We start from the raw sequence: 51,779 nt of genomic DNA on the forward strand, positions 1-51,779 counted from the left end.
GATCGCGCATCGGAACGCGGGCGCAGCGAAGGGCCCTCGCCATCGACTTGGCTGCCTGCCATGCCGACGTGCTGTGAGCGGTATACCACAGAGGTATGAATATGACTCTCTGGTATACCGCTCACTACCGCATCCGCCACGACGGAGGTAACCGACAGTCACCGCTGGCCGCCGGCTGCGCCCAGCGTGCGGGACCGGTCAGGCCAGCGGCAGGTAGACCTTTCCACCGCCGGAGACGAACTCCTCCGACTTGTCCTTCATGCCGCGGGCGGCGTACTCCTTGAGCTCCTGGGTGATCTTCATGGAGCAGAACTTCGGGCCACACATCGAGCAGAAGTGGGCCGTCTTCGCCGGCTCGGCCGGCAGCGTCGCGTCGTGGTACGACCGCGCCGTCTCCGGGTCCAACGAAAGGTTGAACTGGTCCTCCCAGCGGAACTCGAACCGCGCCTTCGACAGCGCGTCGTCCCACTCCTGCGCGCCGGGGTGCCCCTTGGCCAGGTCCGCCGCGTGTGCCGCGATCTTGTACGCGATCACGCCCGCCTTGACATCGTCACGGTCCGGCAGTCCAAGGTGCTCCTTCGGGGTGACGTAGCAGAGCATCGCGGTGCCGAACATTCCGATCATCGCGGCGCCGATCGCCGAGGTGATGTGGTCGTACGCCGGAGCGATGTCGGTGGTCAACGGGCCGAGCGTGTAGAAGGGCGCCTCGTGGCACCACTCCTGCTGCAGGTCCACGTTCTCCTTGATCTTGTGCATGGGCACGTGGCCGGGGCCCTCGATCATCACCTGGACGTCGTACGCCCAGGCGACCTTCGTCAGCTCGCCGAGGGTGCGCAGCTCGGCGAACTGCGCCTCGTCGTTGGCGTCGGCGATCGAGCCGGGCCGCAGCCCGTCGCCGAGGGAGAACGTCACGTCGTACTTCGCGAGCAGCGAACACAGCTCCTCGAAGTTCGTGTAGAGGAAGTTCTCCTCGTGGTGCGCCAGGCACCACGCCGCCATGATCGAGCCGCCTCGGGACACGATCCCGGTCACCCGGTCCACGGCCAGCGGCACGTACGGCAGGAGCACACCGGCGTGCACCGTCATGTAGTCCACGCCCTGCTCGGCCTGCTCGATCACGGTCTCCCGGAACACCTCCCAGCTCAACTTCACCGGGTCGCCGCCGACCTTCTCCAACGCCTGGTAGATCGGCACCGTCCCGATCGGCACCGGCGAGTTGCGCACGATCGCCTCGCGGGTCTCGTGGATCCGCTTGCCGGTGGACAGGTCCATCACGGTGTCCGCACCCCACCGGGTGGCCCAGGTCAGCTTCTCCACCTCCTCGGCGACCGACGAACTGACCGCCGAGGTGCCGATGTTGGCGTTCACCTTGACCAGGAACGCCTTACCGATGATCGCCGGCTCGCACTCCGGGTGGTTCACGTTGAGCGGCAGCACCGCCCGGCCGGCGGCGATCTCGGCCCGTACCAACTCCGGGTCGCAGTTCTCCCGGATCGCCACGAACTCCATCTCCGGCGTCACCACGCCGGCCCGCGCGTACGCCAACTGCGTGGGCCGGCGACCGTCCACCCCAGCTAGCGGCGTGCCCGCACCCCGCACCGGCGCCACATCACCCCGCTCGGCGATCCACGGTCCGCGCAGCGGCGGCAACCCCACCTCAGGGTCGGATCCGGGACCCGACGTGTCGTAGAGCCGCACCGGCGGATGGTCGCCGGTCAGCTCCACCTCCGCGAACGGCACCCGGACGTCCGGCCGTGAACCCTCGACGTACACCTTGCCTCGTGCCTGCATGACAGCCTCCCTGATGATCAAGCGGACCAGCCGAAGTGATCCAGCGGCCCACGTCCCGCGCCCAGCTCCCAACTCCGCGCGCCGGTCAGCGCGCGGAGCACGTACTCCTTGGCGGCTCCCACCGCCGCCGGCACCGGATCGCCCAACGCGAGCCGCACGGCGATCGCCGCCGAGAACGAACAACCGGTGCCGTGGGTGTGCCGGGTGGTCACCCGGGGCGCGCGCAGCAGGGTGGTGACGCCGCCGCCGTGCAGCACGTCGACCGCCTCGCCCCCGTCCAGGTCACCGCCCGTGACCACCACGTATTCCGGGCCGCCGGCCACGAGGGCCTCGGCGGCCGCGACCATCCCGGCCACGTCGTCCACCGGGCGCCCGGTGATGGCCGCGGCCTCCGCACAGTTCGGTGTCGCCACCCTGGCGTACGGCAGCAGCCTCTCCACCGCGCCGACCACGCCGAGCCGGTGGCCACTGGTGGCGACCAGCACCGGGTCGACGACGAGTTGGGGCAGCCGACCGTCCCTCGCGGCCTCGGCCACCACGTCGGCGACCGCCGGGGTGCCGAGCATCCCCGTCTTGACCGCGCCGATGGTGAAGTCGCCGAGGACGCTCTCCAGTTGCTCGGTGACGGTGCGCGGCGGCAACGGCAGCACGGCGTCGACACCCTGGGTGTTCTGCGCGGTGACCGCCGTGAGGACGCTGGTGCCGTACGCGCCCAGCGCGGCGAAGACCTTGAGGTCGGCCTGGATGCCGGCACCGCCGCCGGAGTCTGAGCCGGCGATTGTCAGCACTGTGGTCGGGGTCATGTCCCCTCCTGGGTTGGGGGCTGCGGCCGATCCTTGGTTGCAGTTGGGGGCTGCGGCCGACCGTGCCCACTCCGGGCGGTCAGGCTTGATCCCTGCGTGGGCACGGTCGGCCGCAGCCCCACTCGTGGAGATCTGGTGACTCCGTGCCGGGTTTGGGTCAGCACCGGTGTGACCGCCTCGACATAAGCGCTGGTCAGGGTGGCTGCTGTCTCGGTGGGGTCTTGGGCTCGCATCAGTGCGCCCAGTACGGCAACTCCTACGGCTCCGGCTTGGACGCAGGCGGTTACCTGTTCCGGTGTCTCGACTCCGCCCAGGGCGAGGGTGGGCACGCGGCTGACCTCGGTCAACCTGCGCAGCCCTTCCGTGCCGAGGGGTGGGCCGTAACCCGGCTTCGTCCTGGTCAGATGGACCGGGGAGACGGTGGCGTAGTGCTCGGTGGTCAGCCGGTTCAGCTCGGTTTGGTCGTGGCACGAACGGCCGACCAGCGGCAGGCGCGGCGGCGGGTACGGGCCGGCGGCGGGCAGGTGAACGGCGTCGCCGCCGAGCGGGTCGGGACCGGCCACGATGAGGGTCCCGCCGACGTCGGCGAGGATCGCGCGCAGACCGGCGGCGAGGGCGGCGCGCTCGGCGCGGGGCAGGTCCTTCTCCCGCAGCACCACCCAACGCACTCCCCCAGCCACAGCACCCGCGACAACCCGCTCAAGCCCGTCCGCGCCAACCAGCCGACGATCGGTAAGAACGACAACCCCCGACGGCACGGCTCCCCACGAGATCTTGGAAGGAATGGGCCCCTCCAGGGGCAGTTTGCTTCCAAGATCTCCCGACGGCAGCGCCGGCAGCGCCGGCAGCGAGCCGGTCACAGGTCGGGTCTTCCCTCGTCGGAGGTGGACGGGAGGGCGTGGAAACGGCGGGTGATCCGGCCGGCGCTGGCCGCCAGGCGGCCGGCCTCCACCGCGTACCGCATCGCGGTGGCCATCGCCACCGGGTCGGCGGCCCGGGTGACCGCGCTGGCCAACAGCACCGCGTCGCAGCCCAACTCCATGGCCAGGGCCGCGTCGGAGGCGGTGCCGATGCCGGCGTCGAGGATCACCGGGACGTCGACACCCTGACGGATGAGCCGGATGTGGTGCGGGTTGCCGATGCCGAGCCCCGAACCGATCGGCGAGCCGGCCGGCATCACCGCGGCGCAGCCCACGTCGGCGAGCCGACGGGCGAGCACCGGGTCGTCACTGGTGTACGGCAGGACGGTGAAACCATCGGCGACCAACTCCTCGGCGGCGCGGAGCAACTCCACCCCGTCGGGCAGCAGCGTCCGCTCGTCGCCGATCACCTCCAGCTTGATCCAATCGGTGTCGAACGCGTCCCGGGCCAGTCGGGCCACCTTCACCGCCTCGGTCGCGGTGTGGCAGCCGGCCGTGTTCGGCAGCAGCCGTACCCCGCACCGGTCCAGCAGCTCCAGCAGCCCGCCGGAGGAGCCCGGCGCGGTGCCCACCCGGCGCAGCGCCAGGGTGACCAGCTCGGTGCCGGAGGCCCGGATAGCCTGCTCCAGCACGTGCAGGTTCGCGGCGCCGCCGGTGCCGAGGATCAACCGCGAGGTGAACGTCTCCCCACCCAGCTCGAATGGCACGCCGCTCACCCGCCCTGCGCCGCGGTGAGCACCTCGACCCGGTCACCGTCGCGCAGCGCCGTGGTCGCCCAGCCGGCCCGGGGCACCACCTCGCCGTTGACCGCGACCGCCACCCCACGCTGCTGGGGCACGACGTCGCGGACCAGGTCCGCCACCGACGCGCCGCCGGGGACGCTGCGCCCGGCCCCGTTCACCGTCAACTCCACCGGTCCCCCTCCATCGTCGTTTCAGGTCCGCCGCTGTCCGCCGCGACGACGAACCGGTCCGGCAGGAAGGGCGCGAGCAGCGGGTCGGGTACGCCGGTGAGCACCAGGTCGGTGATCAGGTCGGCGGTGATCGGGGTGAGCACGATGCCGTGTCGGTGGTGCCCGGTGGCGGCCAGGACGTCCGGCCGGCCGGGCAGCGGCCCGAGGATCGGTGCGTTGTCCGGGGTGCCCGGGCGCAGCCCGGCGACCGCCTCGACCAGGTCGTACTCGGCCAGCTCGGGCAGCAGGTCGACGCCGGCGCGGAGCAGGCGTTGCACCGCTCCGGCGGTGACCGTGGTGTCCGACCGTTCCTCGACCGTCGCGCCGAGCACGACCTCGCCGTCGGCTCGGGGCACCAGGTAGACGGGTTCGCCGTCGGCGTACCCCCGGATCACGTGCCGGAAGCCCGGCGCGACGCCATCGGGCGCGCGGAGCCGGAGGATCTGGCCCTTCACCGGCCGCACGGGCAGGCCGGTGAGTGCGGCGGCCCCGCAGCCGGCGGCGACCACGGTGACCCGTGCGTCCACGTCGGACAGCAACCGAACGGCTTGCGGCACGAGCACCGCGCCGGCCCGCTGCGCGGCCGTGCGCAATGCCGGCAGCAGCAACCGGGGGTCGACCTGGTGGTCGGTGGGCGCGAGCGCGCCGCCGCGCACCCGCGGGGCGAGCGCCGGCTCGCGGTCGCGCAGCTCGGTGGGGCGCAGCAGGGTCACGGGCAGGCCCAACCCCTGCTGGTACGCCCAGAGTCGACCCGCCTCAGCCAGGTCGTCGCCGGTCAGCCCGACCAGCAGGGTGCCCTCGGTCCGGTAGCCGATGTCGGCGCCGGTCGCCTCGGTCAGCTCGGCGGCGAACGTCGGCCAGCGGGCGGCGGACGCCAGCAGCAGTTCGGTCAACTGCCGCTCACCGAAGTACGCCTCGGCGACCGGGGCGAGCATGCCGGCGGCCACCGCCGAGGCCCCCGAGCCGGGTGCCGGATCGTGCACCACCACGCGCAGCCCTCGGGCGGCGCAGCGCCAGGCGATCGCGAGCCCGATCGGCCCCGCCCCCACCACTGCCACGTCCGGCCGGACCCGGTCGCTCGACGGCGCTGACTCCGACCGGCCGGTCAGCACGTCAACGCCTCCATCAGCGCGGCGGTCGCCCGTGCCGGGTCGGCGGCACCGGACACCGCACCGACCACCGCCACCCCGTACGCCCCGGCGGCCCGCAGCACCGGCACCCGGGCGGCGGTCACTCCCCCGATCGCGATGACCGGCACGTCGACGGCGTCGACGACAGCGCGTACCCCGGCGGGCCCGATGGGGTCCGGCAGGCCGGACTTCGTGCTGGTGGGGTGGCACGGTCCGACGCCCAGGTAGCTGGCTCCCGCCGTGACGGCCTCGGTCGCTGTCCCCGGCGCGCGGGCGGTGGCTCCGAGCACCCCGGTCGGGCCGAGCACCCGGCGGGCGGCGGCGACCGGCAGGTCGTCCGCGCCGACGTGCCCGCCGTCGGCACCCACCGCGAGCGCCACGTGCAACCTGTCGTTGACCAGGCAGGTCGCCTGGTACGGCGCGCAGAGCGCCAGCACCCTTCGGGCCAGGTCGTACGCCTCGCGGTCGGTGGCGGAATCCTCGACCCGGACCTGCACCACCAGGTCGGCGCGGGCAGCCGTGAGGGCGGCCCGGACCACGGTGAGTGGGTCCCGCCCGGGTCGGGTGTCGGTGATCAGATGCAGTCGTCCTAGGGACGGCACGGCAACGCTCCTCCCTGCGCCGGCATTACCCGGATCAGGTTCAACGGTCGGGGGCTGTCAGCCCCCCTCTCAGCCCGGTACACCGGGCTCCCGTGGGTTACTTGCGTGTCACCGTACGACAGATCCGCCGGTCTGCCAAGGCGAGGTCCCGGCGGCTACCGGTCCCCCGGACCGGCCGGCAGCGAGCGAAATCAATGGGCTGATTCATGCGGTCCTGTTCGGAATGTCGCCCGCCGTTACAGAACCGTTACCCGCCGGCATCTTGCCGGACATCGAGGCAGCCGAATTAATTTGTTCAGCGATTCGACAAAATGTCGGCGGGGGCACCCTGGCACGGTGTAACCGCCGGCTCCATCAGGGAGTGCCTTCGGCGAGCCGACTCCCGCGAGCTCTGTCACTACGACACAGGAGGCGGCGTGTCCCGTTCTCGTCGTGCCCGCGTACCCATCACCGCGACCTTGATCTCCCTAGCTCTCGCCTCGACGACGCTGTTCGGTATGCCCGCGCAGGCGGCGCCGACGGCCACGCAGGTCCCCCCGCGAGAGGCACCAGCCGGCTCCCCGGTCACCCAGGTGGCGCCGAAGGTAGCGAAGGCAGCCGCCGATCCCTACTCCGTCCTGGTCTTCTCCAAGACCGCCGGCTTCCGGCACGACTCCATCCCCACCGGCATCGCCGCCATCCAACAACTCGGTGCCGCCAACGGATTCACCGTGGACAGTTCCGAGGACGGCGCCGCATTCAGCGACGCCAACCTTGCGAAGTACAAGGCGGTGATCTGGCTTTCCACCACCGGTGACGTGCTCAACGCCGACCAACAGGCGGCATTCGAGCGTTACGTGAAGGCCGGCGGCGGCTACGTCGGCATCCACGCCGCGTCGGACACCGAGTACAGCTGGGCCTGGTACGGCGACCTGGTCGGCGCGTACTTCGCCAACCACCCGGCCAACCAGCAGGCCACGGTCAAGGTGGAGGACCACGCCCACCCGTCCACCGCCACGCTGCCGGACCGCTGGTCCCGGTTCGACGAGTGGTACAACTTCCAGACCAATCCGCGGCCCGACGTGCACGTGTTGGCCAGCCTGGACGAGAAGAGCTACACCCCGGGCGCCGGCGCGATGGGTGCCGACCACCCGACCGCCTGGTGCCAGGACTTCGACGGTGGTCGGTCCTGGTACACCGGCGGTGGACACACCCGGGAGTCGTACGCCGACCCCGCGTTCCTCTCCCACCTGCTCGGCGGCATCCAGACCGCCGCCGGCGTGGTGGACGCGGACTGCGGCGCCTCGAAGACCTCGAACTTCGAGAAGGTCACGCTGGACAGCAACACCAGCAACCCGATGGAGTTGGACATCGCTCCCGACGGCCGGGTCTTCTACATCGAGCGCGACGGTCGCGTGCAGATCGTGAAGCCGGACACCGGCAGCACCGTCACCGCCGTCGACCTGGACGTCTTCACCGGCAACGAGGACGGTCTGATCGGCATCCGGCTCGACCCGGACTTCGCCACCAACAAGTGGGTGTACCTGTACTACGCGCCGAACGACGGCGTCACCCGCAACCTGCTGTCCCGGTTCACGGTGACCGGCGACACCATCGACCCGGCCAGCGAGAAGCAGGTGCTGCGGGTCGACACCCAGCGCAACACCTGCTGCCACGCCGGTGGCAGCATGACCTTCGACAGCGCCGGCAACCTGTACCTGGCCACCGGTGACAACACCAACCCGTTCGAGTCGAACTCGTACTCGCCGCTCGACGAGCGGCCGGGTCGCCAGGACTTCGACTCGCAGCGCACCTCGGCCAACACCAACGACCTGCGCGGCAAGGTGATCCGGATCCACCCGGAGGACGACGGGACGTACACCGTCCCGACGGGCAACCTCTTCGCGCCGGGCACCGAGAAGACCCGTCCCGAGATCTACGCGATGGGCTTCCGCAACCCGTTCCGGATCGGCACCGACCCGAAGACCGACACGCTCTACGTCGGGGACTACGGACCGGACGCCAACGCGAACAACCCGGACCGCGGCCCCCGCGGTCTGGTCGAGTGGAACATCGTGACCCCCGGCAACTACGGCTGGCCGTACTGCACCGGGACGAACGAGGCGTACAACGACTACACGTTCCCGTCCGGCCCGAGCGGGGCGAAGTTCGACTGCGCCGCACCGGTGAACAACTCGCCCAACAACACCGGCCTGACCAACCTCCCGCCGGTCGTCCCCGCGACCGTCGACTACGGGTACGCCGGTGACGCGCGTTACCCGGAGATCGGCGGCGGTGGCGCCCCGATGGGCGGCCCGGTCTACCGGTACGACGCCGACCTCAACTCCACCCGGAAGTGGCCGGCGTACTACGACGGCAAGGCGCTGCTCGGCGAGTGGAACCAGAACAAGATGTACACGATGCAGGTGACCGCCGACGGCAAGTCGCTTGTGGACATCAACCAGTTGCTCACCGGGATGAGCATGGTCCGGCCGATGGACTTCGAGTTCGGCCCGGACGGCGCGCTGTACCTGATCGAGTGGGGCAGCGGCTTCGGCGGCAACAACGACAACTCGGGCATCTACCGGATCGACTACATCGCCGGTGACCGCGCGCCGATCGCGGCGGCGTCCGCCACCCCGACCTCGGGCGCGGCACCGTTGGCTGTCACCTTCTCCAGCGCCGGCTCCCGGGATCCGGACGGTGGCACGCTCACCTACGCCTGGACGTTCGGCGACGGGCAGACCTCGACCGAGGCGAACCCGACGCACACCTACGCCACGGCGGGCAACTACACCGCCCAGCTCACGGTCACCAATCCGAAGGGCCGTACCGCGGTGGCCAACGTGCCGATCACCGTGGGCAACACCGCGCCGACGGTGACCATCGAGTTCCCGCCGGACGGTGGCTTCTTCAACTGGGGTGACCAGGTCCGCTACACCATCAAGGTGACCGACCCGGAGGACGGGCAGGTCGACTGCGACAAAGTGCAGCTGCAGGTGCTGCTCGGTCACGACGAGCACGCCCACCCGTTGGAGCAGCACACCGGCTGCACCGGCACCGTCCAGACGTCGCTCGCCTCCGGGCACGGCGCCGAGGCGAACGTCTTCGCGGTCTTCGAGGCCACCTACACCGACGAGGGTGGTGCCGGCGGTTCCGGCGCGCTCACCGGCCGGTCGATCGAGGTCCTGCAGCCGAAGCAGAAGCAGGCCGAGTACTTCACCGCCACCGGGCGCGCTCCGGTGAGCACCGGCGGCGGAGACGCCGGCGTGCAGCGGGAGACCGGCGCCGACACCGCCGGCGGTGGTCAGAACATCGCGTTCATCGAGGACGGCGACTGGTGGTCGGTGGCCCCCGCCGACCTGACCAACATCACCGAGATCCGGTTCCGGGCCGCCTCGGCCGCCGCCGGCGGTCGGATCGAGGTCCGCGCGGGTGCCGTTGACGGACCGGTGGTCGCCACGGCCACCGTGCCGGCGACCGGCGGCTGGCAGACGTACACGGACGTGAGCGCACCGGTCACCGGTGCCGCGAGCGGTTCGCTGTACTTCCTGGCCCGCGACCCGAACGGCGGGACGGGCTCGCTGTTCAACGTCAACTGGATGGACTTCGTCGGCGGCGGTGTCACCGAGAACGCGCCGCCGACGGTCAGCGCCACGGCCACCCCGGCGACCGGCACCGCGCCGGTCACCGTCGCCTTCGACGGCACGGCCACCGACGCCGACGGCGACACCCCGCTGACGTACGCCTGGGACTTCGGTGACGGAGGCACGGCGACCACCCTGGACGCCAGCCACACCTACACCAGCCCGGGTACCTTCACGGCCACCCTCACGGTGACCGACAGCAAGGGCGCCAAGGCGTACGCCTCGGTGCCGGTGCGGGTGGACGCGCCCGACACGTCCTGCTTCGGGGCGCGTTCGGACGACTTCAACGGCAACACCCTCGACAAGGCCCGCTGGACCAGCGTGATCCGGGAGAACCAGCTCTACTCGCTCAGTGGCGGCGCGCTGCGGCTGCCCACCGGCGTGGGTGACCTCTACGGGGCTCGCAACGACGCCACCAACCTGGTGCTCCAGGCGGCTCCGACCGGTGCCTGGGAGATGACCACCAAGGTCACCCTGCCGGTGACGGCCAACTACCAGCAGGCCGGCGTCCTGGTGTACGGCGACGACGACAACTACGCCAAGCTGGACCTGCTGTACAACGGCAGCCGGCGGGTGGAGTTCATCCGGGAGACGGCAGCCACGCCGCGCAACGAGGCCGCCGACGCCACCAACGCACCGGCCGGTGACACCGTGTACCTGCGGATCACCAGCGACGGGACGAACCTGACCGCGTCCGCCTCGGGCGACGGGCAGACCTTCACCCCGGTCGGCCGTTCGGCCGCGCTCGCCGGCATCACCAACCCACGGATCGGGGTCTTCGCGCTCAACGGAGGCACCGAGGCGCCGGTTGTCGACGCCGCGTTCGACTCGTTCCAGGTCACGCCGGACGCCCCGGCCGGCCCGGTCGACCCGTCGGACGAGTTCACCGGCAGCTCGCTGGACAAGTGCCGGTGGGACGCCATCACGCGGGAGGACCCGACCGGTTACCGGGTCACCGGCGGCGCGCTGCGCGTCGACGTGCCCAACGGTGACATCTACGGCACCGACAACACCGGGCCGAAGAACTTCATCCTCCAGACCGCGCCGTCCGGCGACTGGACCCTGGAGACGAAGGTCGACGGCAGCCTGCTGAACGAGCAGTACCAGCAGGCCGGTCTACTCGTGCAGGCGGACGACGACAACTACCTGAAGCTCGACTTCATCGCGGACAACCAGGCCGGCCAGGCGGTGACGCGGCGGATCGAGTTCCGCAGCGAGATCGCCGGGGTGGTCCAGAACCCGCAGCCCGAGGCGGCCAACCTGACCTCGGCGGTGTGGCACCTGCGGCTGGCCCGCACGGGCGACACGTTCACCGCGTCGTACTCGGCCGACGGGACGACCTGGACCGCGTTGACGGCGTTGACCAACAGCGCGGTCGGGGCGACCCCGAAGGTCGGGCTGTTCACCCTCGGCGCCAACCAGACGGCGTCGAAGACCGCCTCGTTCGACTACTTCCGGCTCAGCACGGAGGTGGCCGACGAGACCGCGCCGGTGACCACGGCGGCGGTTTCCGGCACCCCGACCGACGGGTGGTACACCGGGCCGGTGACGATCACGCTCACCGCTGCCGACGAGGCCGGCGGTAGCGGGCTCGCCGGTACGGCGTACCAGCTGGACGGGGCTACCACCTGGACGGATTACACCGCACCGGTGGAGGTCACCGGGGACGGCGAGCACGAGCTGCGGTTCCGCTCGACCGACGAGGCGGGCAACGTGGAGTCGACGAAGACCGTCTCGGTCAAGATCGACGCCACGGCGCCGGTGACCTCGGCGACGTTCGCTCCGGCGAACGACGCCGGCTGGCACGACGGGACGATCCCGGTCGTGTTGACCTCGACCGACGCCGGTTCCGGCGTCAAGACGGTGGAGTGGTCGCTGGACGGTGGCGCGTGGACGCCGTACTCGACGCCGGTCGAGGTGACCGGTGACGGGCAGCACGAGCTGCTGTTCCGCTCGACCGACAAGGCGGGCAACGCCGAGACGCTCAAGTCGGCGGTGCTGCGCATCGACGGCACCAAGCCGACGCTGCTGGTGTCCGGGCTCGCCGACGGCCAGCTCTACGGCGACAGCCAGGACGTCCGGGTGTCCTGGCAGGCTGTCGACCCGACCTCGGGCATCGCGACCGTGGTCGGCAAGTTGGACGGCCAGGCGTACACCAGCGGCACTCTGCAGGCCATGTACGAGCTGCCGCTCGGCCTGCACGAGCTGACCGTGACCGCGACCGACAAGGCGGGCAACGAGACCACCTCGGCGGTCCGGTTCTTCGTCACCACCTCGTTCCGGGACATGCAGAACCTGCTGGACCGGTTCAAGGCGACGGGGCGGCTCTCGGCCACGGCACACAAGCAGTTGACGGCGAAGCTGGACGCGGCCCGCAAGGCCGAGGCAGCCGGTAACGACAACAAGGCGATCAAGCAGCTGACCGACTTCCGGAACCTCGCCGCCGACGCCACCCTGGTGGCCGAGGCGGAGGTCCGGGACGTCCTGATCCGGGACGCCGACTCCATGATCGTTCGCCTCGGCGGTGCGGCCAGCAAGGCCGGCGTCAAGGCGAACGATGGCGAACCGATCAAGGGCACCGGACGACTCGGTGGCGATGCCACCCGGCTCGCACCCGGTCGCCAGCTCTGATCCGACGAGGCCCCTCCCCGACGCCGCGGCGTCGGGGAGGGGCCTCCCCCATTCAGTAGTGAGGGAGAGGCCCGTGACGGGTATCCGCAAGGTGTTGGCGGCCGTGTTCGCCGGGCTGGCCCTGACCCTGCTCTCCGCTGCCCCAGCGGCCGCTCAGGCCGACAAACTCAAGCTGACGGTGGCCGGTGACGGGGCCGAGGGGGTCACCATCCAGGCCACCCACACCGACGGTCGTCGGCTGGACAAGGTGGTGCGGTTGGTCCTCACCGCCACCGGCCCGGACGGGCAACAGATCGGGCCGGTGCAGCTGGACCCTCAGCCCGAGGGCCACGGCTTCTACAGCAGCGGCCCGGTGCTCTCCGCCGGCAAGTGGAAGGTGACGGTCAAGTCCCCCGCTCCGTTGCAGAGCGAGGCCACCGCCACGGTGCAGGCCCAGGCGGCGCAGTCCCCGCCGGTGCCCGCGCCGGTCGCGGTGACCGCGCCAGACCGAACCGCCGGGGCGGGCGCCGGCTGGTGGCCGTTCGCGGCCGGCGGTCTCGTGCTGGTCGCCGCGGCGATGGGGGTGGCCATGCTGTTCGGTCGCCGCCGCACCGGCTGACCGGGGCGGCGCTGAAGCGCCATCCGACGACCGGGCCGGGCCGCGACGAGCGGCCCGGCCCGCTGTCGTCCGGCTCAGAGGATGGCGCGCAGCGCCGCCAGGTCCTCGTCGCTCGGCTCCCAGGTGCCGGCGGCGGCGTTGGCGCGTACCTGCTCCGCGGTGGTGGCACCGGCGATCACCGAGGTCACCGCCGGCTGGGCGGCCAGCCCGCCGATCGCCACCTGCAGCATCGTCAGACCCCGATCGGCCGCGTACGCCTCGATCGCCTCGATGGTGTCCCAGTCGGCTGCGGCGAGCCGCTCCGCGTACCGGCCACCGCCGGAGAGCCGGCTGCCGGCCGGCGGCTGGCCGTCGCGCTTGTACTTACCGGTGAGCAGCCCGTTGGCGAGCGGGAAGAACGGCAGCATGCCAAGGCCGAACCGCTCGCAGGCCGGGATGACCTCGGTCTCGACCGAGCGCTCCAGCAGGCTGTAGTGGTTCTGGGCGCTGATGAAGCGGGCCCGACCGTTGGACGAGGCGACCCAGTCCGCGTCGGCGATCTGCCAGCCGGTGAAGTTGGAGTTGCCCAGGTACCGCACCTTGCCGTCGCGGACCAGGTCGTCCAGGGCGGCGAGGGTCTCGTCGATCGGGGTGCCCGGGTCGGGCTCGTGCATCTGGTAGAGGTCGATGTGGTCGGTGCCCAGTCGACGCAGCGACGCCTCCACGGCGCGGGCGATGTAGCGCCGCGCACCCCGCGCCCCGAAGTCCGGTCCGTTCAGGCCGTTCATGTCCATACCGAACTTGGTGGCCACCACCACGTCGTCCCGGCGCCCCTTGAGCGCCTGCCCGAGCAGCTCCTCGGAGGCGCCCTGCGGCTCACCGTAGATGTCGGCGGTGTCGAACAGGGTGATCCCGGCGTCCAGGGCGGCGTCCACCACCGCGCGGGTGCCGTCGAGGTCGAGCTTCCGGCCAAAGTTGTTGCAGCCGATGCCGACCACGGACACCACGAGCCCGGAGTCGCCCAGCCGGCGATAGGTCATCTCAGTCACGAGATCCACCCTATGCCGGCCTGGTCGGAGCCACCTCGTCGGTGGCTCAACCGACCACCTCCGAGACCAGCTCACGGGCCGCGCTGATGGTGGCGGCAAGCTCGGCGGGGCTGCGGCCGACGGCACCGAGGAGTGCCTGGGCCCTCCGCTCGAAGTCCGGTGGGGCCCCGGGCAGCCGCCCGGCCGCAGCGAGCATCCCCTTCTCGTTGACCAGCCACCGGCCCGCTCGGGCGTGCAACACTTGGGCGAGCACCCCGACCGCCCGGAACAGGCAGCCGGCGACGTACCCGCTGTCCCCTCCGGCGCTGGCCTTGGCCGCGCCGGCCAGCAGAAACCCGGCCTCCCAGCCGCCCGCCAGCAGGGCATCGGCCAGTGCGGGCGGATACTCCCGGGCCTGCTCCTTCAGCCTGGCCAGCTCGCCGGTCGGATCCGCGAGCACCTGACACAGCGCCACCTCGCCGACGTAGGCCGACGAGTAGAAGCCGAGCGGGTGCCCGGCCTGCGCCCCGACCTCGAACCAGCCGGCCCGGCAGTCCGTCCAGACGCGGTGCACCCGGTCGAGGTCCCGGTAGATCCAGTCCACCGCCGCTCCACCGATCCGCAGCCAACCACCGCCGTCGACCCACGGACCCCAGCCACCCGGGGCGGTCAGCGCGACGTCGGCGTCGTCGGCAACCGTCACGGCGACCGCGCGCAGCGCGGGTACGTCCAGCTCACCCCGGTAGTACAGGCCCAGATCCCAGTCCGAGTCCGGACGCTGCTCACCGCGCGCCCGGCTACCACCGAGCGCCACGGCGACCACCCCCTCGACGGCGCAGAGCCGGTCGGGCAGGTCGGCGGGGATCACCCGACGTCCCAGACCGGCTCCGGAGTCTCCACCACCTCGCTGTCGCCTCGGAACAGCACGAACCGGTCGAACGAACGCGTGAACCAGCGGTCGTGGGTGACCGCGATCACCGTCCCCTCGAACGCGGTCAGGCCCGCTTCGAGCGCCTCCGCGCTGGCCAGGTCGAGGTTGTCGGTGGGCTCGTCGAGCAGCAGCAGGGTCGCCCCGGACAGCTCCAGCAGCAGCACCAGGAAACGGGCCTGCTGACCACCGGAGAGCGTGCCGAAGCGCTGGTCACCCTGACCGGCCAGCTCGTATCGGCTGAGCACCCCCATCGCCGCGTGCCGGTCCATCCCGGTGCGGTGCTCGTCGCCCCGCCAGAGGATTTCGACAAGCGTCTTCGACATCAGTTCCGGCCGGTCGTGGGTCTGCGAGAAGTGCCCGGGGCGGACCCGGGCACCCAGCCGGGCCACACCGTCGTGGGCCACCGGGGCGAGCGCGCCCGCCCCGTCGACCGGCCCGTTCGCCGGGTCCGGGTCGGTGCCGCCCCGCGCCAGCAGCCGGAGGAAGTGCGACTTGCCGGTGCCGTTGGCACCGAGCACCGCCACCCGATCGCCGTACCAGATCTCCAGGTCGAAGGGGTAGGTCAGGCCGTCGAGCTCCAACTGTTCGCAGATGACCGCGCGCTTGCCGGTCCGCCCGCCACTCAGCCGCATCCGGATGTCCTGGTCCTTGGGCGGTACGGGCGGCGGCCCGGCCTCCTCGAACTTGCGCAGCCGGGTCTGCGCGGCCTGGTAGCGCGAGGCCAACCCGTCGTTGTACGCGGCCTTCTGCTTGTACATCAGCATCAGCTCGCGCAGCTTCTGGTGCTCCTCGTCCCAGCGTCGACGCAGCTCGTCGAGGCGGGCGTGCCGGGCCACCCGCGCGGAGTGCCAGCTGGCGAAGCCGCCCGGGTGCACCCAGGCGCTGCCACCCTCGACGGCCACCACCCGGTCGGCGCTCTGGGCCAGCAACTCGCGGTCGTGCGAGACGTAGAGCACCGACTTGGTCGACTCGCGCAGTCGCGCCTCCAGCCAGCGCTTGCCGGGCACGTCGAGGAAGTTGTCCGGTTCGTCGAGCAGCAGCACCTCGTCGGGGCCGCGCAACAGCAGCTCCAACGCGAAGCGCTTCTGCTGGCCGCCGGAGAGGGTACGCACCGGTCGGTCCCGCACGGCGTCCCAGGTCAGGTCGAGCACGATTGTCGCGACGGTGTCGAAGAGCACCTCGGCGTCGTACCCGCCGGACTCGCCCCAGGCGCCCAGCGCGTCGGCGTACGCCAACTGGGCCTTACCCGCGGCGTTGCTGAACTTGCCGCGGGCCTCGGCCGCCCGCATGGCGGCCTCGGTCTCGCGGAGCTGGCGACCGGCGTCGCGCAGCGAGGGCGGGGCCAGCGACAACGCCAGGTCGGCGAGCGTCGACTCATCGCCGATCATGCCGATGAACTGGCGCATCACGCCCAGCCCGCCGGCCCGCGCGACGACGCCGGTACGCACCGGCAGGTCACCGGCGACCATCCGCAGCAGCGTGGTCTTTCCCGCGCCGTTCGGCCCGACCAGGGCGACCTTGCTGCCCTCACCGACCCGGAACGACACGTCGGCGAAGAGTTCCCGACCGTCGGGCAGGATGTGCCCGACCGCTGCCACGTCCACGTATCCCACGCCGGGATCCTGCCCCAGCGAGGCCGGGAGGGACATCCAATTACCGGGTGACGCGCAGCACCCGGAAGCCCTTCTGGCTGGCGTACCGCTCGACCTGCCAGCTCTGCTCGGTGAGCCAGCGCTGCAGCGAGTCGCCGCCGAGGTGCCGGGCGACGACGAGCCAGCCGACGCCGTCCGGGGCGAGTCGGGGCAGCCAGCGCAGCAGCAGTTCGTGCAGCTCGTCCTTGCCGATGCGGATGGGTGGGTTGGACCAGATCTGGGCGAATTGAAGGTCCGCCGGGACGTCGTCGGGCGCGTGGACCCGGACCCGGTCGGCGGCGTCGACCCGGGCCGCGTTGGCGGCGGTCAGCTCGCGGGCGCGGGCGTTGACGTCGACCGCCCAGACCGTGCTGGTGGGCGCCAGGTCGGCCAGCACGCACGCGATCGGCCCGAACCCGCAGCCGAGGTCGAGCAGGTCACCGACGGTATCGGCGGCGGGCAGGTCGGCCTTCCGTAGGAGTACGGCGGTGCCCGGGTCGAGACGGCTGGCGGAGAAGACGCCGCCGGCCGAGACGAGCCGGTAGTCGCGGTCGGCGACGGAGAACTCGACCTCGCGCGGCGGAGCGTCGCTGGCGGGCTGAGCGGTGAAGTAGTGGTCGCCGGTCACGCTGGCAATTCTCGCACCGGCCCGGGGCCGACCATGACACGGCCCACGCGCACATTTCCCCGAAATTACCCCCTAAAGGGACAATCACTCCTACTCTGGGCGACATGGTGTATCGGTACGAGTCCGATGAGGACGCTTTCGAGGAGTACCCGGAACCCGGGTCCGACCTGTCGGTGCTCGGCGCCGGTCCGCCCCCGCCGGCCGGGCCCTCTCCATCACGCTTCCCCACACCGTCGCTGCCCCGGGTGAACCAGCTCTCACTGCCGTCGTCGCAGCCACCACCGACTCGTGCCGACATTCCGCCCGCCGCGCCCCGCAGCCAGGTCTACACCTCAGCCACGCCAATGGAGCCGACCACCCGACGCGGCGGCGGCCGACTGTGGCAGGTGCTGATCGGCGGCGCAGCGGTCCTGGTGCTGCTCGCACTCTGCGGCCTCGGCGCCGCCGCGGTACTCATCGACCGCAACCAGCAACCGCAGAGCACCCCGACGTACCAGCCGAACGCCGCCCCGACATCGGCGGCACCGGAACGGCCGGCCCTCGACTCCCGGGAGTCCGACCAGGCCCCGCTCACCGCCAAGGAACTCTTCCCCACCAAGGAACTCAAGCTCACCGGCGGCCAGCCGAGCTACCAGGTGCTCAAGACACAGTCCAGCGGCAGTTGCGCGGTCGCCGCCACCGACGAGGTCGCCGACCTGCTGGTCCTCCTCGGCTGCAACCAGGTCGTCCGGGGCACGCTGCGTACGCCCGACGGCGACCACCTGGTCACCACCGGCCTGTTCAACCTCACCGACAAGGCCAACGCGGATCGCGCCCGGGACCGGGTACGCCAACTCCTCGACGAGCGGCACGGCAGGTTCCGCGGCCTCGTCGGCGGCGACGGCACCGACGTGCTGAGCACCGCCCCGGCGCGGGTCGGCTGGCAGGTCCGTGGCCACTACCTGGCGTACGCGCTGGTGGTCCGCGAGGACGGGGCGGCGATCAAGGCGGATGACACCAAGGTCCGCGAGATCCTGTACGACATGATCGAGCTGCACCTCAGCCGGGGCGTGCTGCAGAAGCGGGCCGACGGTGGCACAGCCGCCCAACCGACGCCCTCCGACAGCAGCGCGAGCCAGGGCGGCACCGGCGACGACGGGTTGCCGGGCGACTGACCCGCGCCGGGCGGTCGGCGGTCAGCCCTCGACCGGCACCCGCAGTCGGCGGGTGAGATCGGCACGGCGGGCGTACTCGGCCGGATCGGCCGGGTAACCGACGGCGACCAGGGTCAACCCGTGCGCGGGGGCCACCGTCACCTCGCTGGACCGCTCCTGCCGGGTGAGCAGGCTGCCCGGCCACTCGACCGGCCGGCGCCCGTCCCCGGCCACCAGCATCGCCCCCACCAGGCTGCGTACCATCGCCTGGCAGAACGCGTCGGCCTGCACGGTCGCGACCAGGATGCCGTCCGGGTCGCGACGCCAGTCCAAGCGGGTCACCTCGCGCAACGTGGTCGCGTGCTCCTTGCGCCGGCAGTACGCGGCGAAGTCGTGCTCCCCGACGAGGCCGGTCGCCGCGGCGTTCAACGCGGCCAGGTCCAGCGGCTTCGGCCAGGCCAGCACCTCGTGCCGGCGCAGCGGCTCCGCACCGAAGGGCGCATCGGTGACCCGGTATTCGTAGCGCCGGAAGGTGGCCGAGAACCGGGCGTCGAAGTCGGCCGGCACCTCGGTCATCGCCCGTACGCGCATGTCGGTGGGGAGCAGCCGGGCCAGCCGACGCAGCAGCCGCCCCTCGTGCTGCCGCCACACGTCGACGGGCAGGTCCAGGTGGCAGACCTGCCCGGTGGCGTGCACCCCCGCGTCGGTCCGCCCGGCAACCGTCAGCCCGGTGGCCGTGCCGGCTCCCAGGACCAGGGCCAGGGTCTCGACGAGCACCCCCGCGACAGTGCGCCGGGTCGGCTGGGCGGCCCAGCCGGAGAAGCCCGTGCCGTCGTACGAGACGTCCAGCCGCAGCCGGATCCGCTCGTCCACCTCGTACCTCCTGTTACGGGTCGGGCCCGACACCCCGATGGGGTGCCGGGCCCGACGTTGCCCTTGATCAGGCCTTGTTCTCGGTGGCCTCGTCGCTGTCCTCGCGGGCGGCGTCGGTGTCACCGGACGCCGACACCGGCGCCTCGGAGTCCTGGTCGGCCTGGGCCGACTGCGGGGTCTCGTCGGCCGGGGCCAGGGCCTCGACCTTGTCCTGCTGCGCGGCCTTGCGGGCGGCGGTCTTCTTGTTCACCTTCGGCTCGGCGACCTGAAGCTCTTCCACCAGCTCGATGATGGCCATCGGCGCGTTGTCACCCTTGCGCGGACCGGTCTTCACGATCCGGGTGTAACCGCCGGGGCGGTTGGAGTACCGGGGCGCGATCTGGTCGAACAGGGCGTAGACCACGTCCTTGTCCTTGACGACACCCAGCACCCGCCGCCGCGAGGCGAGGTCACCGCGCTTGGCCTTGGTGATGAGCTGCTCGGCCAGCGGACGCAGCCGCCGGGCCTTCGTCTCGGTGGTCTGGATCTTGCCGTGCTGGAACAGCGCAGTGGCCAGGTTGGCCAGCATCAGCCGCTCGTGCGAGGGGCTGCCGCCGAGGCGGGGGCCCTTGGTGGGCGTGGGCATTTTTGGTGCTCCTCAGTTGTGGCGGCAGCGCGGACTAGAGCTGCTCGGTCTCGCGGTAGTCGTCGGTGTCGTAGTCGGCCTCGCCGAAGGTGTCCACGACGTGCGCCGGGTCGAAGTTCGGAGCCGAGTCCTTCAGCCCGAGACCCATCCCGGCGAGCTTCATCTTGACCTCGTCGATCGACTTCTGACCGAAGTTGCGGATGTCGAGGAGGTCGGCCTCGGTACGCCCGATGAGCTCACCAACGGAGTTGATGCCCTCGCGCTTGAGGCAGTTGTAGGAGCGGACGGTGAGGTCCAGCTCCTCGATCGGCAGGGCTAGGTCCGCAGCCAGCTGGGCGTCCTGCGGGGACGGCCCGATGTCGATGCCCTCGGCGGTCTCGTCCAGCTCCCGGGCCAGCCCGAACAGCTCCACGAGCGTCGAACCGGCGGAGGCCAGCGCGGTGCGCGGACCCATCGACGGCTTGGTCTCGACGTCGATGATCAGCCGGTCGAAGTCGGTACGCTGCTCGACACGGGTCGCCTCGACGCGGTAGGTCACCTTCAGCACCGGCGAGTAGATCGAGTCGACCGGGATCCGGCCGATCTCAGCGCCGGACTGCTTGTTCTGCGCCGCCGTCACGTAGCCCCGGCCCCGCTCGACGGTCAGCTCCATGTCGAGCCGGCCCTTGCCGTTGAGGGTCGCGAGCTTGAGATCCGGGTTGTGCACCGAGACGCCGGCCGGCGGCTGGATGTCACCAGCGGTCACGTCGCCCGGGCCCTGCTTGCGCAGGTACATGCTGACCGGCTCGTCGTGCTCGGAGCTGACGCACAGCTCCTTGATGTTCATGACGAGCTCGACCACGTCCTCCTTGACACCGGGGATCGTGGTGAACTCGTGCAGGACACCGTCGATCTTGATCGAGGTGACGGCCGCGCCCGGGATCGACGACAGCAGCGTGCGCCGCAGCGAGTTACCCAGGGTGTAGCCGAAGCCCGGCTCCAGCGGCTCGATGGCGAACCGGGACCGGGTCTCGTTGATCGACTCCTCGGAGAGGGAGGGTCGCTGGCTGATGAGCATCTTTTCTCTTCTCTTCCGGGGCGCCCGCTATTTGACGCCCACGACACAAACTGTTCCGGTGGCCCGCCCCGAGGGGCGGGCCACCGAACGAGCTCGGACTACTTGGAGTAGAGCTCGACGATCAGCTGCTCCTGGACCTGCGTGTCAATGACCTGCCGGGCCGGGAGGGAGTGCACGAGCACCTTCATCTGGCTCGGGATGGCCTCAAGCCACGCCGGAACCGTCTTCGAGCCGGCCTGGGCCTGCGCGACGATGAACGGGGTGAGCTCCTTGCTCTTGCCCCGAACCTCGATGATGTCGTGCTCCTTGACGCGGTACGACGGGATGTCGACCTTCTTGCCGTTCACCGTGAAGTGACCGTGCTTGACCAGCTGGCGGGCCATGTCCCGCGAGTGGGCGTAGCCGGCCCGGTAAACGACGTTGTCCAGCCGCGACTCGAGGATCTGCAGGAGGACCTCACCGGTCTTGGCCTGCTTGCCAACGGCTTCCTCGTAGTAACCGCGGAACTGCTTCTCCAGCACGCCGTAGACGCGGCGGGCCTTCTGCTTCTCACGGAGCTGGAGCAGGTACTCCGTCTCCTTGGTGCGGCCGCGGCCGTGCTGCCCGGGCGGGAACGGCCGGGACTCGAACGGGCACTTCGGACCATCGCACTTGCTGCCCTTGAGGAACAGCTTCATCTTCTCCCGCCGGCAACGGCGGCAGTCAGCACCGGTGTAACGAGCCATCTCTCTCTACCTCTCAGACCCGGCGACGCTTCGGCGGACGGCATCCGTTGTGCGGCTGCGGGGTGACGTCGGCGATCTGCCCGACCTCGAGGCCCACGGCCTGCAGCGAACGGATGGCGGTCTCCCGGCCGGAGCCGGGGCCCTTGACGAACACGTCGACCTTGCGCATGCCGTGCTCCATGGCGCGACGCGCGGCGGCCTCGGCGGCCAGCTGCGCGGCGAACGGAGTCGACTTGCGGGAGCCCTTGAAGCCCACCTGGCCAGCGGAGGCCCAGGAGATGACCGCACCGGTCGGGTCCGTGATGGACACGATGGTGTTGTTGAACGTGCTCTTGATGTGCGCCTGCCCGTGGGCGACGTTCTTGCGTTCCTTGCGCCGGACCTTCTTTACAGCGGCTCCGGCACGAGCCTTCGGTGGCATAAGTCTGTGCGCTCCTAGTTGACTTTCCGGATTGGGCCGGACGGTCCGGTCTTCCTAGACCCGACATCGACCCGAATTCCGGTCAAAATCTACTTCTTGCCGGGCTTCTTCTTGCCGGCGACGGTCCGCTTCGGGCCCTTGCGGGTCCGTGCGTTGGTCTTGGTCCGCTGGCCACGCACGGGCAGGCCCCGGCGGTGCCGGATGCCGGCGTAGCAGCCGATCTCAACCTTGCGGCGGATGTCAGCGGCGACCTCGCGGCGCAGGTCGCCTTCAACCTTGTAGTTGCCCTCGATGTGGTCGCGGAGCTGCACGAGCTCCTCGTCCGTGAGGTCCCGAGCGCGCTTGTCCGGCGAGATGCCGGTTGCGGCGAGTGTCTCCAGGGCGCGGGTGCGACCGACCCCGAAGATGTAGGTGAGCGCGATTTCCATCCGCTTCTCGCGGGGGAGATCCACGCCGACTAGACGTGCCATGTGCGGGCGTACTCCTCGTGATGTGTGGCGGAGGTGTGGACCCGTCCCATCCCGCTACCGGCCGTCCCGTCTTTCCGACGCGGTGAGCGCCGGCGACCGGGATCGGTCGCTGCCCGAGCGGGCCCCGGCCTCCGACCGGGGGTCAGCCACGAAGGAGTACGTCTCGCGTACCGCTCGCGGCTGGGACGAGCATGTGTGATGTGTGTGTCGCTGCGGATCTGCCCGGACCAACGCCACCCGGCCGTGCTACGGCCGGACGGGCTGAGTCAGCCCTGGCGCTGCTTGTGGCGCGGGTCGCTGCAGATGACCATGACCCGGCCGTGCCGGCGGATAACCCGGCACTTCTTGCAGATCCTCTTGACGCTCGGCTTGACCTTCACGGTTGCCTTACTTCCCATCTGGCCCGGGGACGCGCCATGCGCGAAACCGGACGTCGAAGACGGACACGGGACTTCCCGGCCGCCGTCAGGACTACTTGTAGCGGTAGACGATGCGCCCGCGGGTCAGGTCGTACGGCGAAAGTTCGACGACGACCCGGTCCTCCGGAAGAATGCGGATGTAGTGCTGCCGCATCTTGCCGCTGATATGAGCCAGCACCTTGTGGCCGTTCGCGAGCTCCACCCGGAACATGGCGTTCGGCAGGGGCTCGATGACCCGACCCTCGATCTCAATGGCTCCGTCTTTTTTCGGCATGTCCTCCGCTGTCCTGACGTCGATTGCTCCGGGCGGCCCACAACGTCTTACACGGGATCCGATCAAAATCAGAAGCCCGCGCCAGCCGCGGCTCCAGCTCCCACCGAAGCGCAGGGTGGGCATGCCGGAGTGGACGCTGTGCGCCGATCTGAAAGTGTACGCCGGCCTGCGCACGGTCGCCAAACCGGCCACCCACCGCACCGCCGAGTCGCCGATCGAGCCCTCGGCCGGGTGCCCGATGATCTCCACGAGGCCCATCGCCGGCCCGTGCTTGCCGGTCGTCGGCGACCGGTGCACCCCGAGCCGACGGCGACTCCGCTGACGCCAACGGTCAGCCCACTGCTGGCGGGGCGTCCCGTTCGTCCGGTTCGCCAGCGCGCAACTCCCTCTTGCGTTCCCGCTTCGCCCGCCTTCGCTGGCGCTTGCGCTCCCGCTCGATCGCCTGGCGCCGGGGCTCCCCCGCAGACAGCCCGCTCACCGTACGAATCACCAGCACCGCGCCCCACGGCCCGGCCACCCAGGCCGGCCAGAAGTAGAGCAGCTCCTGACTGAGCAGCGACGTCACCGCCCAGATGGTCACCACGACCGCGATCACCTGCGGGTACGGCAGCCACAGATCGGCCAACCAGCGGGCGGTGACGCCCCTGCCGGCGACCTGATCGGCCAGGGGGTCGACAGCCGGAGCGCCAGGCGCGGCCGGTGCCAGGGTCGACCGCTGCTCCGGCGTCACCGGTGGCAGGTCGCTGAGCAGAGCCTCCAACTCGGCGTACGTGCGCGCCGCGTAGGCCCGCTGCAGCCGCTCGTCGTACTCGTGCAGGTCCAGTCGGCCCTCGTCGAGGGCGACCCGTAACCGGTCGGCCACCGCCGCACGGTCCGCGTCTGCGGCTCGCATCCCGTCGCGCCCGTCCATGCCGGCAAGCATGCCACCGGCACGCCAGTCCCGTCCGACCCGACCGGTCGGCCTGGGTCCGCTCGCGGTGGCGCGTTGATCCACTGCCGGTGCGCCGACCTGGGTATGTCACGCGGTCTGGATACCCCCAGATCGGCGATACGGCGTCGATCAACGGGGTGGGCCAACGCCGACGAGCAGGGACCGGTCCCGGTCAGGGCGTGGTCGAGGCGGCGGGCTGCCGTGCGGTTACCAGGTCACCGAGGCGGGCTCGGCCTCCGTCGAAGGCCGTGAGCACCCAGACGCCGTCCGGCAACAGAGCCATCGAGTGCTCGACGTGCGCTGCCACCGAGCCGTCCCGGGTCACCACCGTCCACCCGTCGGCCAACTCGACCGTACGCGGCGACGCCATCGTGATCATCGGCTCGATGGCCAACGCCATGCCGGGGACCAGTCGTGGGCCCTTGCCCGGCCGACCGTGGTTCAACACGTGCGGGTCCTGGTGCATCTCGGTGCCGATGCCGTGCCCGCCGTAGCCGTCGACGATGCCGTACCGGCCGCCCTTGCGGACGGCGGTCTCCACCGCGTGCGAAATGTCGGTGAGACGGCCCTTGCCGCTGGCCGCACCGCGCGCGGCGGCGGCGATGCCGGCCCACATCGCGTCCTCGGCGACCGCGGCCATCTTCAGCAGTGCCGGATCGACCTCGCCGACCCCGACGGTGATCGCGGAGTCGCCGTGCCAGCCGTCCAGCACCGCGCCGCAGTCGATGGAGATCAGATCACCGGCCTGGAGCACCTGCCCCGGCGAGGGGATGGCGTGCACGATCTGCTCGTTGACCGAGGAGCAGATCGACGCCGGGAAGCCGTGGTAGCCCTTGAACGACGGAACGCCACCCGCCTCACGGATGGTCGACTCGGCGATGGCGTCCAGATCGGCGGTGCTCACACCCGGGGCAACTGCCTCGCGCATCCGGCGCAGGGCCTCGGCGACCACGAGCCCGGCCGCGCGCATCTTCTCGATCTGGTCAGGGGTCTTCAGCTGGATGTCCAGCTGGGGACGACGCATGGAGCGGTTACCTTTCGTTGCCGAAAAGCGGGGCACGTCTCGCGTACCCCGCTTCTCGCACTCTATCCACCCCGGCGCGGGGAGGACCTCAGCCGCCGTACGACCGCAGTGCGTCGATGGCCCGGGTGGTGACGTCCTCCACCGGGCCGGTGGCGTCGATCCCGACCAGCTTGCCCTGAGCGCCGTAGTAGTCGACCAGCGGCGCGGTCTTCTCGCTGTATTCACGGAGCCGGGTGGCGATCGTCTCCGGCTTGTCGTCGTCGCGCTGGAACAGCTCGGCGCCGCACCGGTCGCAGATGCCCGGCCGGGTGGTGGCGTCGAACTCGACGTGCCAGATCTTGCCGCAGCCTCGGCAGGTACGCCGACCGGAGAGACGCCGGATCACCTCGTCGTCGTCGACCACCAACTCCAGGACCAGATCCAGGGCGGTGCCCAGATCGGCGAGGAGCTTGTCCAGAGCGGCAGCCTGCGGAGTGGTCCGCGGGAAGCCGTCGAGCAGAAAGCCCTCGCTGGCGTCGGGCTCGGCCAGCCGGTCCCGGACCATGTTGATGGTGACCTCGTCCGGAACCAGCTCGCCTGCGTCCATGTACCGCTTCGCCTCGACACCGAGCGGCGTGCCCTGGGTGACGTTCGAGCGGAAGATGTCTCCGGTCGAAATCTTGGGCACCGACAGGTGCGCGGCGACGAATTCCGCCTGCGTGCCCTTACCCGCGCCCGGCGGGCCAACCAGAACGAGTCTCATCTACCGCAGGAACCCTTCGTAGTTCCGCTGCATGAGTTGGCTCTCGATCTGCTTCACGGTCTCCAGACCGACGCCGACCATGATGAGCACAGCGGTGCCACCGAACGGGAAGTTCTGGTACTGCTGGTTGTCCAGCCAGATGAAGAAGAAGTTCGGCAGGATCGAGATGACGCCGAGGTAGATCGCGCCCGGCAGGGTGATCCGGCTGAGGATGAAGTCCAGGTAGTCGGCCGTCGGCTTACCCGGGCGGATGCCCGGCACGAACCCGCCGTACTTCTTCATGTTGTCCGCGACCTCGGTCGGGTTGAACGTGATCGAGACGTAGAAGTACGTGAAGAAGATGATCAGCAGGAAGTAGACCGTGATGTAGATCGGGCTGTCCGGTGCCACCAGGTTGTTCTGGATCCACGACTGGACCTTGCCCGGGTCGTTCTGGTCGAAGAACTGCAGCGCCAACTGCGGCAGGTAGAGCAGCGACGAGCCGAAGATGACCGGGATCACACCCGCCTGGTTGACCTTCAGCGGGATGTAGGTCGAGGTGCCGCCGTACATCCGCCGGCCGATCATCCGCTTGGCGTACTGCACCGGGATCCGGCGCTGCGCCTGCTCGATGAAGGTGACCGCGGTGATGACCACCAGGACCAGCGCGATGACCAGGGCGAACATGTCCCAGCCCTTGCTGGTCTTGATCTGCCAGCCCTCGCCGGGCAGCCGGGCCGCGATCGAGGTGAAGATCAGGACGGACATGCCGTTGCCGACGCCGCGGTCGGTGATCAGCTCACCGAGCCACATGACCATGCCGGTGCCGGCGGTCATGGTGATCACCAGGATGGACAGGGTCAGCCAGTCCGGGATGCCGGTGCCGGTCGGGATGATCGGGAACTGGTCGCACTTGTTCTGGAACAGCTGCCCCGAGCGGGCCAGCGCCACGAACGCCGAGGCCTGCAGCACACCGAGACCGAGGGTCAGGTAGCGGGTGTACTGCGTGATCTTCGCCTGGCCGGCCTGGCCCTCCTTACGGAGCTGCTCCAACCGCGGGATCACGACGGTCAGCAGCTGCAGGATGATCGACGCCGTGATGTAGGGCATGATGCCCAGCGCGAAGACCGAGAGCTGCAGCAACGCTCCGCCGGAGAAGAGGTTGAGCAGGTTCAGCGGCCCCGTCGTGTCACCTGAGATCGAGTCGAGGCACTTCTGCACGTTGCCGTACGAGACGCCCGGGCTGGGGAGCGTTGCACCCAGCCGGTAGACCGCGATGATGCCTACTGTGAACAGCAGCTTCTTGCGCAGGTCAGGCGTACGGAACGCACTGAGAAAGGCGGACAGCAACTTCTTCCTCCTGCGCGAGGCGGGCCGCCGGTGAACCCTGGCGGGTGGGGGTGGATCACGGGCGAGCGCCCGCAATCCATGGCTGGGATGGGACTCTAACAGCCCCACGCCGGTCCGGGCAGATGCGCCCGACTACATAAATCGAATCCGATATTACCGGGCGCAATGGGCCCAGGTAGACCATGGCGCCCGCCAGTTGCTCACAACTGGACGGGCGCCATGGGTCGTACGCCTTACAGCTCGGTGGTGGAGCCACCGGCGGCGGCGATCTTCTCCTTGGCCGACGCACTGAACGCGTGCGCAGACACCTGGAGCGAGACTCCGCCGAGGTCCCCGGTGCCGAGGACCTTGACCGGGTGGCCCTTGCGGACCGCGCCGGACTCGACGAGCTCCAGCGGGCCGACCTCGCCACCGTTCGGGAACAGCTCAGCGAGTCGGTCCAGGTTGACAACCTGGAAGACCACCTTGAACTTGTTCTTGAAGCCCTTCATCTTCGGCAGGCGCATGTGGATGGGCATCTGCCCACCCTCGAACGCCGCCGAGATGTTCTTACGGGCCTTGGAACCCTTGGTACCGCGACCAGCGGTCTTGCCCTTGGAACCCTCACCGCGACCCACACGGGTCTTCGCGGTCTTGGAACCGGGCGCCGGGCGCAGGTGATGCACCTTGATCGTCATTACTCGACCTCCTCGACCTTCACGAGGTGGTTCACAGTGAAGATCATGCCGCGGATCTCGGGCCGGTCCTCCTTGACCACCACGTCGTTGATCCGCTTGAGACCGAGCGAACGCAGCGAATCACGCTGGTTCTGCTTGGTCCCGATGACGGACCGGACCTGGGTGACCTTCAGACGTGCCATCAGTGCGCCACCCCCGCACGCGACGCCAGCATGGCGGCCGGCGCGACGTCCTCCACCGGCAGACCACGACGCGCTGCGACCTGCTCAGGGGACTCGAGCCCCTTCAGGGCCGCCACGGTGGCGTGCACGATGTTGATCGGGTTCGACGAGCCGAGGCTCTTGGAGAGCACGTCGTGGATCCCGGCGCACTCCAGCACGGCGCGCACCGGACCACCGGCGATGACACCCGTACCGGCCGAGGCCGGCTTGAGCAGCACGACGCCAGCGGCGTCCTCACCCGTCACCGGGTGCGGGATCGACTGACCGATCCGCGGGACCTTGAAGAAGTGCTTCTTGGCCTCCTCGACGCCCTTGGCGATGGCCGCGGGCACCTCCTTGGCCTTTCCGTAGCCCACGCCGACCGTGCCGTCGCCGTCGCCCACGATCACCAGGGCGGTGAAGCTGAAGCGACGACCACCCTTCACGACCTTGGCGACGCGGTTGATCGCGACGACCCGCTCAAGGTGCGGGGTCTTCTCGACGGGCGCGTTTCCGCGGCCGCCCTCACGGCGGTTGTCGCGGCGACCACCCTCGTTGCCACCGGACCCGCCGCCACGGCGCTGTTGACCTGGCATCAGCAGCCTTCCTTATCTCTCGTGACGGGGTTGTTAGAACTCGAGCCCGGCTTCGCGGGCGGCGTCGGCAAGCGCGGCGACTCGCCCCGCGTACCGGTTGCCACCGCGGTCGAAGACGACCTTGGAGACGCCGGCGGCCTTGGCCCGCTCGGCGAGCAGCGCGCCCACCTTGCCAGCCAGGGCGCTCTTGTCGCCCTCCGTACCGCGCAGCGAGGCGTCCAGGGTCGACGCCGACGCCAGGGTGTGACCCTTGGTGTCGTCGACGATCTGGGCGACCATGTGCCGCAGCGAACGGGTGACGACCAGGCGCGGACGCTCGGCCGTACCACTGACGTTCTTGCGGACGCGGAAGTGTCGACGCGCACGCCCAACGGCGCGCTTGGCGGCGACACCGCGGCGGCGCTTGAGCAGCGTGGCGCTCACTTCTTACCTGCCTTTCCAGCCTTGCGGCGGATGACCTCGCCCTGGTACTTCACGCCCTTGCCCTTGTAGGGCTCCGGCGGACGGATCTTCCGGATGTTGGCGGCGACCTCACCGACCTGCTGCTTGTCGATGCCAGCCACGTGGAACAGGGTCGGCCGCTCCACCGTGAAGGTGATGCCCGCCGGGGCGGGGACGACCACCGGGTGCGAGAACCCGAGCGCGAACTCGAGGTCCGAACCCTTGGCGGTGACCCGGTAACCGGTGCCGGCGATCTCCAGGCTCTTGCGGTAGCCCTCGGTAACCCCGACGATCATGTTGGCAACCAGCGTACGGCTCAGGCCGTGGAGTTCCTTGGCCTTGCGCTCGTCGTTCGGCCGGTTGACGCTCAGCTGGCCATCCTCGGCCCGCTCGACCGTGATCGGCTCGGCGAGAGTGTGCTCCAGCTGGCCCTTGGGGCCCTTGACCTTGACGGTCTGCCCGTCGATCGTGATATCGACGCCGGCTGGTACCGGGATCGACTTACGTCCAATTCGCGACATTTCTACCTGTCTCCCGTTACCAGACGAAGGCGAGGACTTCCCCGCCAACACTCCGCTTGCGGGCCTGCCGGTCGGTCAGCAGCCCCTGGGACGTCGAAATGATCGCCACGCCCAGCCCACCGAGCACCCGGGGGAGCCCGTCCGACTTGGCGTACACCCGGAGACCGGGCTTGGACACGCGCTTGATGCCGGCCAGGCTCCGCTCGCGGTTCTGGCCGTACTTCAGCTCGACGACCAGTCGCTTGCCGACGGCGCCCTCCTCGGGCTCCTCGACCGACCAGGTGGCGATGTAACCCTCGGCCTTCAGGACCTCGGCGATGTTCGCCTTGATCTTGGAGTAGGGCATCTTCACCTGATCGTGGTACGCCTGGTTGGCGTTACGCAGACGCGTGAGCATGTCTGCGATCGGGTCGGTCATCGTCATGGATTTCGTCAGCCTTTCTCGCCGGGGTTCCCGGGGCATCAGCCCCGGGCCTACGGCGAAGAGCAATACCTAATCGGTGCAGGAGTTCCCGGCCGACGGCCGGGACGCGGTCGCCCTTACCAGGAAGCCTTGGACACGCCCGGCAGCTCACCGCGGTGGGCCATCTCCCGGATGCAGACCCGGCAGAGCCCGAACTTGCGGTAGACCGCCTTCGGACGCCCGCACCGCTGGCAGCGGGTGTACGCGCGAACCGAGAACTTCGGCTTCGCGGCCGCCTTGATGATCAGCGCCTTCTTGGCCATCTCAGTTCTCCTTGAACGGGAAGCCCAGGAGCTTGAGCAGCGCCCGGCCCTCGTCGTCGGTCGTGGCGGTCGTGACCACCGTGATGTCCATGCCCCGCTGGCGATCGATCCGGTCCTGGTCGATCTCGTGGAACACCGACTGCTCGGTCAGACCGAACGTGTAGTTGCCGTGCCCGTCCAGCTTGCGCCCGTCCAGACCGCGGAAGTCGCGGATACGCGGCAGCGAGATGGACAGCAGCCGGTCCAGGAACTCCCACATCCGGTCGCCGCGAAGGGTCACCTTCGCACCGATCGGCATGCCTTCGCGGAGCTTGAACTGCGCGATGGACTTGGTCGCCCGCCGCACCTGCGGCTTCTGGCCGGTGATCGTGGCGAGGTCGCGGACCGCGCCGTCGATCAGCTTGGCGTCGCGAGCAGCCTCGCCGACACCCATGTTGACGACGATCTTGACCAGCCGCGGCACCTGCATGGGGTTGCCGTAGCTGCGCTGCTCGCGCAGCTGGGCCACGATCTCGTTGCGGTACCGCTCCTTGAGGCGCGGCAGGGTCTTTTCGGTAGCCGTGGTCATCACAGGTCCTTACCGGTGCTACGCGCGATGCGGACCTTCTGGCCGTTGTCGTCGATCCGGTAACCGACGCGGGTCGGCTTGCCGTCGGAGTCCAGGACCTGCACGTTCGAGACGTGGATCGGGGCCTCCTGAGTGACGATGCCGCCGGTCTTGGCGCCACGCTGGGTGGTGCTGATGCGGGTGTGCTTCTTGACCCGGTTCACGCCCTCGACCAGGACCTTGTCCTGCCGCGGGAAGGCCTGGATGACCTTACCCTTGGCACCCTTGTCCTTGCCGGCGATGACGACGACCGTGTCGCCCTTCTTGACCTTCACGGTCACAACACCTCCGGCGCGAGGGAAATAATCTTCATGAACCGCTTGTCCCGCAGCTCCCGGCCCACCGGGCCGAAGATGCGGGTTCCACGCGGGTCCCCGCCGTCCTTGATGATGACGGCGGCGTTCTCGTCGAAGCGGATGTACGAGCCGTCCGGCCGACGCCTCTCCTTGGCCGTGCGAACGACGACCGCCTTGACGACGTCGCCCTTCTTCACACCGGCACCCGGGATCGCGTCCTTGACCGTGGCCACGATGACGTCGCCGATGCTCGCGTAGCGCCGACCCGAGCCACCGAGAACCCGGATGCACAGGATCTCCCGAGCACCCGTGTTGTCGGCGACGCGCAGTCGCGACTCCTGCTGAATCACGTCTATCTCCTATGTCTGCCGGTTCTCCGGCCGCCGTAGCGGCCGGCCGGAGCCTGGCGGAACCTACGCCCGACGCAACGCCGGGCGAGCTCGAGCCTTCGCTACTTGGCCTTTTCCAGGATCTCCACGATCCGCCAACGCTTGGTGGCGCTCAGCGGCCGGGTCTCCATGATGAGAACCCGGTCACCGGTGCCGGCGGCGTTCTGCTCGTCGTGCACCTTCAGCTTGGCCGTACGACGCATGATCTTGCCGTACAGCGCGTGCCGAACCCGGTCCTCGACCTCGACCACGACGGTCTTGTCCATCTTGTCGCTGATCACCAGGCCCTCGCGGACCTTGCGGCGCGACCGCGCGGCGGCGGTGGCGGTCTCTTCGGTCATGATGCAGTCACCTCAGTCGGCGCGGCCGAGAGCCCCAGCTCGCGCTCACGCATGATCGTGTAGATCCGGGCGATCTCCCGACGGATGACCTGCAACCGCCGGTTGTTGTCGAGCTGCCCGGTTGCGGCCTGCACGCGGAGGTTGAACAGCTCCGCCTTGGCCTCCCGCAGCTTCGTGACCAGCTCCTCTTCGGAGAGCTCACGCAGCTCGGTCGCCTTAACGCCCGCTGCCATCAGGATTCACCCACTTCGCGCGTAACAATGCGGCACTTCATCGGGAGCTTGTGGATCGCGCGACGCATGGCCTCTCGCGCGGTCTGCTCGTTGGGGAAGGACATCTCGAAGAGAACCCGCCCCGGCTTGACGTTGGCGACCCACCACTCGGGCGAACCCTTACCGGAACCCATCCGGGTCTCGGCAGGCTTCTTGGTGAGGGCCTGGTCCGGGAAGATCGTGATCCAGACCTTGCCACCACGCTTGATGTGGCGAGTCATCGCGATACGTGCCGACTCGATCTGCCGGTTCGTCACGTACGCCGGCTCGAGAGCCTGGATCCCGAACTCGCCGAACACCACCCGGTTACCACCCTTGGACGCGCCACTGCGGTCCGGGTGGTGCGGCTTGCGGAAGCCCTTCGGGGGCTTGCGCGGCATCAGCATCTGTCAGCCCTCCTGCTGCGTTTCTGCCGGAGCAGCCGCGGCGGCGACAGCTGCGCTGTCCACCGGCTCGCCGCTCGGCGTCTCGGCCTGCTGCGCGATGGTGGTCGCAGCAGCCCGCCCGGCCTCGGTGCCACCGGCCGTGGTGCCGGACGAACCCGACCGACCACGACGCGGACGCTCGGGACGGTCGCCACGCTCACCACGACGCGGGCGGGACGGACCGGCCTCGGCCGGAGCCTCCCGGCCCGGGACGGCGTCGCCCTTGTAGATCCAGACCTTCACACCGATCCGACCGAACGTGGTACGGGCCTCGAAGAAGCCGTACTCGATGTTGGCCCGCAGCGTGTGCAGCGGAACCCGGCCCTCACGGTAGAACTCGGTCCGGCTCATCTCGGCGCCGCCGAGGCGACCCGAGACCTGAACCCGGATGCCCTTGCAGACCGGGTTCTTCATCGCCGACTGCATGGCCTTGCGCATCGCCCGACGGAAGCTGACCCGGCTGGACAGCTGCTCGGCTACGCCCTGCGCAACCAGCTGAGCGTCCGACTCGGGGTTCTTCACCTCGATGATGTTCAGCTGAACCTGCTTGCCGGTGAGCTTCTCGAGCTCGCCGCGGATCCGGTCGGCCTCCGCACCCTTACGGCCGATGACGATGCCCGGCCGGGCGGTGTGGATGTCGACCCGGACCCGGTCGCGGGTGCGCTCGATGTCGACCTTGGAGATGCCGGCACGCTCGAGGCCCTTGGACATCATGCGGCGGATCTTGACATCCTCGCCGATGTAGTCCTTGTAGAGCTTGTCCGCGAACCAGCGGGACTTCCAGTCGGTCGAGATGCCGAGCCGGAACCCAGTGGGGTGAACCTTCTGACCCATTACTCGGCGTCCTCCGTCTTGCTCTGCGCTTCGGCCGGTGCGGCCTCCGTGGCCGGGGCGGCCTTCTTCGCCGCGGCCTTCCTCGGCGCTGCCGGCGCGACCGCTTCGACCGCCACCGTGATGTGGCAGGTGCGCTTGCGGATCCGGTACGCCCGACCCTGCGCCCGCGGCTGGAACCGCTTCATCGTCGGGCCCTCGTCCACGAAGGCCTCGCTGACGAGCAGCGCGTCGGGGTCCAGCCGCTCGTTGTTCTCCGCGTTGGCGATCGCGCTAGCGAGCACCTTGTACACCTGCTCGCTCGCAGCCTGCGGCGCGAACTGCAGCACCGTGAGCGCCTCCTTCGCGGGCAGGCCGCGGACGAGGTTGACCACCCGGCGCGCCTTCATCGGCGAGATGCGCACGTGCCGCGCAACCGCCCGCGCGCCCGGAAGCACCGGAGCGTCGCCCTTTCCTGGCATCGCTGTAACCCCTTGTTCCCTCTATCCGTATGCCCGCGGCGTCAGCGCCGACGGCTCTTCCGGTCGTCCTTCTCGTGACCCTTGAAAGTGCGGGTCAGCGCGAACTCGCCGAGCTTGTGCCCGACCATCGCCTCGGTCACGAACACCGGGACGTGCTTGCGTCCGTCATGCACGGCGATCGTGTGCCCCAGCATCTCCGGGATGATCGTCGAGCGCCGCGACCAGGTCTTGATCACGTTCTTCGAGCCCTTGTCGTTCTGGACTTCCACCTTCTTGAGCAGGTGGTCGTCGACGAACGGGCCCTTCTTCAGGCTGCGAGGCATGTCTTATCTCCCTCAGCCGCGCTTACGCGTGGCGTAGCGACGGCGGACGATCAGCCGGTCACTCGGCTGGCCCTTACGGCGGGTGCGGCCCTCGGGCTTACCCTGCGGGTTGACCGGGTGGCGACCACCGGAGGTCTTACCCTCACCACCACCGTGCGGGTGGTCGACCGGGTTCATGGCGACACCACGGACGGTCGGGCGCTTGCCCTTCCACCGCATACGGCCGGCCTTACCCCAGTTGATGTTCGACTGGTCGGCGTTGCCGATCTCGCCGACGCTGGCGCGGCAGCGAACATCCACACGCCGGATCTCGCCGGACGGCATACGCAGGGTCGCGTACGCGCCCTCACGGCCGAGCAGCTGGATGCCGACACCGGCGGACCGGGCCAGCTTGGCCCCGCCACCCGGACGCAGCTCCACGTTGTGGATCGTGGTACCGACCGGGATGTTGCGCAGCGGCAGGTTGTTGCCGGGCTTGATGTCGGCGCCCGGACCGGACTCGACGCGGTCGCCCTGCTTCAGGTCCTTCGGCGCGATGATGTACCGCTTCTCGCCGTCGGCGTAGTGCAGCAGCGCGATGCGCGCCGTGCGGTTCGGGTCGTACTCGATGTGAGCGACCTTCGCCGGCACGCCGTCCTTGTCGACCCGCTTGAAGTCGATCAGACGGTACTGGCGCTTGTGACCGCCGCCGTGGTGCCGCGTGGTGATCCGGCCGTGGGCGTTACGCCCGCCCTTCTTCGGCAGCGGAACCAGCAGCGACTTCTCCGGCGTGGACCGGGTGATCTCGGCGAAGTCAGCGACACTCGAGCCACGTCGGCCCGGCGTCGTCGGCTTGTACTTACGGATAGCCATTGTCTACACCCCTCAGCTGACCGGGCCGCCGAAGGCCTCGATGCGGTCACCGTCAGCCAGCTTCACGATCGCCCGCTTGGTCGCCTTGCGCTGACCGAAACCGGTCTTGGTGCGCTTGCGCTTACCCTGGCGGTTGAGCGTGTTGACCGTCAGGACGCGGACGTTGAAGATCTGCTGGATAGCGATCTTGATCTCGGTCTTGTTCGCGTCCGGGTGCACCAGGAAGGTGTACCAGTTCCGGTTCAGCTCGCTGTAGCTCTTCTCCGAGACGACCGGCGCCACGATGATGTCGCGCGGGTCGGCGATCGTGCTCACTTGCCACCCTCCTCGGTGGTCTCGGCGGGCACGCCCAGGAACTCGTCCAGGGCGTCCTTGGTGAAGACCACGTCGTCAGCCACCAACACGTCGTACGTGTTGAGCTGGCCGGACTCGATCAGGTGCACGCGCGGCTCGTTGCGCAGCGACACCCAGTTCAGCTCGTCGGTGCTGCTCAGCACGACCAGGACCCGACGGGCCTCGGTGAGCTTGGTCAGCGTGGCCAGGGCCGCCTTGGTCGACGGCTTCTCGCCCGAGACGAACGCCTCGACGACGTGCACCTGCCCGGCGCGAGCCCGGTCCGAGAGGGCACCGCGCAGTGCGGCGGCCTTCATCTTCTTCGGGGTCCGCTGGCTGTAGTCACGCGGCACGGGACCGTGCACGACGCCACCGCCGGCGAACTGCGGCGCGCGGATCGAGCCCTGCCGGGCGCGACCGGTGCCCTTCTGCTTGTAAGGCTTCTTGCCGCCACCGGCGACCTCGGCCCGAGTCTTGGTCTTGTGCGTGCCCTGTCGGGCCGCCGCGAGCTGGGCCACCACGACCTGGTGCATCAGCGCGACGTTGGCCTGCACGTCGAAGATGTCCGCCGGCAGCTCGACCGAGCTACTGGTGGTGCCTTCGACGGTGCGCACGTCAACGGTGGTCACTTGGCCGCACCGCCCTTCTTCACCTTGATCTTGGCCGCGGTACGGACCAGAACCAGCGCGCCCTTGGGACCAGGGATGGCACCACGGACGAGCAGGAGGTTGTTCTCGGTGTCGACCGCCTGGACGGTCAGGTTCTGCACGGTGTACCGAACGCCACCCATCCGGCCGGCCATCCGGGTGCCCTTGAAGACGCGACCCGGGGTCGCGCAGGCGCCGATGGAACCGGGCGAACGGTGCTTGCGCTCGACACCGTGGCTGCTGCCCAGACCGTGGAAGCCGTGCCGCTTCATGGCGCCGGCGAAGCCCTTGCCCTTGGTCTTGCCGGTGACGTCGATGGTGACGCCGGCCGGGAACTCCTCGACCGTGACTTCCTGGCCGAGCGAGTATTCCCCAGCGTCCGTGGTGCGCAGCTCGACGATGTGCCGGCGCGGCGCCACGTCCGCCTTGGCGTAGTGCCCGCTGATCGGCTTCTTCACCTTGCGCGGGTCGATGTTGCCGTACGCCAGCTGGACCGCGGAGTAACCGTCCTTCTCGGCGCTACGAACCTGGCTGATGACGCACGGGCCGGCCTCGACCACGGTCACGGGAACAACGCGGTTGTTGTCCCAGACCTGGGTCATGCCGAGCTTGGCGCCCAGGATCCCCTTGACTTGCCTGTCCATTTGTCCGGTCCCTACAGCTTGATCTCGATGTCGACGCCAGCCGGCAGGTCGAGGCGCATGAGCGAGTCGACCGTCTTCGGGGTCGGGTCGATGATGTCGATCAGCCGCTTGTGCGTGCGCATCTCGAAGTGCTCGCGCGAGTCCTTGTACTTGTGCGGCGAGCGGATAACGCAGAAACGGTTGATCTCCGTGGGCAGCGGCACCGGGCCCGCGACCTGCGCCCCGGTGCGCGTCACCGTCTCGACGATCTTCCGAGCCGAGGAGTCGACGACCTCGTGGTCATAGGCCTTGAGCCGGATGCGGATCTTCTGTCCCGCCATGGTGGCTTCTGTTCCTTCTCTCGATGCCGCTGTGTTGCGGGCGCCTGTACCGGCTGGTACAGGCCCACTTCGCCGACCCCCGCGGTCGGGCGTGTCGCGCCCTCGGATCAGGCTCCGCCCCGATGCTCCGGAGCGGTGCTGACCACGCGGTGGGTCAAGGCGCCGATCGCATTACCGCGACCTGAACGCCGTGCGAGGGTGGTTGGCGACTGGGCCGCCAACCACCCCACGCTCGACTGCCTCGTCACCCGGAGGTTCAGCGTAAGCCGAACACAGGCGACGAACTGTCGTTACGCAACCTGACTAGTATGCCGCACGACCGGCGGCGGGCCTAATCGGGGTTACCTAGTTCACTTGATGATCTTGGTGACGAACCCGGCGCCGACGGTGCGGCCACCCTCGCGGATCGCGAACTTGAGGTTCTCCTCCATGGCGATGGGCTGGATCAGCTTCACCGACATGGTGGTGTTGTCACCCGGCATGACCATCTCGGTGCCCTCGGGGAGGGTGACGACACCGGTGACGTCCGTGGTCCGGAAGTAGAACTGCGGGCGGTAGTTCTGGAAGAACGGGGTGTGCCGGCCGCCCTCCTCCTTGGAGAGGATGTAGACCGTCGCCTCGAACTCCGTGTGCGGGGTGTTCGAGCCCGGCTTCACGACGACCATGCCGCGCTCGACCTCGTCGCGCTTGGTGCCACGCAGCAGCAGGCCGACGTTCTCACCTGCGCGGGCGTCGTCCAGGGTCTTCCGGAACATCTCGATCGCGGTGACCTTGGTCTTGAAGCTCTTCTCCTTGATACCGACGAGCTCAACATCCTCGTTCGGCAGGAGAACGCCGCGCTCCACGCGACCGGTGACGACGGTGCCACGACCGGTGATCGTGAAGACGTCCTCAACCGGCATCAGGAACGGCATGTCGACCTCGCGCTCCGGCTGCGGGATCGAGGTGTCGACCGCGGTCATCAGGTCCAGCAGCTTGCCGGTCCACTCGGGGTCACCCTCGAGGGCCTTCAGCGCCGAAACCCGAACGACCGGCAGGTCGTCACCCGGGTACTCCTGCGAGGAGAGCAGCTCACGAACCTCGAGCTCGACGAGCTCCAGGAGCTCCTCGTCATCGACCATGTCGCTCTTGTTGAGCGCCACGACGATGTACGGCACACCAACCTGACGGGCCAGCAGCACGTGCTCGCGGGTCTGCGGCATCGGGCCGTCGGTCGCCGCGACCACCAGGATCGCGCCGTCCATCTGCGCGGCACCGGTGATCATGTTCTTGATGTAGTCCGCGTGGCCGGGGCAGTCGACGTGCGCGTAGTGCCGCGCCTCGGTCTGGTACTCGACGTGCGCGATCGAGATCGTGATACCGCGGGCCTTCTCCTCCGGCGCCTTGTCGATCTCGTCGAACGGCGTGTAGGGGTTCAGGTCCGGGAACTGGTCGTGCAGGACCTTGGTGATGGCCGCCGTCAGCGTCGTCTTACCGTGGTCGATGTGACCAATGGTGCCGATGTTGACGTGCGGCTTAGTCCGCTCGAACTTAGCCTTCGCCACTGGTGTCCTCCTGTGGACTTCTTGGTTCGTACGCCCGGCGCGCCGGTCGGCGCTTAGGACTCTGTCGACAGCCTTTCCGGCCTGACGGCCGGGAAGCCATTGTGGGTTCTGCGGCGATGAAGCCTACAGGCCCGGTCTCACGCGATCCGATCGTGGTGGCCGCGAGCGGGTGAACCCTCCCGCGACCAACCACGAATCACCTGCTCAGGGCGTTACTCGCCCGTTGCCTTGGCGATGATCTCCTTCGCGACGCTCTGCGGAACCTCGGCGTAGGAGTCGAACTGCATGCTGTAGCTAGCCCGGCCCTGGGTCTTCGACCGCAGGTCGCCGACGTAGCCGAACATCTCCGACAACGGCACCAGAGCCCGGACGATGCGGGCGCCGCTGCGCTCCTCCATCGCCTGGATGATGCCGCGGCGGGAGTTGAGGTCACCGATGACGTCACCCATGTTCTCTTCAGGACTGGTGACTTCAACGGCCATCATCGGCTCGAGCAGTGCGGGATCGGCCTTGCGGGCCGCGTCCTTCATCACCATCGAGCCGGCGATCTTGAATGCCATTTCCGACGAGTCGACCTCGTGGTACTGGCCGTCCAGCAGGGTCAGCTTGACGCCGACCAGCGGGAAGCCCGCCAGGGTGCCGTACTGCAGCGCGTCCTGCGCACCCGCGTCCACCGACGGGATGAACTCCCGGGGGATGCGGCCGCCGCTGACGGCGTTGGCGAACTCGTACGTCGGCGAGTCGTTGTCCAGCGGCAGCGGCTCGACGCTCACGATCACGCGGGCGTACTGGCCGGAACCACCGGTCTGCTTCTTGTGGGTGTACTCGACCTTCTCCACCTTGCGGCGGATGGTCTCGCGGTACGCCACCTGCGGCTTGCCGACGTTGGCCTCGACGTTGAACTCGCGGCGCATCCGGTCGACCAGGATGTCCAGGTGCAGCTCACCCATGCCGGAGATGACCGTCTGACCGGTCTCCTCGTCCAGCTGGACGCGGAAGGTCGGGTCCTCCTCGGCCAGGCGCTGGATGGCCGTGCCCAGCTTCTCCTGGTCGGACTTGGTCTTCGGCTCGATCGCCACCGAGATGACCGGCTCCGGGAAGGTCATCGACTCCAGGATGACCGGGTTCGCCGGGTCCGAGAGCGTGTCGCCGGTGGTGGTCTGCTTGAGACCCTGGACGGCGATGATGTCGCCGGCCTGCGCCGACGGACGCTCTTCCCGCTTGTTGGCGTGCATCTGGTAGATCTTGCCGATGCGCTCCTTGCGGTCCTTGGTGGAGTTGACCACCTGGGAACCGGAATCGAGCGTGCCGGAGTAGACCCGCACGTAGGTGAGCTTGCCGAGGTGCTTGTCCGTCTGGATCTTGAAGGCCAGGCCGGAGAAGGGCTCCGAGTTGGACGGCTTGCGCAGCAGCGGGGTCTCGCCGTCGACGGCCGTACCCTCGATGGCCGGAACGTCCAGCGGCGACGGCAGGAAGTCGACCACGGCGTCGAGCATGGGCTGGACGCCCTTGTTCTTGAACGCCGAGCCGCAGAGCACCGGGTTGGCCTTGCCGGCGATGGTGGCACGCCGGACGGCGGCCTTGATCTCCTCGACGGAGACCTCTTCGCCCTCCAGGTACTTCTCCATCACCGCGTCGTCGACGTCGGCGAGGGTCTCCATCAGCTTCTCGCGCCACTCGGCCGCGGAGTCGGCCAGCTCGGCCGGGATCTCCTCAACCGCGTAGTCCTCACCCTTCTGGGTCTCCCCGCGCCAGGTGAGAGCGCGCATGCCGATCAGGTCGACGACACCGATGTGGTCGCCCTCGAGCCCGATCGGGATCTGGAGCACCAGCGGGGTGGCGTTCAGCCGGTCGATCATCATCTGCACGCAGCGGAAGAAGTCGGCGCCGGTCCGGTCGAGCTTGTTGACGAAGCACATGCGCGGGACGTTGTACTTGTCGGCCTGCCGCCAGACGTTCTCCGTCTGCGGCTCGACGCCGGCGACACCGTCGTAAACCGCGACCGCACCATCCAGGACCCGCAGCGACCGCTCGACCTCGACCGTGAAGTCGACGTGGCCAGGCGTGTCGATGATCTGGATCGTGTGGCCCTTCCACTCACACTTGGTAGCAGCGGAGGTGATGGTGATACCACGCTCCTGCTCCTGCTCCATCCAGTCCATGACGGCGGCGCCCTCGTGGACCTCACCGATCTTGTACGTGATGCCGGTGTAGAACAGGATTCGCTCGGTGGTGGTGGTCTTACCGGCATCGATGTGCGCCATGATGCCGATGTTGCGTACCTTGGCGAGCGCGTCTGCGGCGGCCACTTCAATCCCTACTTATCGTCGTCTCGACTCAACTGGTGGCGGTTCCGGCGCCCGTCGGGCGCCGGAACCAGGGTGTTACCAGCGGTAGTGCGCGAAGGCCTTGTTGGACTCGGCCATCTTGTGCGTGTCCTCGCGCCGCTTGACGGCGGCACCGAGACCGTTGCTCGCGTCCAGCAGCTCGTTCATCAGCCGCTCGACCATGGTCTTCTCACGCCGAGCGCGGGAGTAGGTGACCAGCCAACGCAGGCCCAGGGTGGTCGCCCGGGTCGGGCGGACCTCGACCGGCACCTGGTAGGTGGCGCCACCGACACGACGGCTGCGCACCTCAAGGGTCGGCTTCACGTTGTCCATCGCCCGCTTGAGGGTGACGACCGGGTCGGTGCCGGACTTCTCGCGGCAGCCCTCGAGGGCGGCGTACACGATGGTCTCGGCGAGCTGACGCTTGCCGCGCAGCAGGATCTTGTTCACCAGCTGGGTGACCAGCGGCGAGTTGTACACCGGGTCAGCGACCAGCGGCCGCCGCGGAGCGGGTCCTTTACGCGGCATGTCAGCTCTTCTCCTTCTTCGCGCCGTAACGGCTGCGCGCCTGCTTGCGGTTGCGGACACCCTGGGTGTCCAGCGATCCGCGAACGATCTTGTAACGCACGCCGGGGAGGTCCTTCACCCGGCCGCCGCGAACGAGCACGATCGAGTGCTCCTGCAGGTTGTGACCGACGCCGGGGATGTAGGCGGTCACCTCGATCTGGCTGCTGAGCTTCACACGAGCGACCTTGCGCAGCGCCGAGTTCGGCTTCTTCGGGGTGGTGGTGTACACGCGGGTGCACACGCCGCGCCGCTGAGGGGAACCCTTCAGCGCCGGGGTCTTGGTCTTGCTCGTCTTTGCCTGGCGGCCCTTTCGGACCAGCTGCTGGATCGTGGGCACCGGGTTTCTCCGCTCCCTTCGGCCGCATCCGCGGCCGCGCCGTCTGCTCGTTAACCGGCCTGATGACCGGCTCTCCTACATTCCGACCAGAGCCACCTTGCGGAGACCCCGGCACCCGCGGTCGGGCGTGTCGCCCTCTTCACGGTCCCGTTGCGGACGCTTTCGCGTGCGACCGGGTTTGTGTCACCGGCGCGCGGGTCGCCCCGGACCGGATCCTTGGTTTGTCGTGCCGCCGCCCGGACTCCGGGAACAGCGCACGCACGAGTTGCCCGGGCATGCCCGGGCACAAGGGGAAAGAGTACCTACCACAACCGCCCAGGTCAAAACGGAAGGGCCCGGCGACTGTCTCACACCCGCCGGCCGAATCTCGTCCTGCCCCGTCGCCCGCGATGGGCACCTACAGACACAAGTGTACCGGCTTCCCCGGGCGGCCACCCGTCGCCCCCGGGGGCGGGCGCCAGGAGGATCCCCCGGGAGCTGCGATCAGCCGGCTCAGACACCGGGCCGGCCGGTGATCAGGCTCACGTCAGGGCGAGAAGCAGTGCCAGACCCAGGCCCAGGAGGCTGAGCAGCGCCCCGGCCGCGCCACAACTGATCCCCGCCACCGCCAGCCCTCGGCCGGTGAACCGGACCGCAGAGGGCGCGGCCGGCCGGCGGATCTGCCGCTGACCGAGCAGACCGGCGACGACCGCCGCCACGCCGGCCAGCAACCCGAGCACCGCGAACGCTCCGGAAGCCCAGGCCCCACCGTCGTTCGCGAAGGCCACCCCGAAACAGATCACCAGCAGCGAGACCAGGACCGACGCGACCCCGGCCACCAGCGCCCCGATGGCCAGCCCGGAGGTGACCGGCGCCACGTCCAGGTGCACGACGCCGAACGGCGTACCAGGCACCGCCTCCACCCGCTTCGGCGGCCGGCGCTGGTCATCGGTGGGCGGTGGCACCGGATGCGCCGACGGGCCACCCCAGGCGGGGGCATGGCCCGGCGGTGGACCCCAACCGGCCGGCATGCCCGGCCCCGACGACGGCGGACCCCAACCGGGGGGCGCCGACGCCGGCGGACCCCAACCCGGCGGCGCCGGGGTCGGCGGACCCCAACCCGGCGGCGCCGACGCCGGCGGACCCCAACCGGACGGCGTCGGGGTCGCCGGCCCGGAGACCGGGTACGGCTGACCGGAGCCGGGCGGACCGGCCGTGGCCCAGCCGGAGGGCGGCACGGGAGACGGCGACGCGCCCCAACCCGGTGCGGACGCGGGTGGGTGCGGCTCGCTGCTCGGGCCGGGTCGCGCCCAGTCGTTCGGCTCGGACGGGGCCGGCGCATCGGGATGGCCGGCCGGTTCGTCCGCAGGGGGCCGCGCCGGATCCGTCACGAGGTCCTCCTGTCGAAAGGCCGCCACCACCGCACGGCGGACACCGGCCAGGCTACCGCCGAGAGTGCCGCCGCCCGCGCCGGGCGCGGCCACGGGCGGCTCAGTCCATGTTCGCCGGGTAGTCGTGGCCGAATGGGGTGCCGGCCATCCGCACGACCCCGATCACCACCACGGCCACCACACTGACGGCGACCAACACCAGGCCGGCCCAGGCCATCTGCTCACCCCGCCGCAGCCAGGCCCCGCCGGTCAGGAAACCCCCCGAGGAGTACGCCTCGCGGCGTGCCTGCCTGGCCAGTTGCAGCGCCACGGTCGCCGGCACCACCCCGCCGATGAACAGCCCGGTGAGCAGGCCGAGCAGCCCCAGCGCGAAAACCGCCCGCGCCTTCGTGGCGCGGGCCGGATCCGGGTCCAGCGGGTGGCGCAGGCCCTCCTGCGCGACGGACACCTGCCCGGGTGCGGTCGTCATTCCCCCATCATGCCGAACTCGGACCGGGGGTGGGTGGGTCCGGACGCGACGAGGCCCCCGGCGGATGCCGGGGGCCTCGTCGCGTGACTTGGTGCTTAGCGGTACGACCCGAAGTCGAAGTCGTCCAGCGGCACAGCCTGCCCGCTGGCCGGCCCGAAGCCGTAGTCGGTCTCCGGGTACCCGGTCATCGAGTAGACCTTGGCCTTGGCCTCCTCGGTCGGCTCCACCCGGACGTTGCGGTACTTGCTGATGCCCGTACCGGCCGGGATGAGCTTTCCGATGATCACGTTCTCCTTGAGGCCGACCAGCGAGTCGCTACGCGAGTTGATCGCAGCGTCGGTCAGCACCCGGGTGGTCTCCTGGAAGGAGGCCGCCGAGAGCCAGGAGTCGGTGGCCAGCGAGGCCTTGGTGATACCCATCAGCACCGGACGACCGGCGGCGGGCTCGCCGCCCTCCGAGACGAGCCGGCGGTTCTCCGACTCGAACAACGCCCGGTCGACCAGCACACCCGGCAGGAACTCGGTCGAGCCGGAGTCGATGACCGTCACCCGCTTGAGCATCTGGCGGATGATGATCTCGATGTGCTTGTCGTGGATGAGCACACCCTGCGAGCGGTAGACCTCCTGGACCTCACTGGTCAGGTGGACCTGAACCGCCCGCGGACCCATGATCCGCAGAAGCTCGTGCGGGTCGATGGTGCCCTCGGTCAGCTTCTCGCCGACCGCGACGTGACCGCCGTCGTGGGTCCGGAGCTTGACCCGCTTCGAGATCTTGTCGTAGACGATCTCTTCGCTGCCGTCGTCCGGCACCACGATGATCTTCCGCGAGCGCTCGCCGTCCTCGATCCGGATCCGACCCGGGGTATCGGCGATGGGCGCCTTACCCTTCGGGACCCGGGCCTCGAAGATTTCCTGCACACGGGGCAGACCCTGGGTGATGTCCTCACCCGCGACACCACCGGTGTGGAAGGTACGCATCGTCAGCTGCGTACCGGGCTCACCGATGGACTGGGCGGCGATGATGCCGACCGCCTCGCCGATGTCGACCGACTTGCCGGTCGGGAGCGACCGGCCGTAGCAGGCCGCGCAGACGCCCAGCTTCGACTCACAGGTGAGCACGCTGCGCACTCGGACCGTCTCCACCCCGGCGGCGACGATCTTGTCGACCCCGATGGAGTTGATGTCCTGACCGCGCTCGGCGACCACGGTGCCGTCCGGCCCCTTGATGTCGTCGGCCAGGGTCCGGGCGTGCACGCTGGTCTCGGCGTGGGTGTGGACGACGAGCTTGCCGTCGAGCTTCTCGCCGATCTGCATCGGGATCGCCCGGTCGGTGCCGCAGTCCTCTTCGCGGATGATGACGTCCTGCGAGACGTCCACCAGACGACGAGTCAGGTAACCCGAGTCGGCGGTCCGCAGGGCGGTGTCGGCGAGACCCTTACGGGCACCGTGCGTGGAGATGAAGTACTCCAGAACGGACAGACCCTCCCGGTAGCTGGCCTTGATCGGCCGCGGGATGATCTCACCCTTCGGGTTGGCCACCAGACCACGGATCGCCGCGATCTGCCGGAGCTGGAGCAGGTTACCGCGGGCACCCGAGTGGATCATCTTCCACAGCGGGTTCTCCTGCGGCAGCGCGGTGTCCATCTCCTTGGCGACCTCGTTGGTCGCCTTGGTCCAGATCGTGATGAGCTCGCCGCGACGCTCCTCGGCGGTCATCAGACCACGCTGGTACTGCTTGTCGATCCGGTCGGCTTCCGTCTCGTACCGCGCCAGGATCTCCGCCTTGCGCGGCGGAGCGATGACGTCCTCCATGCCGATCGTCACGCCGGACCAGGTGGCCCAGTGGAAACCGGCCTCCTTGAGCCCGTCCAGGGTGGCGGCCAGCGCCACCTTGGGGAAGCGCTCGGCGAGGTCGTTGACGATCGCGGAGAGCTGACCCTTGCGGATCTCGTAGTTCACGAAGCGGTAGCCCTGCGGCAGCGTCTCGTTGAACAGCACCCGACCCAGGGTGGTCTCGACGGTCAACGGCTCACCCTCGACCCAGCCCTCCGGGGCGGTCCACGCCTCGGCGCCAGCACCGTTGTCGACCCCGACCACGTCCCGGAGGCGGATCTTCACGAGCGCCTGCAGGTGCAGTTCGCCGTTGTCGAAGGCCATCCGCGCCTCGGCGTCCGAGCTGAACGCCCGGCCCTCGCCCTTCTTCTCACCGGCGGTGACGTGGGTGAGGTGGTAGAGACCGATGACCATGTCCTGGGTGGGCATGGTGACCGGCTTACCGTCGGCCGGCTTGAGGATGTTGTTCGACGACAGCATCAGGATCCGTGCCTCGGCCTGAGCCTCGGCGGACAGCGGCACGTGCACCGCCATCTGGTCACCGTCGAAGTCGGCGTTGAACGCGGTGCAGACCAGCGGGTGGATCTGGATCGCCTTGCCCTCGACCAGCTGCGGCTCGAAGGCCTGGATGCCCAGGCGGTGCAGGGTCGGCGCCCGGTTGAGCAGCACCGGGTGCTCGCCGATGACCTCTTCCAGCACATCCCACACGACCGGGCGCTGACGCTCGACCATCCGCTTGGCGGACTTGATGTTCTGCGCGTGGTTGAGGTCGACCAGCCGCTTCATGACGAACGGCTTGAACAGCTCCAGCGCCATCTGCTTGGGCAGACCGCACTGGTGCAGCTTGAGCTTCGGGCCGACCACGATGACCGAACGGCCGGAGTAGTCGACGCGCTTGCCCAGCAGGTTCTGCCGGAACCGGCCCTGCTTGCCCTTGAGCATGTCGGACAGCGACTTGAGCGGGCGGTTACCCGGGCCGGTGACCGGCCGGCCGCGACGGCCGTTGTCGAACAGTGCGTCGACGGCCTCCTGGAGCATCCGCTTCTCGTTGTTGACGATGATCTCGGGAGCACCGAGGTCGATCAGTCGCTTGAGGCGGTTGTTCCGGTTGATCACGCGGCGGTACAGGTCGTTCAGGTCCGAGGTCGCGAAACGGCCACCGTCGAGCTGCACCATCGGGCGCAGGTCCGGTGGGATGACCGGGACGCAGTCCAGCACCATGCCGAGCGGCGAGTTGCGGGTGTTCAGGAACGCCGCCACGACCTTGAGCCGCTTGAGCGCCCGGATCTTCCGCTGACCCTTGCCGGACCGGATGGTCTCCCGCAGGCTCTCGGCCTCGGCGTCGAGGTCCATGTTCTGGACCAGCGCCTTGATCGCCTCAGCGCCCATGGATCCGGTGAAGTACTCACCGAACCGGTCGCGCAGCTCGCGGTAGAGCAGCTCGTCGGTGACCAGCTGCTTCGGCTCCAGCTTGCGGAAGGTGTCCAGCACCTCGTCCAGGCGGTCGATCTCGCGCTGGGCCCGGTCGCGGATCTGGCGCATCTCGCGCTCTCCGCCCTCCTTGACCTTGCGCCGGACGTCCGCCTTGGCACCCTCGGCCTCCAGCTCGGCCAGGTCGGCCTCGAGCTTGGCGGCCCGCTTCTCGATCTCCGAGTCGCGGCTGTTCTCGGACTGCCGCTTCTCGGCCAGGATCTCGTTCTCGATCGTCGAGAGGTCACGGTGACGCGACTCGGCGTCCACGCTCGTCACGACGTACGAGGCGAAGTAGATGATCTTTTCGAGGTCCTTGGGGGCGAGGTCCAGCAGGTAGCCCAGCCGGCTCGGAACGCCCTTGAAGTACCAGATGTGGGTCACCGGAGCAGCGAGCTCGATGTGCCCCATCCGCTCACGACGGACCTTGGAGCGAGTCACCTCGACGCCGCAGCGCTCACAGATGATGCCCTTGAACCGGACGCGCTTGTACTTACCGCAGTAGCACTCCCAGTCCCGCTGCGGACCGAAGATCTTCTCGCAGAAGAGCCCGTCCTTTTCCGGCTTCAGGGTGCGGTAGTTGATCGTCTCAGGCTTCTTGACCTCGCCGTGCGACCACTGACGGATGTCGTCGGCGGTGGCGAGACCAATGCGCAGCTCGTCGAAGAAGTTGACGTCGAGCACTATGTCCCCTATGTCGTCGTCTGTACTGCTAATTCTCGGGTGGGGTCGGGGGCCGGCTGACCGGCCCCCGACCGCTCACCTCAGACCTCTTCGACCGAGCTCGGCTCGCGCCGGGACAGGTCGATGCCCAGCTCCTCAGCGGCCCGGAACACCTCGTCGTCGGTCTCGCGCATCTCCAGGGCCACGCCGTCGCTGGAGAGCACCTCAACGTTGAGGCACAGCGACTGCAGCTCCTTGAGCAGCACCTTGAACGACTCCGGGATGCCCGGCTCCGGGATGTTCTCGCCCTTGACGATGGCCTCGTAGACCTTCACCCGGCCGAGCACGTCGTCGGACTTGATCGTGAGCAGCTCCTGCAGGGCGTACGCGGCGCCGTACGCCTGCATCGCCCAGCACTCCATCTCACCGAAACGCTGACCACCGAACTGCGCCTTACCACCCAGCGGCTGCTGCGTGATCATCGAGTACGGGCCGGTCGACCGAGCGTGGATCTTGTCGTCGACCAGGTGGTTGAGCTTCAGGATGTAGATGTAGCCGACCGCGATCGGGTCCGGCAGAGGCTCACCGGAACGACCGTCGAACAGCTGCGCCTTGCCGCTGGAACCGATCAGCTGGTTGCCGTCACGGTTGGGCAGCGTGGACGCCAGCAGGCCGGAGATCTCGGCCTCCCGGGCGCCGTCGAAGACCGGGGTGGCCACGTTCGTGTCACCCTCGGACTCGTGCGCGTCGATCGAGCGCAGCTGCCGCTTCCAATCGGCGTCGTCGCCTTCGACCTTCCAACCGGTCTTGGCGACCCAACCGAGGTGGGTCTCCAGCACCTGGCCGATGTTCATCCGGCTCGGCACACCCAGCGGGTTGAGCACGATGTCGACCGGGGTGCCGTCCTCCAGGAACGGCATGTCCTCGATCGGCAGGATCTTCGAGATGACACCCTTGTTGCCGTGCCGGCCGGCGAGCTTGTCGCCGTCCTGGATCTTGCGCTTCTGGGCGACGTAGACCCGCACCAGCTCGTTGACACCCGGCGGCAGCTCGTCGCCGTCCTCGCGGGAGAACGTCCGCACACCGATGACCGTGCCGGTCTCGCCGTGCGGCACCTTCAGCGAGGTGTCCCGAACCTCGCGCGCCTTCTCACCGAAGATCGCGCGGAGCAGTCGCTCCTCCGGGGTCAGCTCGGTCTCACCCTTGGGCGTGACCTTGCCGACCAGGATGTCACCGGGGACGACCTCGGCACCGATCCGGATGATGCCGCGCTCGTCGAGGTCAGCGAGCATTTCCTCGCTGACGTTCGGGATGTCGCGGGTGATCTCCTCCGGGCCGAGCTTGGTGTCCCGAGCGTCGACCTCGTGCTCCTCGATGTGGATCGAGGTGAGCACGTCCTGCTGCACGAGGCGCTGCGACAGGATGATCGCGTCCTCGTAGTTGTGCCCCTCCCAGGTCATGAAGGCCACGAGCAGGTTGCGCCCGAGCGCCATCTCGCCCTCGTCGGTGCACGGCCCGTCGGCGATGACCTGACCGGCCTCGACGCGGTCGCCCTCGAAGACCACCGGCTTCTGGTTGACGCAGGAGCCGGCGTTGGAGCGGCGGAACTTGTGCAGCAGGTACGTCCGGCGGTGGCCGTCATCCTGGTGGATGGTGACGTAGTCGGCGCAGAGATCCTCGATCACACCGCCGACCTCGGCGACAACCACGTCGCCAGCGTCGACCGCGGCCCGGTATTCCATGCCCGTGCCCACGAGCGGCGCCTCGGCCTTGACCAGCGGCACCGCCTGGCGCTGCATGTTCGCGCCCATCAGTGCCCGGTTGGCGTCGTCGTGCTCGAGGAACGGGATCATGGCGGTCGCGACCGAGGTCATCTGCCGGGGCGAGACGTCCATGTAGTCGACGGCGCTGGGGACGACGTCCTCGGTCTCGCCGCCCTTACGACGGCAGAGAACCCGGTCCTCGGCGAACGTGCCGTCAGCCTTCAGCGGCGCGTTGGCCTGGGCCTTGACGAACCGGTCCTCCTCGTCCGCGGTCAGGTAGTCGATCTGGTCGGTGACCCGACCCTCGACGACCTTCCGGTACGGCGTCTCGATGAAGCCGAACGGGTTGACCCGGGCGAAGGTGGACAGCGCGCCGATCAGGCCGATGTTCGGGCCTTCCGGCGTCTCGATCGGGCACATCCGGCCGTAGTGGGACGGGTGCACGTCGCGGACCTCGAAGCCGGCCCGCTCCCGGGACAGACCACCCGGGCCGAGCGCGCTCAGCCGGCGCCGGTGGGTGAGACCCGCCAGCGGGTTGGTCTGGTCCATGAACTGGGACAACTGGGACGTCCCGAAGAACTCCTTGATCGCCGCCACCACCGGGCGGATGTTGATCAGGGTCTGCGGGGTGATCGCCTCGACGTCCTGCGTGGTCATCCGCTCGCGGACGACCCGCTCCATCCGGGACAGGCCGACTCGGACCTGGTTCTGGATCAGCTCACCCACGGTACGCAGGCGACGGTTGCCGAAGTGGTCGATGTCGTCGGCCTCGTAGCCGTCCTCACCGGCGTGCAGCCGGCACAGGTACTCCACGGTGGCAACGATGTCGTCCTCGGTCAGCGTGCCGGTGGTGATCGGCACGTCGACTTCGAGCTTCTTGTTGAACTTGTAGCGCCCGACCTTGGCGACGTCGTACCTCTTCGGGTTGAAGAAGAGGTTGTCGAGCAGGGTCTGGGCGTTCTCACGCGTCGGCGGCTCGCCAGGGCGCAGCTTGCGGTAGATGTCTAGCAGGGCCTCGTCCTGGCCGGCGATGTGGTCCTTCTCGAGCGTGGTCATCAGCAGCTCGGACCAGCCGAACCGCTCACGGATCCGCTCGGCCGACCAGCCGATGGCCTTGAGCAGGACGGTGACGGCCTGCCGACGCTTACGGTCGATGCGAACGCCGACCGTGTCGCGCTTGTCGATGTCAAACTCCAGCCAGGCACCCCGACTCGGGATGACCTTGACGCTGGAGAGGTCGCGGTCGGAGGTCTTGTCCGGCTGCTTGTCGAAGTACACGCCCGGAGACCGGACGAGCTGGCTGACCACGACGCGCTCGGTGCCGTTGATGACGAAGGTGCCCTTGGGCGTCATCATCGGGAAGTCACCCATGAACACCGTCTGGCTCTTGATCTCGCCAGTGGTGTTGTTGGTGAACTCCGCGGTCACGAAGAGCGGAGCGCAGTAGGTCAGGTCCTTCTCCTTGCACTCCTCGATCGAGGCCTTGACCTCGTCGAAGCGCGGCGCTGAGAAGGAGAGCGACATGGTGCCGGAGAAGTCCTCAATGGGACTGATCTCTTCAAGGATCTCCGCGAGACCCGAGCGTGCGTGCGGGTCGTCCGCCGACCGGCCCTGCCAAGCCTCGTTGCCGACGAGCCAGTCGAAGGACTCGTTCTGGATGGCAAGGAGGTTGGGGACCTCGAGGTGTTCGGTGATCCTGCCGAATGAAACTCGGCGGGGAGCGAATGCGCTCGACGTACGACTGGTCTTCGCAGGGCGGGAAGCTGCCAAGATGCGTCCTTCCGAGGACCGGTGCTGCAGAACGGCTGGTACGCGTGCACTCCAATGACCCCACCAGAAATATCCGTAAACGGACATTTCCGAGCAGGGGTCAAGTCGGAAGGCAGCGCAAACTAGCAGTGTAGCCGAGAGGCTAACCGCTGTCCAGCCCACCCCGCAGGTCGTTTGCGGAACGCGCCTCGGCCCCCGTAAACCGGGGTCTGCCGGGCCGCTCGGAACGCAACGTCCCCACGGGCCGCTCGGGTCGACGCGGCGATGGTGCCGCCGCTGTCATACCCACATCGTGGCCGTCGCAAGCGCGGTGTCTTGCTGGGTGTCAGCGTGCCTGGCAGCCCGGGGCCGCGTCAAGGGCCGGCATCCGGGTTGACGCTTCTTTCCCACCGGAGGGCGACCCGCGACGCTCGAACGGGTCGCCGGCGCCGGTGGTCGGAGCCCAGCTCAGGACCGTTCGGCGCCACGCACACCAACACGGCGGGCGGGGGG

55 protein-coding genes and 1 riboswitch are annotated in these 51,779 nt (G+C 69.2%); of the genes, 3 read left to right on the forward strand and 52 right to left on the reverse strand.

Annotation, left to right across the window (positions count from 1 at the left end):
- Nucleotides 1-198 precede the first annotated feature (198 nt).
- From thiC to thiE, 7 genes are all read right to left on the reverse strand, one after another.
- The gene (thiC, locus tag C7C45_RS08425; protein ID WP_110563076.1) at nucleotides 199-1,791 is read right to left on the reverse strand and encodes a phosphomethylpyrimidine synthase ThiC; all 1,593 of its coding nucleotides are present in this window, start codon (nucleotides 1,789-1,791) and stop codon (nucleotides 199-201) included.
- A 17-nt stretch (nucleotides 1,792-1,808) separates the two neighbouring features.
- Nucleotides 1,809-2,594, reverse strand: coding sequence for a bifunctional hydroxymethylpyrimidine kinase/phosphomethylpyrimidine kinase (gene thiD, locus C7C45_RS08430; RefSeq protein ID WP_110563077.1), 786 nt, complete (start codon nucleotides 2,592-2,594; stop codon nucleotides 1,809-1,811).
- Nucleotides 2,591-3,352: a thiamine phosphate synthase gene (locus tag C7C45_RS08435; RefSeq protein ID WP_341866483.1), complete on the reverse strand. Its 762-nt coding sequence runs from the start codon at nucleotides 3,350-3,352 to the stop codon at nucleotides 2,591-2,593. The genes thiD and C7C45_RS08435 overlap by 4 nt, the downstream gene beginning before the upstream one ends.
- A 98-nt stretch (nucleotides 3,353-3,450) precedes the next feature.
- A complete protein-coding gene (locus C7C45_RS08440; protein WP_110563078.1) occupies nucleotides 3,451-4,230 on the reverse strand; it encodes a thiazole synthase in 780 nt (259 codons plus the stop codon).
- Nucleotides 4,227-4,427 (reverse strand): sulfur carrier protein ThiS, encoded by a 201-nt coding sequence (gene thiS / locus C7C45_RS08445; RefSeq protein WP_110563079.1) that lies wholly within the window; start codon nucleotides 4,425-4,427, stop codon nucleotides 4,227-4,229. The genes C7C45_RS08440 and thiS overlap by 4 nt, the downstream gene beginning before the upstream one ends.
- The gene (gene thiO / locus C7C45_RS08450) at nucleotides 4,418-5,578 is read right to left on the reverse strand and encodes a glycine oxidase ThiO (RefSeq protein ID WP_425271122.1); all 1,161 of its coding nucleotides are present in this window, start codon (nucleotides 5,576-5,578) and stop codon (nucleotides 4,418-4,420) included. Before thiO ends, thiS begins: the two co-directional genes overlap by 10 nt.
- Entirely contained in the window at nucleotides 5,572-6,198 is a 627-nt protein-coding gene (gene thiE, locus C7C45_RS08455) for a thiamine phosphate synthase (protein ID WP_110563284.1), read from the reverse strand. Before thiE ends, thiO begins: the two co-directional genes overlap by 7 nt.
- A riboswitch (TPP riboswitch) is annotated at nucleotides 6,193-6,302 on the reverse strand. (Overlaps the previous gene by 6 nt.)
- Before the next feature lie 312 nt (nucleotides 6,303-6,614).
- Here thiE and C7C45_RS08460 point away from each other — a divergent pair.
- A complete protein-coding gene (locus C7C45_RS08460; RefSeq protein WP_110563080.1) occupies nucleotides 6,615-12,455 on the forward strand; it encodes a ThuA domain-containing protein in 5,841 nt (1,946 codons plus the stop codon).
- A gap of 73 nt (nucleotides 12,456-12,528) precedes the next feature.
- Nucleotides 12,529-13,053 (forward strand): hypothetical protein, encoded by a 525-nt coding sequence (locus C7C45_RS08465; RefSeq protein WP_110563081.1) that lies wholly within the window; start codon nucleotides 12,529-12,531, stop codon nucleotides 13,051-13,053.
- Between the two features lie 74 nt (nucleotides 13,054-13,127).
- Here C7C45_RS08465 and C7C45_RS08470 read toward each other — a convergent pair whose 3' ends face one another.
- Genes C7C45_RS08470 through C7C45_RS08485 form a run of 4 tightly spaced genes read right to left on the reverse strand, consistent with a single transcriptional unit; the run spans nucleotide 13,128 to nucleotide 17,250 of the window.
- Nucleotides 13,128-14,090, reverse strand: coding sequence for an aldo/keto reductase (locus tag C7C45_RS08470; RefSeq protein WP_208641104.1), 963 nt, complete (start codon nucleotides 14,088-14,090; stop codon nucleotides 13,128-13,130).
- A 37-nt stretch (nucleotides 14,091-14,127) separates the two neighbouring features.
- The gene (locus C7C45_RS08475) at nucleotides 14,128-14,928 is read right to left on the reverse strand and encodes a nucleotidyltransferase domain-containing protein (protein ID WP_110563082.1); all 801 of its coding nucleotides are present in this window, start codon (nucleotides 14,926-14,928) and stop codon (nucleotides 14,128-14,130) included.
- On the reverse strand, nucleotides 14,925-16,604 hold the full coding sequence (locus C7C45_RS08480; RefSeq protein ID WP_110563083.1) for an ABC-F family ATP-binding cassette domain-containing protein: 1,680 nt from the start codon (nucleotides 16,602-16,604) through the stop codon (nucleotides 14,925-14,927). The genes C7C45_RS08475 and C7C45_RS08480 overlap by 4 nt, the downstream gene beginning before the upstream one ends.
- A 40-nt stretch (nucleotides 16,605-16,644) precedes the next feature.
- A complete protein-coding gene (locus tag C7C45_RS08485; RefSeq protein WP_110563084.1) occupies nucleotides 16,645-17,250 on the reverse strand; it encodes a class I SAM-dependent methyltransferase in 606 nt (201 codons plus the stop codon).
- A 104-nt stretch (nucleotides 17,251-17,354) separates the two neighbouring features.
- Between C7C45_RS08485 and C7C45_RS08490 the strand changes: the two genes are divergently transcribed.
- Nucleotides 17,355-18,404 carry a hypothetical protein gene (locus C7C45_RS08490; protein WP_167454682.1) on the forward strand — a complete coding sequence of 350 codons (1,050 nt, stop codon included), beginning with the start codon at nucleotides 17,355-17,357 and terminating at the stop codon, nucleotides 18,402-18,404.
- 21 nt (nucleotides 18,405-18,425) lie between these two features.
- Here the strand turns inward: C7C45_RS08490 and truA are convergent, their stop codons facing one another.
- The 41 genes from truA to rpoB all read right to left on the reverse strand — a co-directional run bounded on the left by truA (nucleotide 18,426) and on the right by rpoB (nucleotide 51,287).
- On the reverse strand, nucleotides 18,426-19,256 hold the full coding sequence (gene truA, locus C7C45_RS08495; RefSeq protein ID WP_110563086.1) for a tRNA pseudouridine(38-40) synthase TruA: 831 nt from the start codon (nucleotides 19,254-19,256) through the stop codon (nucleotides 18,426-18,428).
- A gap of 67 nt (nucleotides 19,257-19,323) precedes the next feature.
- Nucleotides 19,324-19,881: a 50S ribosomal protein L17 gene (rplQ, locus tag C7C45_RS08500; protein WP_110563087.1), complete on the reverse strand. Its 558-nt coding sequence runs from the start codon at nucleotides 19,879-19,881 to the stop codon at nucleotides 19,324-19,326.
- Between the two features lie 34 nt (nucleotides 19,882-19,915).
- Nucleotides 19,916-20,938, reverse strand: coding sequence for a DNA-directed RNA polymerase subunit alpha (locus C7C45_RS08505; RefSeq protein ID WP_007465227.1), 1,023 nt, complete (start codon nucleotides 20,936-20,938; stop codon nucleotides 19,916-19,918).
- Between the two features lie 98 nt (nucleotides 20,939-21,036).
- On the reverse strand, nucleotides 21,037-21,663 hold the full coding sequence (gene rpsD, locus C7C45_RS08510; RefSeq protein WP_030489600.1) for a 30S ribosomal protein S4: 627 nt from the start codon (nucleotides 21,661-21,663) through the stop codon (nucleotides 21,037-21,039).
- Between the two features lie 13 nt (nucleotides 21,664-21,676).
- Nucleotides 21,677-22,084: a 30S ribosomal protein S11 gene (gene rpsK, locus C7C45_RS08515; protein WP_030329919.1), complete on the reverse strand. Its 408-nt coding sequence runs from the start codon at nucleotides 22,082-22,084 to the stop codon at nucleotides 21,677-21,679.
- Between the two features lie 89 nt (nucleotides 22,085-22,173).
- The gene (gene rpsM, locus C7C45_RS08520) at nucleotides 22,174-22,554 is read right to left on the reverse strand and encodes a 30S ribosomal protein S13 (protein WP_007465236.1); all 381 of its coding nucleotides are present in this window, start codon (nucleotides 22,552-22,554) and stop codon (nucleotides 22,174-22,176) included.
- Between the two features lie 266 nt (nucleotides 22,555-22,820).
- Nucleotides 22,821-22,934, reverse strand: a complete 114-nt coding sequence (gene rpmJ / locus C7C45_RS08525) for a 50S ribosomal protein L36 (RefSeq protein WP_110563286.1) — start codon at nucleotides 22,932-22,934, stop codon at nucleotides 22,821-22,823.
- 91 nt (nucleotides 22,935-23,025) lie between these two features.
- On the reverse strand, nucleotides 23,026-23,247 hold the full coding sequence (gene infA / locus C7C45_RS08530; RefSeq protein WP_007073013.1) for a translation initiation factor IF-1: 222 nt from the start codon (nucleotides 23,245-23,247) through the stop codon (nucleotides 23,026-23,028).
- A 331-nt stretch (nucleotides 23,248-23,578) separates the two neighbouring features.
- Complete coding sequence (locus C7C45_RS08540; protein WP_110563287.1) at nucleotides 23,579-24,157, reverse strand: DUF1707 SHOCT-like domain-containing protein; 579 nt, start codon at nucleotides 24,155-24,157, stop codon at nucleotides 23,579-23,581.
- Between the two features lie 193 nt (nucleotides 24,158-24,350).
- Nucleotides 24,351-25,202, reverse strand: a complete 852-nt coding sequence (gene map, locus C7C45_RS08545) for a type I methionyl aminopeptidase (RefSeq protein ID WP_110563089.1) — start codon at nucleotides 25,200-25,202, stop codon at nucleotides 24,351-24,353.
- An 88-nt stretch (nucleotides 25,203-25,290) separates the two neighbouring features.
- The gene (locus tag C7C45_RS08550) at nucleotides 25,291-25,944 is read right to left on the reverse strand and encodes an adenylate kinase (protein WP_007465256.1); all 654 of its coding nucleotides are present in this window, start codon (nucleotides 25,942-25,944) and stop codon (nucleotides 25,291-25,293) included.
- On the reverse strand, nucleotides 25,945-27,273 hold the full coding sequence (gene secY / locus C7C45_RS08555) for a preprotein translocase subunit SecY (RefSeq protein WP_110563090.1): 1,329 nt from the start codon (nucleotides 27,271-27,273) through the stop codon (nucleotides 25,945-25,947). It lies immediately after the preceding gene.
- Nucleotides 27,274-27,506: 233 nt separating this feature from the next.
- Nucleotides 27,507-27,950: a 50S ribosomal protein L15 gene (gene rplO / locus C7C45_RS08560; protein ID WP_110563091.1), complete on the reverse strand. Its 444-nt coding sequence runs from the start codon at nucleotides 27,948-27,950 to the stop codon at nucleotides 27,507-27,509.
- On the reverse strand, nucleotides 27,950-28,132 hold the full coding sequence (gene rpmD / locus C7C45_RS08565; RefSeq protein WP_110563092.1) for a 50S ribosomal protein L30: 183 nt from the start codon (nucleotides 28,130-28,132) through the stop codon (nucleotides 27,950-27,952). Before rpmD ends, rplO begins: the two co-directional genes overlap by 1 nt.
- Nucleotides 28,132-28,746 carry a 30S ribosomal protein S5 gene (rpsE, locus tag C7C45_RS08570; protein WP_074314587.1) on the reverse strand — a complete coding sequence of 205 codons (615 nt, stop codon included), beginning with the start codon at nucleotides 28,744-28,746 and terminating at the stop codon, nucleotides 28,132-28,134. Before rpsE ends, rpmD begins: the two co-directional genes overlap by 1 nt.
- A gap of 33 nt (nucleotides 28,747-28,779) precedes the next feature.
- Entirely contained in the window at nucleotides 28,780-29,169 is a 390-nt protein-coding gene (gene rplR / locus C7C45_RS08575) for a 50S ribosomal protein L18 (protein ID WP_110563093.1), read from the reverse strand.
- Nucleotides 29,166-29,708 (reverse strand): 50S ribosomal protein L6, encoded by a 543-nt coding sequence (rplF, locus tag C7C45_RS08580; protein ID WP_088950233.1) that lies wholly within the window; start codon nucleotides 29,706-29,708, stop codon nucleotides 29,166-29,168. Before rplF ends, rplR begins: the two co-directional genes overlap by 4 nt.
- 16 nt (nucleotides 29,709-29,724) lie before the next feature.
- The gene (rpsH, locus tag C7C45_RS08585) at nucleotides 29,725-30,132 is read right to left on the reverse strand and encodes a 30S ribosomal protein S8 (RefSeq protein WP_007465270.1); all 408 of its coding nucleotides are present in this window, start codon (nucleotides 30,130-30,132) and stop codon (nucleotides 29,725-29,727) included.
- A 116-nt stretch (nucleotides 30,133-30,248) separates the two neighbouring features.
- Nucleotides 30,249-30,434 (reverse strand): type Z 30S ribosomal protein S14, encoded by a 186-nt coding sequence (locus C7C45_RS08590; RefSeq protein WP_007465272.1) that lies wholly within the window; start codon nucleotides 30,432-30,434, stop codon nucleotides 30,249-30,251.
- A gap of 1 nt (nucleotide 30,435) precedes the next feature.
- The gene (gene rplE / locus C7C45_RS08595) at nucleotides 30,436-31,002 is read right to left on the reverse strand and encodes a 50S ribosomal protein L5 (RefSeq protein WP_110563094.1); all 567 of its coding nucleotides are present in this window, start codon (nucleotides 31,000-31,002) and stop codon (nucleotides 30,436-30,438) included.
- A complete protein-coding gene (gene rplX, locus C7C45_RS08600; protein WP_184178719.1) occupies nucleotides 31,002-31,322 on the reverse strand; it encodes a 50S ribosomal protein L24 in 321 nt (106 codons plus the stop codon). The genes rplE and rplX overlap by 1 nt, the downstream gene beginning before the upstream one ends.
- Complete coding sequence (gene rplN, locus C7C45_RS08605; RefSeq protein ID WP_007465279.1) at nucleotides 31,319-31,687, reverse strand: 50S ribosomal protein L14; 369 nt, start codon at nucleotides 31,685-31,687, stop codon at nucleotides 31,319-31,321. The genes rplX and rplN overlap by 4 nt, the downstream gene beginning before the upstream one ends.
- Nucleotides 31,688-31,788: 101 nt before the next feature.
- On the reverse strand, nucleotides 31,789-32,067 hold the full coding sequence (gene rpsQ, locus C7C45_RS08610) for a 30S ribosomal protein S17 (protein WP_030489590.1): 279 nt from the start codon (nucleotides 32,065-32,067) through the stop codon (nucleotides 31,789-31,791).
- Nucleotides 32,064-32,300 carry a 50S ribosomal protein L29 gene (rpmC, locus tag C7C45_RS08615; RefSeq protein WP_007465283.1) on the reverse strand — a complete coding sequence of 79 codons (237 nt, stop codon included), beginning with the start codon at nucleotides 32,298-32,300 and terminating at the stop codon, nucleotides 32,064-32,066. Before rpmC ends, rpsQ begins: the two co-directional genes overlap by 4 nt.
- Nucleotides 32,300-32,725: a 50S ribosomal protein L16 gene (gene rplP / locus C7C45_RS08620; RefSeq protein WP_053653940.1), complete on the reverse strand. Its 426-nt coding sequence runs from the start codon at nucleotides 32,723-32,725 to the stop codon at nucleotides 32,300-32,302. The genes rpmC and rplP overlap by 1 nt, the downstream gene beginning before the upstream one ends.
- Nucleotides 32,726-32,728: 3 nt before the next feature.
- Nucleotides 32,729-33,598, reverse strand: a complete 870-nt coding sequence (rpsC, locus tag C7C45_RS08625; protein WP_007465294.1) for a 30S ribosomal protein S3 — start codon at nucleotides 33,596-33,598, stop codon at nucleotides 32,729-32,731.
- The gene (gene rplV, locus C7C45_RS08630) at nucleotides 33,598-34,056 is read right to left on the reverse strand and encodes a 50S ribosomal protein L22 (protein ID WP_007465297.1); all 459 of its coding nucleotides are present in this window, start codon (nucleotides 34,054-34,056) and stop codon (nucleotides 33,598-33,600) included. The genes rpsC and rplV overlap by 1 nt, the downstream gene beginning before the upstream one ends.
- A gap of 41 nt (nucleotides 34,057-34,097) precedes the next feature.
- Nucleotides 34,098-34,379, reverse strand: coding sequence for a 30S ribosomal protein S19 (gene rpsS, locus C7C45_RS08635; protein WP_007465299.1), 282 nt, complete (start codon nucleotides 34,377-34,379; stop codon nucleotides 34,098-34,100).
- 12 nt (nucleotides 34,380-34,391) lie between these two features.
- Entirely contained in the window at nucleotides 34,392-35,231 is an 840-nt protein-coding gene (gene rplB / locus C7C45_RS08640; protein WP_110563095.1) for a 50S ribosomal protein L2, read from the reverse strand.
- A 12-nt stretch (nucleotides 35,232-35,243) separates the two neighbouring features.
- Nucleotides 35,244-35,546, reverse strand: coding sequence for a 50S ribosomal protein L23 (gene rplW / locus C7C45_RS08645; protein ID WP_007465304.1), 303 nt, complete (start codon nucleotides 35,544-35,546; stop codon nucleotides 35,244-35,246).
- Nucleotides 35,543-36,193 carry a 50S ribosomal protein L4 gene (gene rplD, locus C7C45_RS08650; RefSeq protein ID WP_110563096.1) on the reverse strand — a complete coding sequence of 217 codons (651 nt, stop codon included), beginning with the start codon at nucleotides 36,191-36,193 and terminating at the stop codon, nucleotides 35,543-35,545. Before rplD ends, rplW begins: the two co-directional genes overlap by 4 nt.
- Complete coding sequence (gene rplC / locus C7C45_RS08655) at nucleotides 36,190-36,855, reverse strand: 50S ribosomal protein L3 (RefSeq protein WP_110563097.1); 666 nt, start codon at nucleotides 36,853-36,855, stop codon at nucleotides 36,190-36,192. The genes rplD and rplC overlap by 4 nt, the downstream gene beginning before the upstream one ends.
- A gap of 11 nt (nucleotides 36,856-36,866) precedes the next feature.
- The gene (gene rpsJ, locus C7C45_RS08660; protein ID WP_007073037.1) at nucleotides 36,867-37,175 is read right to left on the reverse strand and encodes a 30S ribosomal protein S10; all 309 of its coding nucleotides are present in this window, start codon (nucleotides 37,173-37,175) and stop codon (nucleotides 36,867-36,869) included.
- 350 nt (nucleotides 37,176-37,525) lie between these two features.
- The gene (gene tuf / locus C7C45_RS08665; RefSeq protein ID WP_110563098.1) at nucleotides 37,526-38,719 is read right to left on the reverse strand and encodes an elongation factor Tu; all 1,194 of its coding nucleotides are present in this window, start codon (nucleotides 38,717-38,719) and stop codon (nucleotides 37,526-37,528) included.
- A gap of 212 nt (nucleotides 38,720-38,931) precedes the next feature.
- Nucleotides 38,932-41,028 (reverse strand): elongation factor G, encoded by a 2,097-nt coding sequence (gene fusA / locus C7C45_RS08670; protein ID WP_110563099.1) that lies wholly within the window; start codon nucleotides 41,026-41,028, stop codon nucleotides 38,932-38,934.
- A 75-nt stretch (nucleotides 41,029-41,103) separates the two neighbouring features.
- Nucleotides 41,104-41,574 (reverse strand): 30S ribosomal protein S7, encoded by a 471-nt coding sequence (rpsG, locus tag C7C45_RS08675; protein ID WP_030489583.1) that lies wholly within the window; start codon nucleotides 41,572-41,574, stop codon nucleotides 41,104-41,106.
- 1 nt (nucleotide 41,575) lies between these two features.
- On the reverse strand, nucleotides 41,576-41,950 hold the full coding sequence (gene rpsL / locus C7C45_RS08680) for a 30S ribosomal protein S12 (RefSeq protein WP_014440718.1): 375 nt from the start codon (nucleotides 41,948-41,950) through the stop codon (nucleotides 41,576-41,578).
- Between the two features lie 521 nt (nucleotides 41,951-42,471).
- A complete protein-coding gene (locus C7C45_RS08685; RefSeq protein WP_110563100.1) occupies nucleotides 42,472-42,852 on the reverse strand; it encodes a hypothetical protein in 381 nt (126 codons plus the stop codon).
- A gap of 568 nt (nucleotides 42,853-43,420) precedes the next feature.
- Nucleotides 43,421-43,789, reverse strand: coding sequence for a hypothetical protein (locus C7C45_RS08695; RefSeq protein WP_110563101.1), 369 nt, complete (start codon nucleotides 43,787-43,789; stop codon nucleotides 43,421-43,423).
- Between the two features lie 95 nt (nucleotides 43,790-43,884).
- Complete coding sequence (locus C7C45_RS08700; RefSeq protein WP_110563102.1) at nucleotides 43,885-47,775, reverse strand: DNA-directed RNA polymerase subunit beta'; 3,891 nt, start codon at nucleotides 47,773-47,775, stop codon at nucleotides 43,885-43,887.
- 80 nt (nucleotides 47,776-47,855) lie between these two features.
- Entirely contained in the window at nucleotides 47,856-51,287 is a 3,432-nt protein-coding gene (gene rpoB, locus C7C45_RS08705; RefSeq protein ID WP_110563103.1) for a DNA-directed RNA polymerase subunit beta, read from the reverse strand.
- Between the last annotated feature and the right edge of the window lie 492 nt (nucleotides 51,288-51,779).

Origin of the sequence: Micromonospora arborensis, assembly GCF_003205615.1 — a bacterium.
Lineage (GTDB): Bacteria > Actinomycetota > Actinomycetes > Mycobacteriales > Micromonosporaceae > Micromonospora > Micromonospora arborensis.

Coding starts and splice junctions, on each gene's coding strand:
- C7C45_RS08540 (WP_110563287.1), bottom strand. CDS start 24,157: ATGGACGGGCGCGACGGGATGCGAGCCGCAGACGCGGACCGTGCGGCG.
- C7C45_RS08590 (WP_007465272.1), bottom strand. CDS start 30,434: ATGGCCAAGAAGGCGCTGATCATCAAGGCGGCCGCGAAGCCGAAGTTC.
- rpsJ (WP_007073037.1), bottom strand. CDS start 37,175: ATGGCGGGACAGAAGATCCGCATCCGGCTCAAGGCCTATGACCACGAG.
- rpsD (WP_030489600.1), bottom strand. CDS start 21,663: ATGGCTCGTTACACCGGTGCTGACTGCCGCCGTTGCCGGCGGGAGAAG.
- rpmD (WP_110563092.1), bottom strand. CDS start 28,132: ATGGCACGTCTGAAGGTCACCCAGGTCCGGTCCGTCATCGGGACCAAG.
- rpsE (WP_074314587.1), bottom strand. CDS start 28,746: ATGCCAGGTCAACAGCGCCGTGGCGGCGGGTCCGGTGGCAACGAGGGT.
- C7C45_RS08505 (WP_007465227.1), bottom strand. CDS start 20,938: ATGCTCATCAGCCAGCGACCCTCCCTCTCCGAGGAGTCGATCAACGAG.
- C7C45_RS08550 (WP_007465256.1), bottom strand. CDS start 25,944: ATGAGACTCGTTCTGGTTGGCCCGCCGGGCGCGGGTAAGGGCACGCAG.
- C7C45_RS08490 (WP_167454682.1), top strand. CDS start 17,355: ATGGTGTATCGGTACGAGTCCGATGAGGACGCTTTCGAGGAGTACCCG.
- rpsS (WP_007465299.1), bottom strand. CDS start 34,379: ATGCCTCGCAGCCTGAAGAAGGGCCCGTTCGTCGACGACCACCTGCTC.
- map (WP_110563089.1), bottom strand. CDS start 25,202: ATGCGTCGTCCCCAGCTGGACATCCAGCTGAAGACCCCTGACCAGATC.
- thiD (WP_110563077.1), bottom strand. CDS start 2,594: ATGACCCCGACCACAGTGCTGACAATCGCCGGCTCAGACTCCGGCGGC.
- rplQ (WP_110563087.1), bottom strand. CDS start 19,881: ATGCCCACGCCCACCAAGGGCCCCCGCCTCGGCGGCAGCCCCTCGCAC.
- thiC (WP_110563076.1), bottom strand. CDS start 1,791: ATGCAGGCACGAGGCAAGGTGTACGTCGAGGGTTCACGGCCGGACGTC.
- infA (WP_007073013.1), bottom strand. CDS start 23,247: ATGCCGAAAAAAGACGGAGCCATTGAGATCGAGGGTCGGGTCATCGAG.
- rpsQ (WP_030489590.1), bottom strand. CDS start 32,067: ATGACCGAAGAGACCGCCACCGCCGCCGCGCGGTCGCGCCGCAAGGTC.
- C7C45_RS08695 (WP_110563101.1), bottom strand. CDS start 43,789: ATGACGACCGCACCCGGGCAGGTGTCCGTCGCGCAGGAGGGCCTGCGC.
- rplE (WP_110563094.1), bottom strand. CDS start 31,002: ATGACCACGGCTACCGAAAAGACCCTGCCGCGCCTCAAGGAGCGGTAC.
- rplV (WP_007465297.1), bottom strand. CDS start 34,056: ATGCCAGGAAAGGGCGACGCTCCGGTGCTTCCGGGCGCGCGGGCGGTT.
- rpsK (WP_030329919.1), bottom strand. CDS start 22,084: ATGCCACCGAAGGCTCGTGCCGGAGCCGCTGTAAAGAAGGTCCGGCGC.
- rpsH (WP_007465270.1), bottom strand. CDS start 30,132: ATGACGATGACCGACCCGATCGCAGACATGCTCACGCGTCTGCGTAAC.
- rplP (WP_053653940.1), bottom strand. CDS start 32,725: ATGCTGATGCCGCGCAAGCCCCCGAAGGGCTTCCGCAAGCCGCACCAC.
- rplB (WP_110563095.1), bottom strand. CDS start 35,231: ATGGCTATCCGTAAGTACAAGCCGACGACGCCGGGCCGACGTGGCTCG.
- rplF (WP_088950233.1), bottom strand. CDS start 29,708: ATGTCGCGAATTGGACGTAAGTCGATCCCGGTACCAGCCGGCGTCGAT.
- rpsC (WP_007465294.1), bottom strand. CDS start 33,598: ATGGGTCAGAAGGTTCACCCCACTGGGTTCCGGCTCGGCATCTCGACC.
- rplO (WP_110563091.1), bottom strand. CDS start 27,950: ATGACGATCAAGGTGCATCACCTGCGCCCGGCGCCCGGTTCCAAGACC.
- rpsG (WP_030489583.1), bottom strand. CDS start 41,574: ATGCCGCGTAAAGGACCCGCTCCGCGGCGGCCGCTGGTCGCTGACCCG.
- rplC (WP_110563097.1), bottom strand. CDS start 36,855: ATGGACAGGCAAGTCAAGGGGATCCTGGGCGCCAAGCTCGGCATGACC.
- rpsM (WP_007465236.1), bottom strand. CDS start 22,554: ATGGCACGTCTAGTCGGCGTGGATCTCCCCCGCGAGAAGCGGATGGAA.
- rpmC (WP_007465283.1), bottom strand. CDS start 32,300: ATGGCAGCGGGCGTTAAGGCGACCGAGCTGCGTGAGCTCTCCGAAGAG.